Raw genomic sequence first — 57,671 nt, forward strand, 5'->3', positions numbered from 1 at the left:
ATGCAAACTTTTTTCATCCTCTCGCTTCGATTTGCACCTGACTTCTTTTCAGAAACTTCAGCACGCTTCGTTTTGAGCGGAGCCTTCGATTATGACACGATTTTTTGAATCACGTCAAGTCCGAAGGACTTTTTTCAACTTCTTCCGACTCACCCCTCGCAGCACCTTGCGGAGCCACTCAGCGAGTCGTTTTCTGCTGAGCCTTCGATTATGACTGGTTTTTTCAACCTTCGTCAACTTCTTCGGACTTTCTTTCTTGGCCTTGTTAGCCGCCCCTGAGGACCGGTCTGACAGAAGACGCCTTCGCGTTTTCAGCCGAGCCCACGAGTATATGCCAAGAATCGAGTCCTGGATCGGATAATTCGTGCCACATGGCACTCATCACACTCCTCGACGCCCAACTCGCGTTCGGTCACGTCCCGCTGCTCGATCATGCGGACTTCTCTCTCATTGAATCGGAGCGCATCGGCCTGATCGGCCGCAACGGGGCGGGCAAGTCATCGCTCCTCAAGATACTGGGGGGCCTGGAGAAGCCCGATGACGGCACGCTGCAAGTCCAGCAGAACCTGCGCGTCACCTATGTCGCACAGGAACCCCTTCTTGATATGGATGCCGACGTGTTCACCGCAGCGAGCGCAGGACTCGCGGAGGTGATCGCGATTCGCGACCAATACCTGTCCGGCGCTCCCGGGCTCGACCTGGACGCGCTCCAGTCCCAGATCGAAGCGTTCGACGCGTGGAACTGGGAGCAGCGTGTCGACGAGACCCTGCATCGCCTGCACCTGGATGGCACCGCCCGTATCGGCTCTCTATCGGGCGGCACCCGCAAGCGCGTCGCACTCGCGCAGGCGCTCGTCGCCGCCCCCGACGTGTTGCTGCTCGACGAACCCACCAACCACCTCGATCTCGATTCCATCGAATGGCTGGAGCAGCTGCTCATCGACTTCAAGGGCAGCGTGGTGACCATCACCCACGATCGCAGCTTCCTGAACCGGGTGGCGACGCGGATCGTCGAGCTGGACCGGGGAAAGCTCGCCTCCTACCCAGGGAACTTCGAGCAGTACCTCATACAGAAGGAAGAGCAGCTGGCCCAGGAGGCCGTCATCAACGCCAAGGCCGACAAGCTGCTGGCACAAGAAGAGATATGGATCCGCAAGGGCGTGGAGGCCCGCCGCACGCGCAGCCAGAGCCGGATCAGCCGCCTCGAGGCGCTCCGTGCCAACCGGTCCGCACGGCGCGATGTCCTGGGCAGCGTGAACATGGATGTCGCTTCGGGCCAGGCCAGCGGCAAGATCGTGGCGGAGCTGACGGAAGCCACCAAGTCATTCGGCGAAAAGACGGTCATCCGCAAGTTCAGCGGCACGATCCTTCGCGGGGACAAGGTCGGGCTGATCGGGCCGAACGGCGCCGGCAAGACCACCTTGCTCAAGTTGATCCTCGGCGAGCTGGAGCCCGACAGCGGCAAGGTCCGCCGCGGCGCCAACCTGCAGGTCGCCTACTTCGACCAGATGCGCAACGCCCTGAACCTCGACGCCACGCTGGAAGACTTCATCAGCCCCGGCAGCGAATGGATCGAGATCGGCAGCCAGCGCAAGCACGTCAAGAGCTACCTGGCGGACTTCCTGTTCTCGCCCGCACGGGCGCATTCGCCGGTGCGCTCTCTCAGCGGCGGCGAGCGCAACCGGCTGCTGCTCGCGCGCCTCTTCGCACGCCCCGCCAACGTGCTGGTGCTCGACGAACCGACGAACGACCTCGACATCGACACGCTCGAACTCCTCGAAGACCTGCTGCAGAACTACGACGGCACGGTCTTCCTCGTGAGCCATGACCGGACCTTCCTCGACAACGTGGTCACGAGCACGATCGCGTTCGAAGGCGATGGCCGCTGGCGCGAATACGAAGGCAGCGTGCAGGACTGGCTGACCCAATCGAAGCGCGCGCGCGAAATCGCCGAGCAGCGCGCGGCCGCGGCGGCTCCGGTCGCGGCACCGGCCCCAGCCCCCGCGCCGGCACCTGCGGCGGACACCGCTCCCCGCACGCCCCGCAAGAAGCTGAGCTACAAGGAACAGCGCGAGCTCGAAACCCTGCCCGCGCAGATCGCGGCGCTGGAAGACGAGCAGAAGCGCATCACCGAAATCCTCGAACTCGATGGCGGCGCCATCTACGCCACCGACGCATCGCGCGCCGCGGAACTCGGCGAGCGCCATGCGCGCATCGACGACGAACTGCTCGCCGCACTGGAACGCTGGGAAGAACTCGGCACGGCGCGCCAGGGCTAGCGGCGTTCTTGTCCGACGCCCGGCACGCCCGGGCTGCGCTATATATGCGGCACCCAGGCTTCCCCCTCGCCGAATGTCGTCATTCCTCCGGCACCTCGCCATCCAGCTGCAACGCTCCCTCGCGATCGGAGGCGTGGTGCTGTGCCTCACCGCGTGCGCCGAGCTTCCCAAGAACGTGGACCGCCCGGTCTCCACTGCGTTGGCCTCGCCCGCGGCCGCGGACACGCCGTTGGCGGCAGTGGTGCAGAAACGCCGGGAGGCCGCGAAGGGGCGCTTCGATTCCGGCTTCATGCTGCTCGACGGCGCCCCGGCCGCCTACGGCAGCAGGCTCGCACTCGTGGAGGGCGCGCAGAAGACGCTGGACCTCCAGTACTACGCAATCCATGCCGACGCCAGCACGGCGCGCCTGCTCATCGGCGTGCGCGACGCGGCCCGGCGGGGCGTGCGCGTACGCATCCTGCTCGACGACTTCCACAGCACCGGCCGCGATGCGCTCGTGATGCGCCTTGCTTTCGAGCCCAACATCGAGATGCGGATGTTCAATCCGCTCGCCGGTGCCCGGGCGTCGACCGTGGGTCGCCTCTTCAACTCGCTCGATGACGCATCGCGAATCCAGCAACGGATGCACAACAAGCTCTTCATCGCCGACAACGTGCTTGCGGTGACGGGCGGGCGCAACCTCGGCGACGCCTACTTCGGCAACGCCAGCAAGGCGAACTTCATCGATCTCGACGTGCTGGTGGCGGGGCCGATCGTGCAGGACCTGTCGCGGAGCTTCGACGCCTACTGGAACAACGAACGCGCCTATCCGGTCCAGTCGCTCGTGACACGCGAGGAACTCGACGAGATGCGTGCCCAGGTGAAAAAGGCCGATGCGGCCCAGCGAGACCCACCGGCCGCAGGCGGCTCGCCGGCATCGGCCGACAGCGAGCAGCGCCCGCAAGGCGACGCCCCGACACCCGAACAGCGCGCGCACGCCTGGGACCAGAAGGCGATGGATCTCGGCACGGCCATCTTCGTATGGGCGCCCGCCGTCGTGCTGGTCGACCGGCCGGGAAAGATCGCGGCGGATGACGCCGGACCGAAGAGCGCCGGCGCCGGCAAGGCCCCCGGCCTCGTGGTGACACGACAGAGCGGCCGGCCGGCCGGCGCGCGGCCCGGAAATTCGCTCGACGCCGCGGCCGCCACGGCGGCAAGCGGCGACACCGTGGTCGAAGGCCTGCTTCAACTGATCGGCACAGCCCGCAACGATCTCCTGATCATCTCCCCCTACTTCGTCCCGGGCCCCGACATGAAGCAGGCATTTGCCTCGGCGCGGGCGCGCGGCGTGAGGATACGGGTGCTGACGAACTCGCTGGCCTCGAACGACGCGCCCGTGGCTCACGTCGGCTATGCGCGGCATCGCGAGGAACTGCTCGCGATGGGCATCGAACTCTATGAACTCCGCAGCGAGCAAGCGGGCCTGGGCAGCGCATTCGGCAGTTCCGGCAGCAACATGTCGGGCGAATCGCGGTCGATGCTGCATTCCAAGGTGCTCGTGATGGACGGCCGCATGCTGGTGGTCGGCTCGATGAACCTGGATCTGCGCTCGCAACTGCAGAACACCGAGATCGCGCTGCTGATCCGCAGCGACGAACTCTCGCGCGTGGCGGCCGGCAAGATCGAGACGGCATTGCGCGAGGGCGCATGGCGCGTCGAGCAGGATGACGGGCACCTGGTCTGGCGCGCGCCGCAAGGCAGCGGGCTCCAGGACACGACCACCGAGCCCGACGCCAGCGCCAGTCTCCGGCTGATGCTCAAGATGTTCGGGCCGCTCGCACCCGACCGGCTTCTGTGACCACCGGCCCGGACAAGTTCAGGCCTGCTGGTCCCTGACCCGCGCGAATACCTTCCAGAAAGTCGCGTCCTGCGCGGTCGCGAAATTGATGCGCATCAAGGTGCTGGGCGGCCTGCGGGCATGGAAGAGCGAGCCCGGCGCCAGAAGATAGCCCTCGTCGAGCATCCGCTGCGTGAGCGCGTCGGTATCCACGCCGGTGTCGACCCAGCCAAAAAGCCCCGCCGGCTCCGACGCCAGCTTGCAGCCCGCGGCGAGCGCCAGCTTGACGGTGCGGCCTCGCGCCCCGTCCAGCCGCAGGCGGACGCGCTCGGCATGCCGGCGCAACTGCCCCTGGTCGATACACCAGGCCAGGGCCTTCTCGAACAGCGAGGGCGTCGTCAAGGTGGCGAGCAGCTTGGTTTCGAGCAGGCGCCCGACCAGCTGCGGCGACGCCGCGAGGAAGCCGATGCGCCAGTTCGGCGCGAGGATCTTCGCGAAGCCGCTGACATAGATGGTGCGCTGCAGGCCATCGAGCGCGCTGAGCCGGGTCGCGTGCTCTGGCGCGAGGTGGCTGTAGGTGTCGTCCTCGACGATGTGGAAGTTGTGCCGGTTGGCCAGCTGGAGCACGCGGTGCGCGCTGCCCGGCGTGAGGCTGTAGCCCGTCGGGTTGTGCAGCACGCTGACGCTCACGAACAGCTTGGGCTTGTGGCCTTCGCCGGCATTGCAATAGCGTTCCATGACCTCGAGGTCGGGCCCGTCGGCCTTGCGAGGCACGGGGAGGATGCGCATGCCCAGCGCTTCGAGGCGCGCGAACTCGAGCGCCCAGCCCGGCTCCTCGACCATCACCGGATCGCCCGCGCGCAACAGGGTCCGGCTCACGATATCCAGCGCGTGCGTGGCGCCGACCGTCGTCAGGATCTGTTCCGGCCCGGCCGGCACGTTGATGCTTCCCAGCTTGGTGGAGAGGCTGCGGCGCAACCCGCTGTCCCCTTCGGGCTCGCCGTACTGCAGCGAAAACTCCTGCAGGGCCTTGGTGCTGGTCACGCGGCGGACGGCGGCGGGCATGAAGGTCGACTCCAGCCATTCGGGCGGGAAAACGCCCATGCCGGGTTGCGGCTTGTCGCTCGGGCGGTGGAACATGCCGCGGATGAGGGTGCTGGCATCGGCCGCCACGATCTGGGGAGGCGGCGGCTGGACGACCAGGTTCATGCTCGACGAGGCCGGCCCGCCGTTGGCGGCGACCGAGTCGCGCACGAAGAAGCCACGCTGGCGCCGCGCTTCGACGAGCCCCTGCGCCAGCAGCTGGTCGTAGGCCGCGACCACGGTGTGCGGGCTCACGCCCTGCTGGCGCGCACACTCCCGCACCGAGGGCAGGCGCGCTCCGGGCGCCAGCAGGCGGTTGCGAATCCGCTCGGCGAAGCGGTCGGCAAGTTGCTCCGTCAGCGACTGGGTGGAGGTGCGTGTCAGCATGCGTGTGTTGTGTCTGTGTCGATCCTCAGGCCAGTACAGTCGCACCTCATGTCCGGCAATCTGTACTGGAACTGTAATGGTCATCAGTTTAAAGTGTGTCCCATGAACTGGCAAGAATTCACTGCGCTGCTGGTGTTGGCCACGGCGATGAGTTTTTCGCCAGGGCCGAACACCACCCTTTCCACCGCCCTCGGCGCCAACGGCGGCCTGCCGCGTGCGATGCGTTTCGTCATCGCGGTGCCCGTGGGATGGACCCTGCTGCTCGCGCTCTGCGCGGCCGGCATCGGCGCACTGGTCGTGGCCGTGCCATCGCTGCGCTGGATCATCAAGGCGCTCGGCATCGTCTATCTGCTGTGGCTGGCATGGAAGCTCAGCGGCAGCGCATCGCTGGGCCAGGCCGACGGCGGACAGCTCCGGGTCGGCTTCAAGCAAGGCGTGATGCTGCAGTTCCTCAACATCAAGGCCTGGCTGCTGGCACTGACGCTGGTCGCGGGCTGGATTGCCGGGCAGCCGGATGCGTTGCGGCGTTTCGCGATCGTGGCGCCGGTCATGCTGGTCTACGCGTTCACCAGCAACTTCGTCTACGCACTCGCCGGGGCGCTGCTGCGCAACTGGCTGGCCCAGGGGCGCCGCCTCCTGTGGTTCAACCGTGCGATGGCAGCCGTCCTTGTGTTGACGGCCTGGTGGATGCTCAGCGTATGAAGGTCAAGGACGAAACGCTCGGCATGTGGCTCGGCGTGCTCGGCGTGGCCTTCTTCGCGATCACGCTGCCGATGACACGGCTCGCCACGGGCACGCAGGCCGCGCCCCAACTCTCGCCGTGGTTCCTGACGCTCGGCCGCGCGGCGCTGGCGGGCGTGCTGTCCGCCATCTTCCTGCTCGCCACCCGCTCGCCCCTGCCCAAGCGCGGGCAATGGAAGCCGTTGGGCATGGCGGTGCTCGGCAACGCGATCGGCTTCCCCTTGCTCCTCGCCTTTGCGCTGCGCGTGGTCAGCGCCAGCCACGCTGCGGTGATCACCGCGCTGCTGCCCCTGGCGACGGCAGCGTGCGCCGCCTGGGTTCTTCACCAGCGCGCACGGCTGGGGTTCTGGCTTTGCGCCATCGCGGGCAGCCTGCTGGTGGTCGTGTTCTCGCTGCTGCGCGCCGAATCCCACGGCGCCGGATTCGGCTTCGAGTGGGCCGACGTGCTGCTGGTCTGCGCGGTGTTTGCCGCTTCGCTCGGCTACATCTACGGCGCGCAGGTCACGCCGGCGCTGGGCGCCGAGCGCGTGATCTGCTGGGTCTGCGTGCTTGCGCTGCCCATCTCGCTGCCGGGCACGCTGTGGCTGTGGCCGCAGCAACCGGTCGACACATCCGCCTGGGTGGGCTTCGTCTACGTGGGCGTATTCTCGATGTGGGTCGGCTTCTTCGCCTGGTATCGCGGCCTCGCCATGGGGGGTGCGCTGCGGGTCAGCCAGACCCAGTTGCTGCAACCCTTTCTCTCGATCCTCGCCGCCGTGCCGCTGCTCGGCGAGCCTCTCGACATCGTGACCCTCGGCTTCGCCGCCGCCGTGGTCGCCACGGTGGTCGCGGGGAAGAAGCTCTCCCAGCCGCGCAACCCGGCCGCTCTCGCGACGGTCACGCGATAGATATCGCACATCAAGGAAACAACATGAACTGGAAACTCGCCGCCCGCGCCGAAAAGATGAATCCCTCGGTGCTCCGTGAAATCCTCAAGGTGACCGAGCGTCCCGGCGTCATCAGCCTCGCGGGTGGCCTGCCCTCGCCCAAGACCTTCCCGATCAGCGACTTCGCCGACGCCTGCGCCGAGGTGCTGCACAAGGATGGCCAGGCGGCACTCCAATATGCCGCGAGCGAAGGCTACGGCCCGCTGCGCGAAGCGGTCGCGGAGATGCTGCCGTGGGCTGTCGACCCCGCCCAGGTGCTCATCACCACTGGCTCGCAGCAGGGCCTGGACCTGATCGCCAAGGTGCTGCTCGACCCGGGCAGCCGCGTGCTGGTCGAAACGCCGACCTACCTCGGCGCACTGCAGGCCTTCTCGCCGATGGAGCCCGAGCCGGTCAGCGTGGCCAGCGACAACGAGGGCGTGATCGTCGAAGACCTGGTCGCCAAGGCCCGGGACGCGCGTTTCGTCTACCTGCTGCCCAACTTCCAGAACCCGACCGGGCGCACCATGACCGAAGAGCGCCGTGCGGCCGTGTCCGCCGCTGCGGCGAAGGCCGGGCTGCCGATCGTCGAGGACAACCCCTACGGCGAACTCTGGTTCGACGAAGCGCCGCCGCTGCCGCTGACGGCGCGCAACCCCGAAGGCTGCATCTACCTCGGCTCCTTCTCGAAGGTGCTGGCACCCGGCCTGCGGCTGGGCTTCATGGTCGCGCCCAAGTCGATCTACCCCAAGCTGCTGCAAGCCAAGCAGGCGGCCGACCTGCACACGCCGAGCTTCAACCAGCGCATGGTCTCCGAAGTGATGAAGGACGGCTTCCTGTCACGCCACGTTCCCACCATCCGCCAGCTCTACAAGCACCAGCGCGACGCCATGCTGGCGGCGCTCACGCGCGAAATGAAGGGATTGCAGGTCGAGTTCACGCAGCCGGCCGGCGGCATGTTCCTCTGGGTGCGCATGCCCGAAGGCATCGACACCGTCGCGCTGCTGCCCAAGGCGGTGGAACGCGGCGTGGCCTTCGTGCCCGGCGCGCCTTTCTATGCCGCGGGCGGCGATCCGCGCACGATGCGGCTGTCCTTCGTGACGGCAAGCGTCGACGAAATCGACACCGCGATCGCCGCACTGGCCGAGGTCGTGCGCGAGCAACTGGCGCACAACGCAGCGGCCGAGGTGCAGCGCCAGCTGGCCGCCAGCCCCGCCTGAACCAGCAACCGTCACGGAGCGGCGATGCGCATCGACGTCCTCACGCCATGATCGACGGCGGCACGCTCTCGTTGTTCCTGCTCGCGGTGCTGGCGTTGTTCCTTTCGCCGGGGCCGAACATGGCTTTCGTCCTCTCGCATGGCATCGCCATGGGGCCGCGCGCCGGTTTCGCCGCCGGGCTGGGCATTGCGGGTGCGGATCTGGTGCACACGCTCTGCGCGGCGACCGGCATCACCGCGCTCGTGGCCGCGTGGCCGCCGTCCTTCGACGTGCTGCGCTATGCGGGAGCGCTCTACCTGCTGTGGCTGGCATGGCAGGCGATGCGCTCCGGCGACGCCGGCCTCCAGGGCCGGGCCGAGGCCGTGAGCTTCGGGCGCGTCGTGCGCATGGCCTGGCTCAACAACCTGGTCAACCCGAAGGCGCTGCTGTTCTTCATGGTGTTCCTGCCGCAGTTCGTCTCGCCCGCACGCGGCAGTGTGCCGATGCAACTGCTGCAACTCGGCATTGCGCTCTCGCTCGCGGGCCTGCTATTCAATACCATGCTCGGCGCGTGCAGCGGCCAGATCGGCCGCTGGCTGCAGCGCCGTCGCGCGGCTGGATTCCAGCGCGGCGTTCTGGCTACGGTGATGCTCGCGCTGGCGCTGCGTCTTCTCTTCATCGACCGTCCATCCAAGGGACTCTGACATGCTCAACATCTGGGGGCGCATCAGCTCCATCAACGTTCGCAAGGTGGTGTGGTGCGCGCAGGAACTCGGGCTCGACTTCCAGCGCACGGAGGCCGGCGGCAAGTTCGGCGTGGTGCAGACGCCCGAGTACCAGCGGCTGAATCCGAACGCGCTCGTCCCGGCCATCGACGACGGCGAGGGCGAGGAACGCGTCACGCTCTGGGAATCGAACGTGATCGTGCGCTATCTCTGCGCGAAGCATTCGATGGGCAGGCTCTACCCCGACCTGCTGTCCGAGCGCTTCGATGCCGAGCGCTGGATGGACTGGCAGCAGACCACGCTGAACCGGGCCAGCGGGGGCGCGTTCCGGCAGTGGGTGCGCACGCCGGCGGCGCAACGCGATCCCGAAGTGATCGCGCAGTCCGTCAACACCACCGAGCCCCTGTTCGCCATGCTCGACGCCCATCTCGCCACGCGCACCTTCATGCTCGGCGAACACTTCACGATGGCCGACATCCCGGTCGGCTGCGAAGCACACCGCTGGTTCGGCCTGCCACAGACCGAATACACCCGGCCCACCTGGCCGAACGTCGAACGCTGGTTCGGCGACCTGCGCATCCGCGCCGGCGCACGCGGCGTGCTCGACCTTGCACTCGAATGAACCCGATGACCACCCGCCCCTTCAAGCAAGTCGACGTCTTCACGTCGACACCCTATTTCGGCAACCCGCTCGCCGTGGTGCTCGACGGCACCGGCCTCGACGACGCCGCGATGCAGCGATTCGCCAAGTGGACGAATCTTTCCGAAACGACCTTCCTGCTGCCGCCCACGGAGCCGTCCGCCGACTACCGCGTGCGCATCTTCACGCCCGGCGGCGAGCTGCCCTTTGCCGGCCACCCCACGCTGGGAAGCTGCCATGCCTGGCTGCAGGCCGGCGGCAAGCCGAAGTCCGGCTCGCACATCGTGCAGCAGTGCGCGCAAGGCCTGGTGCCGATCCAGCGCGAAGGCGAGCGGCTGGTCTTTGCCGCCCCGCCGCTGCGGCGCAGCGCACCGAGCCCCACGCTGCTGGCCAAGGTCGCGGCGGCACTCGGCCTCAAGGCCCAGCAGATCGTCGCGGCGCAATTGCTCGACAACGGACCGGTGTGGCTCGGACTCCTGCTGGACGACGCGGACACCGTGCTCGCCCTCAAGCCCGACCACCGCATGCTGCGCGAGCTGGGCCAGAAGGTCGGCGTCGCGGGGATCTGGTCGACGGAGGATTCGCCTCCGCTGATCGTTCGCTCCAATCGCGAGGCCCGTGCATTCGCCCGCACCGGGGAAGCGCCCGCCGGGATCGAAGTCCGCGTCTTCGCGGCACCGGTCGGCATCGAGGAAGACCCGGTCACCGGAAGCTTCAACGCCAGCCTCGCGCAGTGGCTCATCGCCGACGGCCAGATGCCGGAACGCTACATCGCCGCCCAGGGCCAGACGCTGGGCCGGTCGGGGCGGGTGCACGTCACGCGCGATGCCGACGGACAGGTCTGGGTCGGCGGGTCGTCGGTGACCTGCATCGACGGAACGGTCGCGATCTAGGGCACTCGCGATGCAAGCGCGCGTCGATCACCTGGTCATCGCGGCCCGCACACTCGACGAAGGCGTGCGCTGGTGCCAGGCCACCTTCGGCGTGGAACCCGGTCCCGGCGGCGCGCATCCGCTGATGGGCACGCACAACCGCCTGATGAAAGTGGCGACGGCGGACTTTCCGCGCGCGTATCTGGAAATCATCGCCATCGACCCGAAAGCCAGGCCCGCACGGCCGGTGGATGCCCGTCGCTGGTTCGACCTCGACGACGCCCTGCTGCAAGGGGCACTGGCGCGCGGCGGTCCGCGGCTCATCCATTTCGTCGCCGAAGTGCCCGACGCCAATGCCGCCGTGCAGGCGCTGGCCAATGTGCGCATCGATCGCGGCCACGTGCTGGAGGCGTCGCGCGACACGCCGGCAGGTCGCCTGTCGTGGCAGATCACGGTCCGCGACGACGGCCAGCGGCTTTTCTATGGCGCCCTGCCGACGCTGATCGAGTGGGGGCCGGTGCACCCGACCGACAGCATGGCCGACTCGGGCGTCACGCTGCGCTCGCTCGATCTCGCCCATCCGCGCAAGGCCGACCTGCAAGTCGCGCTCCAGGCCATCGGCCTGTCTGGCGTCTCGCTGGCGACCGGCGCACCCCGCCTTCGCGCCGTGTTCGACACGCCGCGCGGCCCCGTCACACTCGAATCCGAAGGAATCTGAACATGCTGAGCGCCACCGAACTCGCCTGGTTCTCGCTCGCCGCGCTGGTGCTCGTGCTGACACCCGGCCCCAACATGATCTATTGCGTGTCGCGCACGCTGTGCCAGGGGCGCGCGGCCGGACTCATCTCGCTGGCCGGCGTGCTGCTGGGCTTCGTGATGCACCTGATGGCAGCGGCACTCGGGCTCACCGCGCTACTCGCCGCGGTGCCCTTCGCCTTCGATGCGATCCGGCTCGCTGGCGCGGCCTATCTGCTCTGGCTCGCCTGGCAGGCAGTGAAGCCGAACGGCACTGCGCCTTTCGAAGCGCGACTGCTGCCGGACGACCCGCCGGCCAAGCTCTTCAGCATGGGTTTCCTCACCAACGTGCTGAACCCGAAGGTGGCGATGTTCTACCTGTCCTTCTTCCCGCAGTTCCTGCATCCGGAGCGCGGCTCCGTGCTGCTGCAGAGCCTGGCCCTGGGCGCCGTGCAGATCGGCGTGAGCGGCGCGGTCAACGCGATGCTCGTGCTGACTGCGGCCAGCATCACGGCCTTTCTCTCGCAGAGCGAACGCTGGCTGCGCGCGCAACGCTATGTGATGGGCAGCGTGCTGGCGGGGCTGGCCGTGCGCATCGCGATGACCGATCGCAAGTAGCGCGGCGAGCGCCCGGCGCCTCGCCAGGAAGGCTCACCACCGAACGCGCATGCCGACCGCACCCTGCACCGAGGCCTTCACCTCCGTGTCGCCGCTGGTGCTGAACAGCCTGCCGATTTCGCCGTAGACGCTCACGGTCCGCGAGAGCGCCAGGGTGAAGCCGCCCGCCAGTTCCATCGAGGTGTAGCTGGCCGCACTCGCGATGTCGGTGAACGCAGCGGGCCCGATGAAGCGCGCGATGGTGTTGCCGCCGGTGCCATGGATCACGGCGACGCGACCATAGGGCTGCAGGCGCCCGGCCGAGGTCGCGAAGTCGCCCTTCACGCGGACGCCGAGGCCGCCCGTCCAGCTGTCCAGGCTGTCCTGCTGCACGAGTGCGCCCTGGATCACCATGTCGTCGAGGCTTGCGTGGCTGTAGATCAGTTGCGCCTGTGGCTCCAGGGTCCAGCCGTTGCCGAGCGCGAACGCCTGTCCGACCTCCAACGCGGCCAGCAGGCTGTTGCCCTTGCCGGAGGCTTCGAAGCCGCCGAGCGGCTGGATCGTGTAGCGCTGCGATCCGTACTGGAGCACGGTGTCCGCATAGAAGCCGGTGGTGTTGGCGTAGGTGGCATAGGCGCCGAAGTAGCGGGAGCGCGTGTCGGTGCTTCCGACGGCGCGCCACAGGCCGCTGGCCAGGCCGCTGACGTCGGAATTGCCGTCGAGCGTGCCGACATAGACGCCGGCGCGCCAGTCGCCGAGCGCTGACACGTAGAGGTCGGTGCCCGCCTGCACGCCGCTGACATGGCCCTGGGTGGACGGGTTCACGGTCCCGTCCTGACGGATGTCGACGTCGCTGTACACACCCCGCGCCCAGGCATGGCGATCGGTGGTGAGCGCGCCTGCGACCGGCGTCAGGCTCGCGACTGCCGGCGCGCTGGCGTCATCGTCGCCGAGGCGGGCATGCATGTTGCCGAGCATCGCCATGTCGTTCTGGCGCAGTTGGGCGGGCACTGCCGCGAGCATGGGCACCTCGGCCCGATAGGCCGTCACGGGACGGGGTGCCGGTGCTGGCGCCAGCGGCGCCGACACGGCTGGCGCAGCGACCGACGGCGATGCGGTTGCCGGTGCGGGTGCCGGTGGCGCTGGGGGGGCCGGTGGCGCCGGGGGCGCGGGCGGCGCCGGGGGCGCGGGCGGGGCCGGAGGCGCGGGCGGAGCCGGCGGCGGTGGTGGCGGCGGCGGCGGTGGCGGAGGTGGCGGCGGAGGTGGCGGCGGAATCACCTGCGAGCGCAGATACCAGTTCTCGCCCGCACCTGTCGCGTCGGCCGCGAACAGCCGGTATTCGAAAGCGCCTGCGTCCACATGGCCCCCGCTCAGCGCGAAGGCGTTGCGCGTCGTCTGCGCGGTCGTGGTGGCGCCGTTGATGGCGGAGATCACCTCGATCCCGTTGCCGCTCGTCAGGCCACCGAGGCCGCCGATGTTGGTGATCTGGACATTGGTGTTCCCGGTCGCCGAACCGCCGTCGAGGATCAAGCGGTCGGACGGTCCTGCGGCGTCGAGCCTGGAGGCCAGGCGCAGCGTCCCGTTGTTCCCGACATAGGCGCCGGTCACGCGCAGTTCCGTGCCGGGTGCCGCGCCCACGAGGGAGACCGTGCCGCTGTTCGACAGGGAGGCGACGGTCTGGTTGTGGCCGGCGAGATCCAGCGTGGCGCCTGCCGCCACGACATGCCCCGAGCTCGCACTCAGGACGTCCGCCGCCCCGGCGCGCAACGTGCCCGCGTTGACGGTCGTGAGGCCGGTGTACGTGTTGGCGCCGCCGAGCGTCAGGATGCCGGTGCCGATCTTGGTCAGCGAACCGCCAGTGGCGATCACCGCGTAGTTGTACGGAATGTCGGGTGCCGTCGGGTCGAGGGGACGGTTGGCGGGATAGTTGGCAGGCCCCTCATCGGAGATCACGCCGTTGATCACGTCGTTTCGGTTCAGGGCGCCGACGGTCAGGTTCTTCGAACCCAGCGTCACATTGCCTTCCCCGGACAGCGAACCGACCGACACGGAGGTGTCCACGTCGTGGAGGTAGACCCGGCCGCCCGCGCCGTTCTCGATCCTCGCCCCGCTCAGGTCGGGCACGTTCGCCATGTAGACCTGGCCGGCGTTGTTGGTCACCACCGTGTTGCCGCCGCGGCTGTCGACGTTGAAGTAGACGCGGCCCTGGTTGTTCAGGATCGTCGAGTCGGCGGCTGTCGCCTGCCGCCCGAAGATCAGGTATGAGCCCGCACCATTGAGTTCCAGCGTCGAGTTGCCGGCACTGGACCCATTGCCGAGCACGTCGGTATTGAACTGGATGCCGCTGTTCGTCCCGGCATAGTCCGTGCTGGTCTTCACGGTGATCCTGAGGGCTCCCGCGCTCGCGCCGAGGAACTCCAGCTGCGCGTTCGTGTAGATCTCGACCGGGCCCGTGCCCAGCGAACCCGTGGTCCCCGTGGAGACGCTCATGCGGCCGTTTGTCTGGCCCTCGATGCGGGTGCCCCCCTGGTAGTTGTTGCCCGCGTTGTCGATGCGCAGCCGCTGGTCTTCGGCGTTGCTCGTGCCGGTATTGACGAGCCTGAGCGCTCCTGCACCGGAGATCACGCCGTTCAACGCGTTGGACGCGGAATCCTTGACGTCGATCGTGCCGCCACCCACGCCGAGCGTGATGGCGCGGTCGGTGATGAAGGGCGGGGGTGCAGGGGGCGGCGGGCTCGGAGGCGAGGGGCTGGGGAGCGGGGTGCCGATCCGCAGCGTGCCGCCGTCGAGCGTGATCGACCCGAGCGGTGCCACGGCCGAGTCGGTATTTCCCAGATTGGCGTCGGTGCGGACCTGCAAGGTGCCGGCGTTGATCGTGGTCGCGCCCTGGTAGCTGTTGGGTGCGCTCAGCACGAGCGTGCCGGCTCCGGTCTTGGTGATGCCGCCCGCCCCGCTGATCTCGCCCGACTGGGTCGCAACGGCCGTGGCGCCGCCGAGGCTGTTGAGCGCTGCCGAAGGCGTGGTGACGACGAGGGGCGCCGTATCGTCGGCGCCGTCGGCGTAGTCGCGCGTCTGTGCCGCGCTGTGGCCGGCGAGCGCGCCCAGCCCGAGCACCAGCGTCGTCGCCACGAGGCCGCCCGAGCGCTTGCCCCGCGTGGCCGTGATCTCCGAGACGGCCACCCACGCATTCAGTGCGTGGTTCCAGACGCTGCGATATGACTTGTTCATGCTCCTGCGGTCCTTTTCCGGGGCTGGATGCCGGCTGTGCGCTGTGCGCAACACTTGCCGTCAACTAAAGTGTTCATTTTTACATATTGAGAACTTTCTAGTGCATACACTTACACTTCTGTTGCCTAGGCCTTACGGAGTAGGTGTTGCTACGAAATCGATAGCGCGCGTCGCCGCCGCGACGGCTGCAGGCCCGGGCCGTTGGCAGAATCCCCGCGCATGGGAACCCTCTACCTCGTGCGCCACGGTCAAGCCAGCTTCGGCGCGGCCGACTACGACAACCTCAGTGAACTGGGCCGCAAGCAGTCCGTGCGGCTCGGCGAGTACTGGCGCGAGCGCGGGATGAAGTTCGACGCGGTCATCACCGGCACCTTGAAGCGCCACCGGCAGACCTGGGAAGGGATCGCGGAAGGGCTCGGCCTGCAGCGCGACGACGTCCTGCCGTGGCCCGGCCTCAACGAATACGACAGCGAGGCGGTGATCGCGACGATCCACCCCGAAAAGCTGCAGAAGCCCGACACGCCGGAGATGTACCGCCATCACTTCCGGCTGCTGCGCGACGGCCTCGGCGCCTGGATGCAGGGCCGCACGGAGCCCCGGGGCATGCCCAGCTACGTCGATTTCCTGGCCGGCGTTACAACCGCGCTGGACCACGTGCGCGACAAGCACCACGGCGCGAAGGTGCTGGTGGTGTCGAGCGGCGGACCGATCAGCACCGCGGTCGGACACGTGCTGGGCACCAGCCCCGAAACCACGATCGAACTGAACCTGCGCATCCGGAACACCTCGGTCACGGAATTCGCGTTCACGCCCAAGCGCCACATGCTGGTGACCTACAACACGCTGCCGCACCTCGACGGGCCGGCCTACGAGGGCTGGGTCACCTATTCCTGAGCGGGCGGGGCACTGCCCGCTGCGAGCCAGTGCAGGTAGTCGGACGAGCCGGACGTGATGGGCACCTGCACGATCTCCGGCGTCTGGTAGCTGTGCCGCTCGCGGATGAAGGCTTCGAGCGCCGCATAGCGTGCGGCGAGCGTCTTGATGTGAAGCACCCACTCGGGCTCACGGTGCAGTTCGCCCTGCCAGACGTACAGGCTGCGCACGCGCTGAATCTGCACGCAGGCAGCAAGCTGCGCCTCCACGATGGCCGCCGCCAGCTCCTCGGCCTCATCCTCCGTGCCGATGCTGGTCATCACGATGCAAGCAGTTTGTTCCATGTGCGTCTCCATTGCCTTCCAGAAATACCGCGGAACCGGCTCGGCCGGTCCGCAGGTATTGCCCCCTGCAAGGGGGTAGGCGGCCACACGAAGTGGGCAAGCCTGGGGGTGTGCCCGCCTACGCTTGCCAGACGCCGTAGCCGGCCTCGCGCAGCGCGATGCCCAGTTCGACTTCCATGTCCCGCGCAGCCTCGTACGGCATCGGGTTGTACATCGCATAGAGCGCCGGCAACAGGCGAACACCGTAGTCGCGCACAAAGCTGTTGGCCTGGATGCCGGCCTTGTGCTTGTCGAAGCGCACGTCGGGGTCCAGTCCGGTCATGCCCACGTAGACGAAGGGCATCCCCAGCCGGTAGTCAGGATTGGCCCGCCGGAAGCGCGCGACGTTCCAGACGCGGTCGTCCAGCTCCACCACGTAGACGTAGTGATGGTGACGACTGCGCGTCTTGCGGACCGGCATGCGGCACGCTGCCCACCGGCCTCACTTGCGCTTGATCATCCCGTAGATGAAGAGCAGCACGACCGCGCCGACCACCGACGCGATGAATCCCGCGCCCTGGCCCGCGGTGTACCAGCCCATGGCCTGCCCCACGTAGGTCGCGATGAGCGAACCGGCAATGCCGATCAGCGTGGTCACGATGAAGCCGGCCGAGTCATCGCCGGGTTTGATGGCGCGCGCCACGAGGCCCGCGACGAAACCGATCAGAATGGTCCAGACGATGCTCATGGGATCCCTTTGTATTGGTTGTGATGCGCGATTTTCATGATAGCGGAGCCCCGCCAGCGCGGCGATCGCTCTTGCTTCCGTCCTACACACATCCGAAGGCGCCCACGCTATACCTGCGGCATGCTCGAAAAGCTCCCTGACGCCATCGGCCACGCACTGCACGACGTGCGTGCGGGCCTGGACGAAATCGCATTCAACACGCTCGGCCTGCGCCAAGGCATGGCCTCCATCACGGTGGCCAGCCTGGCATTCGCCGATCACGCGCCGATTCCGCAGCGCTACACCGCCGACGGCGAAGGCCTGTCGCCACCCGTGCAATGGATCGGCGTGCCGGCCGGCGCGGCTTCGCTGGTGCTGATGGTGGAGGATGCCGATTCGCCGACGCCGCACCCGATGGTGCACGCGATCGCCGTCGATCTGCCCGCGGCCGACGGCAGCCTGCAGGAAGCGGCGTTTCCGAGCGCCGACCACGAGGGCATCGGCATCCACGCGGGCCGCAATTCCTTTCTGCAGGCGGCGTGGATGCCGCCCGATCCGCCGCCGGGCCACGGCGTGCACCGCTACGCATTCCAGGTCTTCGCGCTCGGCGCGGCGCACGAGTTCTCGGCGACGCCGGGCCGCGACGAGGTGTTCGATGCGCTGAAGACGCATGCCATCGCGAGCGGCTTGCTGATCGGCACCTGCGAACGGCCGGACGGCTCGATCAGGATCGAGGAAACCGCACCTTCGGGGCCGCTGATCGCGGGCTGAGCCGCGCGGCCGTCAGCGCAAGGGCTGCGTGTGTGCCGTGCTCAGCGGCAGCCGGGAGACTTCGGCGAGCAGGGCCGCCAGTTGCGTGGCCGCGGCATCGACCAGCGCACGCCCCTTGTCCGCCGTTGCGGCAGCGGCGTTGCCTGCGGCGCCGTCGGGGTTGTAGTCCTCCATCGCCCAGCCGAGCTTGGCGCTGCGGCCGTTGCCGAGGATGGCGTAGTCGGCCGCACGCTGGCGCGAGGTGGAGCCGAAGTCGCGTGCGGCATCCATCGCCACGCGGTCCGGCGCCAGCGCCAGCATCATCGAGGTTTCCATGTCGCCCGCATGCACGCCGAAGCGATGCTCGTCGGCGCTGAACTGCGCGCCCGCATCGCCGAGCGGCAGGTTGAACCAGCTCACGCTGTAGACGATCAGGCCGTGCGCCGCGCGCAGTTCGCGCGCGACGATGTCCATTGCGCCGGTGTGCCCGCCGTGCGCGTTGAAGAGCACCAGCTTGCGCACGCCCGAGCGCGCCACGCCGGCGCCGATCTCGCTCCAGAGGCGGATCAAGGTCTCGGACGAGAGCGTCAGGGTGCCGGGAAAGCGCGCGTGTTCCGGGCTCAGGCCGATCTGCTGCGTGGGCAGGAACAGCACCGGCAAATCAGCCGCCAGCAACGGCAGCGCGGCCGTCACGATGCCGTCGGCCAGGGTCGAGTCCACGTTGAGCGGCAGATGCGGCCCATGCTGCTCGGTGGCGCCCAGCGGCAGCACCGCGACCGTCGTCGCCGGATCGAGCGCGCCGAAATCGCGCGTCGTGAGTTGGGACCAGAAGCGGCTGGCAGGGGCTGTCATGCGGCGATCTTAGTGGTCCCGCGCCGATCACGGCGCAGGCAGGGCTGCGAACTTGAGCGCCAGGAAGTCGACCAGCGCACGCACGCGCGCCGGCACGAAGCGGCCACTCGGCAGGAGCGCATGCAGCGGATAGGGCTCGGTGTCCCATCCGGGCAGCAACCGGACCAGCGCGCCGGACGCCTCGTCCTGGCGCACGTCGAGCGCGGACTTGAGCGTGATGCCCCGCCCCGCCACCGCCCATTCGCGCGCCAGCGAAGCGTCGTCGACGACACGATCGCCGTCCACCCGCACCTCTGTCCAATGACCGTCGCGCGCAAAGCGCCACAGCCGCTGGCGCCGGCCGGCGCGGTGGAAGGTCAGGCAGTTGTGCTGCAGCAGGTCTTGCGGCACCTGCGGTGCCGGGTGGCGGCGCAGGTAGTCCGGCGATGCGCAGAGCACCGGCCGCGAATCGGCGAGCCGCCGCGCCACCAGGCGCGAATCCGCGAGCGCGCCGAACCGCAGCGCGACGTCGACCTCGTCGCGCATGACGTCGAGCGGCCGGTCGCCTACGGAGAGGGCGAGTTGCAAGCCGGGATGCGTGTCGAGGAACTCGTCGAACCAAGGCAGGAGCGTGCTGCGCGTGAGATCGGACGGCGCGGCGACACGCAGGGTGCCGACCAGCGCACCCCGATCGGCCGCAACCAGCGATTCGCCTTCGGCCAGCAGTTCGAAGGCGCGCGTGGCGTAGTCGAGCAACGTCTGCCCCTGCGGTGTCAGCCGCATGGCGCGGGTCGATCGCTCGAAGAGACGCGCGCCGAGTTGCGCCTCGAGCCGCTTGAGCGTGGCGCTGGCCGCGGCCGGCGTGATGCCGAGCGCGCGCGCGGCGGCCGTGAGCGTGCCGCTGCGCGCGGTGTGAACCAGCACGTTCAGGTCGGTCAGATTTTCAATCTTCATTTGAAAGTGAAGCTATTCGATGGCATCTTATCAAACAGGGATTGCGCGCCTACAGTCATCCCATCGTTTCCACTGAAGGGTCTCCCATGAAAGCCGTCGGCTACCACCAAGCACTCCCCATCGACAACCCCGCCTCGCTGGAGGATCTCGATCTGCCAGTTCCCCAGCCGCAGGCCCGCGATCTCCTCGTGCGGGTGAAGGCGATCTCGGTGAACCCGGTCGACACCAAGGTGCGCAAGAACGCCGCCCCGGAGGCAGGACAGGCGAAGGTGCTGGGCTGGGATGCCGTCGGCACCGTCGAGGCGGTCGGTCCGGCGGTGAAGAACTTCAAGCCGGGCGACCGCGTGTACTACGCCGGCTCGATCACACGGCCCGGCGCCAACAGCGAACTGCACGTGGTCGACGAGCGAATTGCCGCCGTCGCGCCCCGGAGCCTCGACGACGCGCAGGCTGCGGCATTGCCGCTCACCACGATCACGGCGTACGAGTTGCTGTTCGATCGCCTGCGCGTGCCGAAGGGCGGCGGCGCAGGCCAGACCCTGCTGATCACCGGCGGCGCCGGCGGGGTCGGCTCCATCCTGATCCAGTTGGCGCGCCAGCTCACACAGCTGCGCGTGATCGCAACGGCATCACGGCCCGAGACGCGCGAATGGTGCCTCGCGCTGGGCGCTCACACTGTGATCGACCATTCGAAGCCGCTGGCCGCCGGGCTCAAGGCCGCGGGCATCGGCGAAGTCGACATGGTCGCGAGCCTCACGCAGACCCAGCAGCACTACGCGCAGATCATCGAAAGCGTGAAGCCCCAAGGCCAGATCGCGGTGATCGACGACATGCCCGTGCTGGACGTGATGCCGCTCAAGACCAAGTGCATCTCGCTGCACTGGGAAATGATGTTCACGCGTTCGCGCTTCGAAACGCCGGACATGGCGCGCCAGGGCGAACTGCTGGCCGAAGTGGCGGAACTGGTCGACGCCGGCCGCATCCGCACGACCGCCAACGCCAGCTTCGGCACGATCAACGCGGCGAACCTGCGCAAGGCCCACGCGCTCATCGAAAGCGGCAAGGCGCAAGGCAAGGTCGTCCTCGAAGGGTTCTGAAGCGGGGCTACCTTCTCTTGACGCGCCAGACGGAATTGCCGACATCGTCCGCCACCAGCAGGGCGCCGCTCTTGTCGAGCGCCACGCCGACCGGGCGGCCCTGCGCCTTCTCGTCGGCGTTGAGGAAGCCCGTGAGGAAGTCGACCGGCGGCCCGCTGGGCCGGCCGCCGATGAAGGGCACGAACACCACCTTGTAGCCCGACAGCGGCTTGCGGTTCCACGAGCCGTGCTGGCCGACGAAGACGCCGCTGGCGAATTCGGCCGGCATGCCCCGGGCGTTGGAGAAGGCCATGCCCAGCGGCGCCACGTGGGAGCCCAGCGCGTAGTCGGGCACCACCGCCTTGGACACCATGTCCGGCCGCTGGGGATTCACGCGCGCATCGACATGGCCACCGTAGTAGCTCCACGGCCAGCCATAGAACGCGCCATCCTTCACCGAGGTCAGGTAGTCCGGCACGAGGTCGCTGCCGATCTCGTCGCGTTCGTTGACGACCGTCCAGAGCACGTTGGTGTCGGGCTCCCAGCCCATGCCGTTGGGGTTCCGGAGGCCGCTGGCGTAGAGCCTTTTTTCGCCGGAAGCGACATCGACTTCCCACACTGCCGCGCGGCCCTCTTCCGCCGGCAGCCCGTTCTCGCCGACATTGCTGTTGGAGCCGACCGTCACGTACAGCTTGGTGCCCTCGCGGTTGGCGATGACGTTCTTGGTCCAGTGGTGGTTGATGCCGGACGGCAGGTCGGTCACTTTGGTGGGCGTGGCCGTGATCGAAGTCTGGCCGGCTGCATAGGGCACCTTGACCAGCGCATCCGCATTGGCGATGAACAGCTCATTGCCGACGAGCACGACGCCGAAGGGCGAGTTCAGGTTCTGCATGAACACCTGGCGCACTTCGGCAACGCCGTCGCCGTCGGCATCGCGCAGCAGGGTGATGCGGTTGGGGCTCGGCACGCCGGCACCGGCGCGCTTCATGACGGAGCCCATCACCATCGAGCGGGCCCGCGCCACAAGGCCGTCGCCGCCGTCGTGGGCGCCTGCCGGCTTGGGCGGCTTGTTGCTTTCGACGACCAGCACGTCGCCGTTGGGCAGGACATACACCCACCGCGGATGGTCGAGGCCGCGCGCCAATGCCGTCACGGCGAAGCCCTCGGGCGCGGTCGGCCCTGCGGTATCGGTCCAGCCGACGGCGGGCGCGATGTTCACCGTGGGGATCATGGTCTTGTGGGGCGTCGGCAATTGCGGCGTGGGGCCGATGCCCGCCTCGGGCGGCAGCCGCGCAGTCTCCCCACAAGCGGACAGCAGCACGGCGGCGGTCAACGAAGCGAGCAACGACGCGCGGCTCGGGATGCGGATGGCGGGTCTCATGGTCCAAGGTCCTTCAGTGGCGGAGCGCGGAGGGATCGCGTCTCACAGGATGATCGGGTGGCAACGGATGCCAGCTGTCGGCTGTGGGCGCTTTCTGGCGTGGGCGCACCCCGGTGTGGCGCCGCCGCTACCATCGGGCGATGACCGACGACCTGTTCCGTTCCGACGCCTATCTGCGCGAGTGCGAGGCCCGCATCGTGCACATCCACGAAGACGGCATCGTGCTCGACCGCACCGTGTTCTACCCGCTGGGCGGCGGCCAGGCCGGGGATTGCGGCCGGCTGGTGCTCGCCGACGGGCGCGAGATCGCCATCGCCGACACCCGCAAGGCCAAGGATGCAGAGGGCAAGCCGACCGATGAGATCCTTCACGTCCCGGCGCCGGGGCAGGCCGACCTGCTCGGTGCGCTGAAGCCCGGCGACACCGTGGCGGCGCACATCGACTGGGAACGCCGCCACAAGCTGATGCGCTTTCACACGGCGACCCATCTGCTGTGCCATCTGGTGCCGCAGCCGGTCAATGGCTGCTCGATCACGCCGGAGTACGCACGGCTCGACTTCCACATGACCGACCCGCTGGACAAGGAAGCCCTCACCGCGGGCCTGATCCGCCTGGTGGAGGCGGGCCATCCGCTCACCGTGGGTGCCATCACCGATGCGGAACTCGACGCCAACCCCGCGCTGGTCAAGAGCATGAGCGTGCAGCCGCCGCGCGGCACGGGCACCGTGCGCACGATCCGCATCGGCAGCGACGCCGATTCGATCGATTTCCAGCCCTGCGGCGGCACACACGTGGCGAACACCCGCGAGATCGGCGCGGTCGTGGTGACCAAGATCGAGAAGAAGAGCGCCAACAGCCGCCGCGTGGTGCTCGGATGGACCCCCACGTCATGAGGGGACGCCGGAACTTCACCCGAACGGCCCGCTCCGACTGAACGGCATGGCACTTTTCTCCCCCCTTCGTCTCGCTGGCCTTCTGCTCGCCACGCTCGCGGCCTGCATGCCGGCCGCGGCGCAGTTGTCCTCCCGCATCGGGTCCGTGGTCACGACGCCGCACGTGCGGGCCGAACTGATGGCCCATGCGCCGGACGGCGTCTCCCCCGGCGCGCCGGTGTGGGTCGGCCTGCAGATCACGCACCAGCCCGAGTGGCACACCTATTGGAAGAACGCCGGGGACTCCGGCCTGCCAACCGAACTCGCGTGGTCGTTGCCGCCGGGCGTGTCGAGCGGCGACATCGCGTGGCCGGTGCCGCGGAAGATCCCGATCGGCAATCTGGCCAACTACGGCTTCGAGGGCACGGTGCTGCTGCCGGTGCCGCTCACCGTCGCGCCCGACTTCAAGCCCCCCACGTCGCTGACAGGCGCCGCCGAGCTCGATGTGCGGCTGAAAGCCTCCTGGCTGGTCTGCCGCAAGGAGTGCATCCCCGAGGAAGGCGAATTCCAGCTGAAGCTGCCGCTGCAGGGCTCGACCGCGCTGCACAAGGCCGAGTTCGACGCGGCCCTGGCCGCACAACCTGCCGCACTGCCGAAACCCGGCGAGATCGCCATCGCCGGCGACAAGCTGCAGATCCGGCTCGACGGCCTGCCCGCATCGGCGCGGGGCAAGACGCTGGAGTTCTTCCCCGAGACGCCCGAGGTGGTCCACACCGCCGCCGTGCTCGGCAAGGACTGGACGCAATCGTGGCAAGGCGACGCCTGGACCGCGACCGTGCCGCTGGCCGAGCAGCGCAGCGCCAGCCCCCCGGTGATGCCGGTGGTCGTCGCGCTGGCGGAGGCGGATCGGCAGGCCGGCCAGCCCATCGCCTGGCGCGCCGAGGCACCGGTGAGCGGCACATGGCCCACCGTGGCGGCAAGGGCGCAGGTGTCGCCGGCGCTGCAGGCCGCCCTCGAAGCCAATACCGCCGCGCCGCCGCCGAGCCAGCCCCGGGGCACCTTCATCGCCGCGTTGGTGGGCGCCCTGCTGGGCGGGCTGTTGCTGAACCTGATGCCCTGCGTGTTTCCGATCCTGGCGATCAAGGTGCTCAGCTTCACGCGGCATGCGGAGGACCGGCGCGGCCACCGCATGGCGTCGATGGCCTATGCGGGCGGCGTGATCCTTTCCTGCCTGGCGCTGGGCGGCGCGATGCTCGCGCTGCGCGCGGCGGGCGCGCAACTCGGCTGGGGCTTCCAGCTGCAGTCGCCGGCGGTGGTCGCCGTGCTGGCCGCCCTGTTCACGCTGATCGGCCTGAACCTGGCGGGCGTCTTCGAGTTCGGCAACGTGGCGCCGGCCGCGCTCTGCGGCGCGCAGGCACGGCATCCGGTGGCGAATGACTTCCTGTCGGGCGTGCTCGCCGTCGTCATCGCCTCGCCCTGCACCGCGCCGTTCATGGGCGCGTCGCTGGGATTCGCGATCGGGCTGCCTGCGGCGCAGGCACTGCTGATGTTCGCAGTGCTCGGCCTCGGGCTGGCGCTCCCTTATCTCGCAGCGGGGTTCGTTCCGGCCGTCGCCCGCCTGCTGCCCAGGCCCGGTGCCTGGATGAACACCCTGCGCCGCCTGCTGGCCTTCCCGATGTTCGCGACGGTCGCGTGGCTGGTCTGGGTGCTCGGCCAGCAAAGCGGCATCGACGGCGCCGGCGCTCTGCTGGGCCTGCTGGTGTGCCTGTCGGCCATCGTCTGGGCGCTGACCCTGCGCGGCCGCACCCGCTTCGTGGTGACCGGCCTGGCGCTCGCGACCACGGCGGCGCTGGCCGGCGCCATCGGCGGCAACGTGCTGCGGCCCGTGGAGCCCGTGGCGGCAGCGTCCGGCGAGCGCTGGCAACCCTGGTCGGCCGCACGCGCGAAGGAAATCGCGGCAGCCGGCCGGCCGGTGTTCGTGGACTTCACGGCCGCCTGGTGTGTAACTTGCCAATACAACAAGAGAAGCACGCTGGCGGACGAAGCAGTGCTGGCCGATTTCGATGCGAAGAACGTCGCGATGCTCCGCGCCGACTGGACGCGCAGGGACCCTGCGATCACCGCGGCCCTTGCGGAACTGGGCCGCAGCGGGGTTCCGGTCTACGTGCTGCAGGCGCCCGGCAAGGCGCCTGTCGTGCTGACGGAAATCCTCGGCAAGGACGAAGTGCGCGCGGCCCTCGCCGCCCTGTGACAATCATTGACCATGACACGGTACGGGTTGTCACAAGTAGATGAAGAAACCGTTCTAAGCTGCGGTGGTTATTGAGATTTATCCACTGGAGGTCAAGTCGACCATGTCTTCATCGTCATCTTCCGAGTCGCGTTCCTACCGTGCGGCGCGCAATGCCCGCGCCGCGCTCGACCGGGCGTCGCGCCGGGCGGTCATGACGGCCGCGGTGGCACTCGGTGCTACCTTCCTGATCAATTCCCAAGCCCTCGCCGCACCGGCCGTCGGCCAACCCGCGCCGGATTTCATCGGCGTCGACACCGCCGGCAAGCAGCATCGCCTCTCCGATTTCGCCGGCAAGTTCGTGGTGCTCGAATGGACCAATCCGGGCTGCCCCTTCGTGCGCAAGCACTACGGCAGCGGCAGCATGCCCGCGACCCAGAAGGCCGCGACGGCCAAGGGCGTGGTCTGGCTCGCCATCAATTCCACCGAGCGCGCCGCCAGCGACTACCTGAAACCCACGGCGCTCGACGCTTGGATGAAGGACCAGTCCGGCGCCCCGACAGCCGTGCTCATGGACGAGGACGGCGTCATCGGCCGGACCTACGGCGCGCGGACGACCCCGCACATCTTCATCGTCGACCCCAAGGGCACGCTGGTCTACGCAGGCGGCATCGACAGCATCCCCTCCTCGCGCCCCGAGGACATCAAGACCGCCACCAACTACGTCAACCAGGCGCTGGGCGAAGCCTTCGACGGCAAGGCGATCAGCGCCGCGGCCACCCGGCCCTACGGCTGCTCGATCAAGTACAAGACCTGAGCCTGTCGGCCGCCGGCCTACCCTCGTAGGACAGCGGTGGCTGGCGCTCCCCGACCATCACGGCACGATGGGCAGATGGACAAGAACGCCAACTCCAACGTTCACAACGTTCCCAATGCCGCCATCGCTCCGCTGCTGAAGCGGACAAGGACGATTGCCGTCGTCGGCCTGTCACCCAAGCCCCACCGCACCAGCCACGGGGTGGCCCAGTACATGAAGTCGGTCGGCTACCGCATCATTCCGGTCAATCCGAACGCCAGCGAAGTCTTCGGAGAGAAGGCCTACCCCTCGCTCACCGCAGCGGCCCAGGTCGAGAAGATCGAACTGGTCGACGTGTTCCGCAATGCCGAGGACGTGCCGCCCGTGATCGACGAGGCCATCGCCATCGGCGCCCCGGCCGTCTGGCTGCAGCTCGGCATCCGGCACGATGCCGCCGCCGCCAAGGCGCGCGCGGCCGGGCTGGAGGTGGTGCAGGACCGCTGCATCATGGTCGAGCACAACAAGCTCTTGTAGGAACGGAGAAAGAGCGCCCTGCGACAATCGCGGGATGCCTTTCGCCCCCCTGAAGAACGACACCTTCCTGCGCGCCTGCTGGCGCCAGGCCACCGATCACACACCCGTCTGGCTGATGCGCCAGGCCGGGCGCTACCTGCCCGAATACGTGGCGACGCGCGCCAAGGCCGGCAGCTTCATGGGGCTGGCCACCAACACCGACTACGCGACCGAAGTGACGCTGCAGCCGCTGGAGCGCTACCCGCTGGATGCGGCCATCCTGTTCTCGGACATCCTGACCGTGCCGGATGCGATGGGCCTGGGCCTGTCGTTCGAAGCCGGCGAAGGTCCGCGCTTTGCGCGACCGGTGCGCGACGAGGCATCGATCGGCGCGCTCGCCGTGCCCGACATGGACAAGCTCCGCTACGTCTTCGATGCGGTCGCGTCGATCCGCCGCGCACTCGATGGCCGCGTACCGCTCATCGGTTTTTCGGGCAGTCCGTGGACGCTGGCCTGCTACATGGTCGAAGGCGCCGGGTCGAGCGACTACCGCCAGGTCAAGACGCTGCTCTACAGCCGCCCGGACCTGATGCACCGCTTGCTGGCCGTGAACGCCGACTCGGTGGCGGCCTACCTGAACGCACAGATCGACGCCGGCGCGCAAGCCGTGATGGTGTTCGACAGCTGGGGCGGCGTGCTGGCCGATGGCGCCTTCCAGGAATTCAGCCTCGCCTACACGGCGCGCGTGCTCTCGCAACTGAAGCGCGAAGGCGCCGACGGACGCCCGGTGCCGCGCATCGTGTTCACCAAGGGCGGTGGCCTCTGGCTGCAGGACATGCGCGCACTCGACTGCGAGGTGCTCGGCCTCGACTGGACCGTCAACCTCGGCAAGGCGCGTTCACTCGTGGGCGAGGGGCCGGACGGCAAGGCGCTGCAAGGCAACATCGATCCCAACGTGCTGTTCGCACAGCCCGCGCAGATCGAAGCCGAAGTGGCGAAGGTGCTGCAGAGCTTCGGCCGGCCGCACGCCGATCACGCCACGAGCGGCCCGACGCACATCTTCAACCTGGGGCACGGCATCAGCCAGTTCACGCCGCCCGATCACGTGGCCGCACTCGTTGCGGCAGTGCATGCCCAGTCCCGCGCCCTGCGTGCATGAGCGTATTGTTATCACTTGTAAGCAACGAGAACGAGTCCCAGGCGTTTGTCAAGGACGAAAAAGCGTGAGGAGGGACTGACTTATGCACAAAACCCCTGTTGCGGTGCGCAAAACTATATTTTGTCCATGCACCCCTGCTCCTAAAGCGATAGCGCCGCTAAGTCCTTGATTTACATAGGTTTCGAACTTTGCTTTTTTTGCGTGCATTCCAGCCGGAGCCTTGATTTTCAAGGGCTCGCAGCGAGTCAAGCCCCGATATCAACAAAGTTATCCACAGAAAATCTGGATGGACTGCAAAGCGCAGACAAATCAACAACTTAGGTCGTTTTGCTCAAAGTCGCTTTAACAAACGCCCGAAGCGGGAGTCAGCCTTGAAATGGCGTGTGGACGTCGCGGTCCAGACCCCGGCGCACAGCGCATTAGGGGATGTCCTTAGCTACGCAAGTGTTGTGCCGATGATTCCAGGGGCCCTCGTGCGGGTGCCGCTGGGGCGTCGCGAGGTCCTGGGCGTGGTCTGGGCGGTGCATCCGGACGATGATGAGGCCGAGGCGCCCATCGAACTCAAGCCCGTCGGCGCAGTACTGGACGGGCTCCCGCCGCTCGGCGACGCCTGGCGCGATCTAGTCGCCTTCGCGGCGCGCTATTACCAGCGCTCGCTGGGGGAAATCGCGCTCGCCGCCCTGCCGCCGCAGCTTCGGGACCTGACCACAGTCCAGCTGGCCCGGCGGTTGAAGCGGCAAGGGGCTTCCGCCACGCCAGAGGCAACGGGCGAGATACCTCAAGCGGTGGCGCTGACCGACGAACAAGCCCAGGCGTTGGCCCGTTTCGATGCCGAAGCCGGCCCCTTCCTGCTGTTCGGCAGCACGGGCAGCGGCAAGACCGAGGTCTACCTGCGCGCCGTCGCGGCCTTGCTGGAGCGCGACCCCACGGCGCAGGCGCTGGTGATGGTGCCGGAGATCAACCTGACGCCGCAGCTCGAAGCGCGCTTCAAGGAGCGCTTCGACGGCCGCTTCGGCACCGCTGCGGTGGTGTCGCTGCACAGCGGCATGACGAATCCGCAACGGCTCGCCAGCTGGCTTGCGGCGCACAGCGGCACGGCGCGCATCGTGCTCGGCACGCGCATGGCCGTGTTCGCGTCCATGCCGGGCCTGAAGCTGATCGTGGTCGACGAGGAGCACGACCCGAGCTACAAGCAGCAGGAAGGCGCACGCTATTCGGCGCGCGACCTGGCGGTGTGGCGCGGGCAGCGCGAAGGCGCCAAGGTGATGCTCGGTTCGGCCACGCCGTCGCTCGAAAGCTGGCACCAAAGCCGACCGAAGCAGGGCGAGGATGCCGGGGGCCGCTATGTCCGGCTCGCCATGCCTTCGCGCATCGGCGCGGGCACGCTGCCGGCGGTGCGACTGGTCGACATGAACCTGCAGCCGCCGCGGACGGTGCTGTCGGGCGCGCTGCTCGATGCCATCGGCCAGCGGATCGCACGCGGCGAGCAGAGCATGGTGTTCCTGAACCGGCGGGGCTACGCGCCGGTGCTGGCCTGCGGCGATTGCGGCTGGAAGAGCGAATGCCCTCACTGCAGCGCGTACCGGGTGTTCCACAAGATCGACCGCACGCTGCGCTGCCATCACTGCGGGTTCACCGAGCGCGTGCCGCGCGCCTGCCCGGCCTGCGGCAACCTCGACATCGCGCCGGTGGGCCGCGGCACGGAACGGCTCGAAGAACATCTGGGCGAACTGTTCGCTGCGGTCAAGCGGCCGGACGGCAGCGAGGTGCGCATCGCGCGCATCGACGCGGACAGCACGCGCAAGCAGGGCGCACTCGAATCGCAACTCGCCGCCGTGCATTCGGGCGAGGTCGACGTGCTGGTCGGAACGCAGATGATCGCCAAGGGGCACGATTTCCGGCGCATCACGCTGGTGGCGGCCATCAATCCGGACGGGGCACTGTTCTCCAGCGACTTTCGTGCGCCCGAGCGCCTGTTCAGCCTGCTCATGCAATCAGCCGGGCGCGCGGGCCGCGACGCGGCGTACCTGTCCTCGCAGGGTACGACGGCGGAGATGTGGATCCAGACCCATCACCCGCAACACCCGCTCTTCGCGGCGCTGCGCCGGCACGACTACCCGGCTTTCGCTCAACAGGAACTCGAGGACCGCGCCGCCGCGGGCATGCCGCCCTTCGCTTTCCAGGCGCTCTTGCGGGCCGATGCGCGGGCCCAGGACGCAGCGCAGGCCTTCCTGAACGCGGCGAGCGTCTCAGCAGATGTCCTGGAAGGCGCCGACCGGGTCACGCGCTACCCGGCCGTTCCGCTGGCGATCCAGCGCGTGGCGAATGTGGAACGGGCGCAGATGCTGATCGAGAGCGCATCGCGCGCAGCGCTCCAGCGCGTGCTCGCGGGCTGGCAGCCTTTGCTGCACGAACTGCGGCGCGCGCCAGAGGGCAAGGGAGTGATTCGCTGGCTGGTCGACGTGGACCCGCACAGCATCTGAGGCCGGCGGCCTGCCGCTCAACGCAGGCTGACGGGCTCCTTCCCCATCTCGACGTATTGGAGGGACGAGCGCCGTCGTCGGTTTGCCGGACCAGGCCAGATCAAAAGGACAAGGCTCAGCAAGCCCGCCGCCAGCGCACTTCCCACGCCGAGGGCGCCCACATGCCATAGCCAGAAGGCGCTGGCGAGCCAAACCACCCACAGGACCCCGCGCAACCATGTCGTCATGCCAACTCTCCCGATTCAGGGATTCACTTTATCAGCGCTTTTGAGAACCTAAGCACTAACTAAAAGCAATAGTTAGCACTATCGCCTTGTTTCTGGGAGCCGGCTGTAGGAAATACTCTGAAACAAGGGTTGACGTCAGGCCGAGACGCCGTCCAATCTACAAGAAGGCGGGATTCACACCGAAATCTCGCGATAGGGGGAAACAAAGTGAAAACGTCGCGCGGGGTCGTCTGGGGTCTTTCGTTCGTCTGCGTGGCCTTGGGTACGAATGCGGCCGAGCTGGAACTCGAGGGCAGCCGCCTCGTGGTCAGCGGCATGTTGGACGGCACCGCCATCAAGGCGTTCGAAGAGCATTTGGCGAGCGGCAAGGTCCGGACCGTGGTGTTCGAGAACTCGCTTGGCGGAACGCCCGATGTCGCACGCGACTTCGCACAGGCGATCCGGGCCACGGGCGTCAACACTGAGGCGAAAGGACAGTGCCACGCCGCCTGCGCCTACGCCTTCCTGGCCGGGAAGGAACATCGCTTCGGGCGCGGATTCCAGGTCAACGGCCTGTTGATCCCCGTGTCGCAGCGACCGCGGCCGGCCGATCTGGTCAGCCGCTGGAGCGGAGAGGATGGCTTGAAGACACTGGCCGAATTCGCCGGACCGGCGGACGACGCGCCGGCAGCCGCCGAACCCCCTGCGCCCGCGGCAGCCGCGGCGACGCCAGCCGCCGCCCTGCCGGCCTCGACCCCCAAGGAACGCTGGCAGCCCAGCCAGGGGGTGCTGTTCACCTCGACCCCCACGCTCTTCGGCCGTGTCTACAACACCTTCTATTGCGATGGCACGCAAGGCCGCGACATGTCGCGCTGCGAGCTGCTGTCCGACGCCGACCCCTACAAGCTCGGCGTACTGACGCCGTAGGCCCTCGCTACTGCAGCCAGCCGACCGCCAGCGGAAAGGTGAAGAAGGCGGCGACGGTCGTCCAGAGAATGATGCGGGCGACGCGGCCGTTGTCCGCGCCGAAGCGCTCCGCGAGCATCGACACATTGCTCGCGCTGGGCAGCGCAGCCACCAGCACGATGGTGACCAGCGCCTGGCGCTCCAGCGGCAGGCCGAGCGCCATCGCGCCCCTCGCGACGCCGTAGACCAGCAGGGGGTGCGCCACCAGCTTGATCGCGACCACCGGCAGCACATCGCGCATCGGCGCCTGCCGAACCGGCGACGTCGCGTCACCCATCGCCTGCGCGACCAGCGCGCTGGCGCGATGCTCGCGTGCCAGCACCGCCGAACGCGCCAGCACGGCGCCGATGGTGAACAGGGCCACCGGCGACGCGGCCTCGGCCAGCATCGTGACCGTGCGATCCACCGGCCCCGGCAGCGAGAGCCGGCTGGCGGACGCCGCGGCGCCCAGCAGGATCGACCAGGGCATCGGGTTCTGCAATATGCCGCGCAGCGCCTGCCCCATCGCCTTGGCGGCGCCATGCCCGTCCGCCCCGCCGAGACGCGACAGGGCGATGCACAGCGACGACGTCACGATCATGTCGAACGCGATGCTGATGATCGTCGGCGATGCCGCCTGTGCGCCGAGGATGGCCACCAGCAAGGGCACGCCCATGAAGCCCGTGTTCGGGAAGGCGGCCACCAGCGCGCCGAAGGCCGCATCGTTCCAGCCGATCCGCTCGTTGCGGGTCAACGCCACGGTGGCCCCGACCACGACCAGCGCGCTGACGCCCCAGATCAGCGCGACGGCCCCATCCAGCAACTGGTCGATCGGCGCGCCCGCGCCGAAGCGGAACAGCATGCAAGGCAGCGCGAAGTACAGGACGAAGACATTGAGCCCCGGAATGGCAGCAAGCGGCAATGCACCGCCACGTGCGGCCGCGTAGCCCGCTGCGATCAGCGCGAAGAAGGGGACGGTGACAAGAAATATCTGGAGCACGCGGCGATTGTGCTTGGACGCGCGACACGGGCGAACCGGCGCCTTTGGCGCTGCCCTAGCACATCGGCGGGCCTCGGCGCGCACGATGCGACCCGTATCATTGCGCGCTTTGCGCCCTCGTTTCCCCCATACATGTCTTCCGGTCTCAATCTAGCGCAGCAAGAAGCCGTCAACTACATGCACGGTCCCTGTCTCGTTCTCGCGGGCGCGGGCTCCGGCAAGACCCGGGTGATCACCCAGAAAGTCGCACGCCTGATCCAGGCCGGGCTGGAGCCCCAGCGCATCGCGGCCATCACCTTCACGAACAAGGCCGCGTCCGAAATGCGCGAACGCGCCAAGGGCCTGATCGGGCGCGACGCCAAGAAAGTAGTGGTCTGCACCTTCCACGCACTCGGCGTGCGCATGATGCGCGAGGACGGGGCCGTGCTGGGCCTGAAGCCGGCCTTCAGCATCCTCGACGCCGACGACGTGACCAAGATCCTGAAGGACGCAGGCGGCACCACCGACGCCGCCACGGCGCGCATCTGGCAATGGACCATCAGCAAGTGGAAGAACATGGGCCTGAACGCCGCTCAGGCCGAGGCCCAGGCCGCCGACGACAACGAGCGCATCACCGCCCGCATCATGGGCCGCTACGAAGAGCGCCTGGCGGCCTACCAGAGCGTGGACTTCGACGACCTGATCGGCATGCCGCTCAAGCTGCTGCGTGACTACGACGAGGTCCGCAGCAAATGGCAGGCCGCGCTGGGCCATGTGCTGGTCGACGAATACCAGGACACCAACGCCACGCAGTACGAGGTGCTGAAGGCGCTGGTCGGCGAACGCGGGCGCTTCACCGCCGTGGGCGACGATGACCAGTCGATCTACGGCTGGCGCGGCGCCACGCTCGACAACCTGCGCAAGCTGCCGATCGACTTTCCGAACCTCAAGGTCATCAAGCTCGAGCAGAACTACCGCAGCACGAGCGCCATCCTGCGCGCGGCCAACAACGTGATCGGGCCCAACCCCAAGCTGTTTCCGAAGACGCTGTTCAGCGAACTGGGCGAAGGCGAGCCGGTGCGCATCGTCGACGCCGACAACGAGGCGCACGAGGCCGAGCGCACCGTCGCGCGCATCCAGAGCCTGCGCGCGGGCGATGCGACCTCGCAAGGCCCGCAGTTCAAGGAGTTCCGCGACTTCGCGATCCTCTACCGGGCCAACCACCAGGCGCGCGTGTTCGAGCAGGCGCTGCGCAAGGCTCAGATCCCGTACAAGGTCTCGGGCGGCCAGAGCTTCTTCGACCGCGCCGAAATCAAGGACCTGTGCGGCTGGTTCCGCCTGTGGGTCAACAACGACGACGATCCGGCGTTCCTGCGCGCGGTGACGACGCCCAAGCGCGGCATCGGCCACACCACGCTGGCCAGCCTCGGCACTTTCGCGAGCCAGTACAAGCTGAGCCTCTTCGAGGCCCTGTTCAGCCCTTCGCTGCCGAGCGTGATGCCCAAGCGCGCGCAGGAAGGCCTGCACGAGTTCGGCCGCTACATCAACGACCTCGAATACCGGGCCCGCCGCACCATGGGTGCCGAGGACGCTCGCGCGTTCCTGGCCGAGTGGCTCAAGGAAATCGACTACGAGAAGCACCTCTACGACGGCGAGGACAGCGAGCAGGCCGCCGCGAGCCGGTGGACCAACGTCATGGAGTTCTGCGACTGGATGTCGCAGCGCTGCGGCGGGCAGATCGACGATGCGTCGGGCGCCACCGTCGAGAACGAACGCAAGAGCCTGCTCGAAGTCGCGCAGACCATCTCGCTGCTGTCCACCATCAGCGAGCGGGAGCAGGACCAGAACGTGGTCACGCTGTCGACGCTGCACGCCTCCAAGGGCCTGGAGTGGCCGCACGTGATGCTCGTCGGCGTGACCGAGGGCTTGCTGCCCTTCAAGCTCGACGACGACGAAGGCCGGCAGGAAAAGGTCAGCGAGAGCACGCTGGAGCGCCTGCAGGAAGAACGCCGGCTCATGTATGTGGGCATCACACGCGCCCAGCGCAGCCTGGCCGTGAGCTGGACCAAGCGCCGGAAGAAGGGCCGCGAGATGGTGGCGGCCCAGCCGAGCCGCTTCATCGCCGAGATGGCGCTCGACAAGAAGACCATGAAGGAAGACCCGCGCGAGAAGCTCAAGGCGCTGCGTGCGGAGTTCGCCAAGAAGGCCCAGGACAACGCGGCCGCGGCTGCAGCGGCCGCATCGGCGCCATGAAGTCCGCGTTGATGGCCTGCCTGGCCGCCGCCTGCGTTGCGTGCGCCTGCGCCGCGACCCCAGGCGGTCCGGAGGCGCCGGCCACGGCAGCCTGCCCCACCCGCGGCACCGACCTGCCGCTCCAGGCGCTCTTTGGCACCTGGGAGGCGCGAATCGACGGACAGAATGGCGCCGCAATTGTCAAGCTCAGTCAACATCCGGATTACGCCGGCGTGCGCGGCACAATCGCCCGAGGCGGCGATGGCGTCCCCGCCACGGTTGCCCAACTGGCGGGCGACATCGACGACGAGGGCATGCTGAGCCTGGACGAATCGCTGGACGGCCGCGCCATCACCGGCGTCTGGCTGGGCGAACTGCAGGCGCCGTCGTGCGGCAAGGAATGGAAAGGCATCTGGCGCGATGCGGCGAGCGACACCACGCATCCCTTCGTGCTGAACAAGATTGGCAACTCGGTAACTGATCGATGAACAGACAAACTCTTTTCTTCACCGCTCTTTTCACCGGAATCGGCGCCACCACCGGCGCCCAGGCCCAGGCAGTGGACAAGCCGCCCAGCCCCCTGGCCGAATCGGAACTGACCTGGCAACAGTGCCAGGGCCTCGCGGGCAGCGCCAACAACCAGGCGCGGCTCGCCTGCTTCGACCGTTGGGCCCAACAGCAGACCTTGCCCGCCGCGGCGGTGCCGGCCGCGCCGCCAGTGCTCGCCGAAACCCTGCCGCCCGTGAACGCCGAGATACCGGCCACGCGCGTGGTCACCGTCGCCACCGAGGACGGCTGCCGCGACCGCCAATACTCGACGCTGTCGCGCTTCTGGGAACTCGAAGCCGGCAGCAATTGCGGCACCTTCGGCTTCCGCGGCTACCGCCCGCTCAGCGTTGGCCTCGGCGTGGCGGCCCGCGATCCCGAAACCGCGACATCGCCGGCGCCCGGCCGCACCGGCGTCGACCGGCCCTACCAGGCGCAGGACATGCGCATCGGCCTGTCGCTGCGCACCAAGCTCGCACAGGGGCTGCTCACTGGGGACGATCCGGTCAAGAAGGACGGCCTCTGGTTCGCCTATTCGCAGCAATCGACCTGGCAGGTGTTCAACGAGGAGCTTTCGCGGCCCTTCCGCACCACCGACCACGAGCCGGAACTGATCTACAGCTACCCGACCGACTACAAGCTGCCGGGTGGCTGGCGCGTGCGCTACACCGGCTTGGGCCTGGTGCACCAGTCGAACGGCCAGGACCTGCCCTACTCGCGCAGCTGGAACCGCGTCTACCTGATGGGCGGCGTGGAGCTCGACGACAAGTTCATCCTCACCGGGCGCGTGTGGAAACGCATTTCCGAAAACTCGGCCGACGACGACAACCCCGACATCACCACCTACCTGGGCCACGCCGACATCCGCTTCGGCTGGCAGGTCGACCGGCTCAACCAGCTCGCCGTCTCGGCACATGGCGGCAAGGGCGCCGTCAAGCTCGAATGGCTGAAGGTGATCGGCGATCCGATCAAGAGCAACCTTCGATTCCAGGCATCGCTGTTCTACGGCTACGGCGACACGCTGGTCGACTACAACCGCAAGCGCACGGTGTTCAACATCGGGCTTGCGCTGGTGGACTTTTAGCAAACCCCCAGGCTTCGCGCACTTCGTGTCGCTTCGCCTACCCCCTTGCAGGGGGCGCTGCCGGCGGACCGGCGGAGCCGGTTCCGCGGCAGCTCACGACGCGGCGCGGGCTACTTTTTCTTTTCGGCTAGCAGCTTGCGCAGGTCTTCCTCGGCGCGGTCGAGGTCGATTCGAAGTTGCATCACTGCGTTTTTCTGGCGCATGACGCGGGCTTCGTGGGTGTCCTTCTTGGCGGCTTCCTCGCATCGGGCCTGCAAGGCGTGGAGGTTTTCCTCGATCTGGCGGCGGCGGAGCATCTGGCCCCTGGAGCGTGCGGCGCGCATGTCCTTTTCCAGCGCGGCTTGCTGCGCGTAGCAATCGGCGTCAGTCTTCGCGGGCGCGGGCTGGGCGAACGCCGGGATGGCGCAGAGCAAGGCAATCGCAACGGGGCCAATACACAAGTAGGAAGTACGCATGGGGCGGCACCAAGTCGAGGGAGGTGCCATCTTGCACCATGTTCCAGCCTTCCAGCCAGAGGCTCGAATTGCGGACGTGGCAGGTCCACAATGCTCGACCGGCCCAACAGGACGGAAGGATCACGCCATGCAGAGCGATTCGAATCCGGCGATCACGATTCGCCGACTGATCGATGGCTACCAGGTGTCCCAGGCGATCCATGTCGCTGCGACGCTCGGCATCGCGGACCTGCTGGCGAAAGGCAGCCGCACCGCCGACGCGTTGGCGGCGGACACCGGCACGCATGCGCCGACGCTGTATCGCCTTCTGCGTGCGCTGGCGAGCGTCGAGATCCTGCGCGAGGGCAACGGCCGAACGTTTGAACTCGCACCGCTCGGCCAGCAGCTTCGCGCGGACACGGCCGGCTCGATGGCGGGCTGGGCCGCGTTCATCGGCAGTCCAGGCTACTGGCAGGCGTGGGGCGGGCTCCTGCACAGCGTGCGCACGGGTGAGAACGCCTTTCAACACGTTCATGGCGCCGACGTTTGGAGCTACCGCGCGAGCCGGCCGGAAGAGAGCGCACTTTTCGATCGCGCGATGACGGCCCTCTCGCGTCAAGCGAGTGCCGCACTGCTCGCTGCCTGCGACTTCGGGCGCTTTCGCACGGTCGTCGATGTGGGCGGTGGCACAGGGGCGCTGCTGGCGGCAGTATTGACTGCGCACCCCGGACTCCAGGGCATCCTGTTCGATCAGCCGCACGTCGTGGCTGCGGCGGGCGCCTTCATGCAACGCGCCGGTGTCTCCGACCGAGCCCGCATCGTGGGAGGGAGCTTCTTCGACGAAGTGCCCGAGGGTGCGGATGCCTATGTGCTGCGCTCGGTGGTCCACGACTGGGACGACGTCGATGGTGTTCGCATCCTGGCGACGGTTCGCAAGGCGATGGCGGCTGATGGATGCGTGCTGCTCGTCGAGCGCGTCATCGCGCCGCCCAATGAGGGGCGCGACGCGAAGTTCTCCGACCTGAACATGCTGGTCGCGCCGGGCGGCCGGGAGCGGACGCGCGAGGAGTTCGAGGCGCTGCTCGGGCCGGCGGGGTTGCGGGTGGCGGCCGTGATCGACGCCGGGGCCTTCGGGGTCATCGAAGCCGTGACCCGATGACTGCGCGCTTGCGACCGGCGTAGCTTGCGGGCCCCTTGCCACCTGGGTATGGCAGGATGCGGCCAGGAGAAGGAGGGCTCATGTGCAAGTGATCTACTACTCTCACAGCTACCGTCCGGCGGACGAAGACGTCAATGAGTTCTTTCAGGAACTGATGGTGGACGAGCAACTGATGCCGAGCCTGGACCCACCTTCCGCCCGACTCAACAGCGCAAAGCCCGAACGCCACCTGCGCAGCACGGACGCGATGGTCGCCGTGGTCACGTGGCGCGATCCCGCTCCCTCGCAATACATCCAGTGGGAAATCGGCCTGGGCTTGCGTGCCCGCAAGCCGCAGTTGGTGTTCGTGGAGGACGTCTTGCCGGATGACCTCGTACCAGCCGGTGTGCTGCAACGCCGCTTCTCGCGGCGTCGGCTTCTGCGAGAGGCGCGCGACCATCGACACGGCATTCGGTTGCTGAAGAGCTACGTTGGCGACGAGCCCCCTCCCACTTACCAGCCGGCGAGGACACGCCGGACCTGCGTGATCGTCGGGGCCACCCAACTCGACCAGGAGAGCCGCGGCGCACTCCTCAAGTTGCTTGAGGAAAGACGCTACAGCCCGCTCCTGCTCCCGCGGGGTCGCCACTTGCCGGATGACCTGATCACCGAGCAGACCGTTCAGTGCGCGGCCGTTTGCATTGCAGTGGTCGAAGGACTCACACCGGCGGAGTACTACTTGCTCGGCGTTGCGCGCTCTGCCCTGACGCCGTGCATTCTGTTGACGCGCAATCCAACGCATCCCTACCATCCGATCGTTCCGCGTGAGTATCAGCCGCGCTATGTGCCTGCAGAAGGCGCGGCAGACCTTGTGCAGACGATTACGACCGAGCTTGATGTCTTCGAGGAAGACTATCTCGAGCTGACGGAAGAGAAGCAGATCAAGCGCTACAAGGGATTTCAGGAAGCGTTGCTGCGCTCGCAGCGCGACAGGTACTCGGAAGAAGCACGGCGACAGGTTTTCAACTTCATGGGGAAAACGGAGTTCGACATGTCCAAGGACAAGATCCAGTTGAGCAATATCGTCGGCCCGGTCAACATCAAATCTCGTCTCGACAATGTGGTCCAGACCGTGAAGCAGGCGCCTGGGTGGAGCGCGGACCGGCAGCAGGAGCTCGAGCGCTTGATCACGGATCTCGAGAGCGGGCTTCAGGCGGTCGCGAAGCAACGCCCGGACGATGCAGAGCGCGTGACCAAGACGGCTGAGTTGGTTGTGTCGGAAGCAACCAAGACGAAACCGGATCGCTCCTTCTTGTCGATCAGCGTCGAGGGGCTGAAGCAAGCCGCTCAAGCTGTCGCGGACATTGCACCTCCCGTGCTGGCTACGGCTGGAAAGATCGCGGCTTTCGTTGCAGCCCTTGCCTAGAAGGATGGCGGCATCGAAGTAGCCGGAGGGATTGGGACGCCCTGCCGCGGCCTTGGAGGCCTGCCGTGGGAATGGACGCATTCAGTACCCGCCCACATCACGAACTAAGTCACGGTCTGAGCCTGCGGCGAGGGCTCGATTGAAGCGGTTTAATTACAATTAGTACTTTTTGTAACATTCAACCGCACCAATGAGGCTCCCCATGGCGTCCTGCCCGAAGCCCCTGTTCAACACGATCGCCGCTACTGCCGCAGCCTTGGCTCTCACGGCCTGCGGCGGGGGAGGTTCGGGCTCCTACGCAGGGCCGGCACCCGCCCCGGCCGCGCAGGCGCAGTCACCGGTGCCTCCCCCGGTCGCGCAATCGCAAGCGCCAGCGCCTGCACCGCGTCCGTCGACCAGCAACAACACCGCACCGGTGAGCAATGCAGGCAACGCGCAAAGCACGATCACCGGCAAGCCGTTCAAGCTCGACGGCAGCGCCAGCTCGGATGCCGACAGCGATGCGCTCGCCTACCAGTGGACCCTGGCAACGAAGCCGGCCGCGAGCGCAGCCACCCTGGCGTCTCCCACTTTGGCGAAGCCGGAGTTCACCGCAGACATACCAGGCGACTATGTGTTCAGCCTTATCGTGAATGACGGCAAGGAGAACAGCGCGCCGGCCAGCGTGACGGTGACTGTGGCGCTCGCGACGTGGCGAGATGCAGATTGCTCTGCCGACGGCACGAAGCTGCCGGTCTGCACGATGGATTTCTCGGACAACAACGCGTCGGTCGCGTTCGATCCCGCCGCCAACGCCCTTGTGCTCGAGACGCGGGCCAGCGCATCACCAGCCACGCAGAAGAGCTATCACACGGGGATCACTGGCAACCGGGCGATCCTCGGCACAGGGATCCTGCATGGGGTGAAGCTGTCGGAGTTTGCAGGGTTCAGCTTCAAGTCGAAGGATGACGGCAGGGGTGCGACGACTGGCGCCGGCCTTCCCTACGTCACCTATTCCATCAGCAAGAAATGCGATGGCACCGGCTGGGCCAACCTGATCACCAACCTCAGTGACATGAGCCCGACGGGGCCCGATGCCGACGGCTACTACACCTACACGGCCAGTATTGCGGCGAGCAGCACGGCTTGGAAGTCGACGGACTACTACAACCCGATCCTCGGCCCCGTCAACTCAACGGTCGTGCTGGGCCCAAACAAGGATCCGATCGGCGGCTCGCTGCAGGCTCTCATCCAGGCCTACCCGGATGCGTGCATCTACAACTGGCCGAACCCGGACGCTCAAGTTCCCGGCGCCACGAATACGCCAGCCGTGATGCTCATGCTGGGCAGCAGCGGGAATCTCGCGGCCAAGAAGGCCTGGTTCAAGGACATCAGGATTGGGGACAAGGTCGTCTTCTGATCCATTGATCTCGCTGGCGCAACGCAATGCAAAAAGCCCCTGATTCAACAAAGAATCAGGGGCTTTGAATTTGGTGGCCTGGGGCGGAATCGAACCACCGACACGCGGATTTTCAATCCGCTGCTCTACCAACTGAGCTACCGGGCCTTGGTGTGCAGCCTGCGATTATACAGCGCTTCTGCGCCCTCTCGAAAGATCAACGCCGAGTTGCTTCAGTTTTCGATAAAGGTGGGTGCGCTCGAGGCCGGTCTTCTCGGCCACGCGCGTCATCGAGCCGTTCTCCATCGCAAGGTGGAACTCGAAGTAGGCCTTCTCGAAACCGTCTCGTGCATCGCGCAGCGGACGGTCCAGGTCGAAGCTCTGCGTGGACTGCGGCCCTAGATCCGCGGGCGGCAGCTGATGGACGGCGGGCACCAGCGCGCTGTCGCCCACCGTCGTGACCACCGCGGCGAAACTGCTCGCGGGCGGCACCACGCTGGCCGCTGCGCGCCGTGCGCTTTCGCGCGCAAGGCCTTGCTCGACGGCCTTCAACAGCTTCTGCAAGGTGATGGGCTTTTCGAGGAACGCGAAGGCGCCGATGCGTGTGGCATCGACCGCCGTATCGATCGTGGCGTGGCCGCTCATCATGACGACGGGCATGCTCAGCAGGCCGGCCGCGGACCACTCCTTGAGGAGCGTCACGCCGTCGGTGTCGGGCATCCAGATGTCAAGGAGAACCAGGTCAGGACGGGCACGCTGTCGAGCGGCGCGCGCTTCGGCTGCGTTCTCGGCGAGTTCCACGTTGTGGCCTTCGTCATTGAGAATTTCGAAGAGCAGGTCTCGAATGCCCAGCTCGTCGTCGACCACGAGGATGTTTGCCATTTGTGCTTAGTTGTGCGCCGTGTGTCTTATAGGTGAGAGGTCCGTTTGCCGGTCCGTCGCCCGGCACTTCGGGGTGCTTCAGGTGATGGGTGACTTCGAATCTTCGGTGTAAGCGACCGCTCCCTGCGGCTCAGCTGCAAGCGCGAATGATAACGAGACTTGTGCCCCTGCCACAGCCCCATCGACTAGGCGGTTGGAAAGTTCGATGCGCGCGCCGTGCTCGTCGGCGATTTTCTTGACGACCGCCAGGCCCAGTCCGGTGCCTTTGGACTTCGTCGTGACGTAGGGCTCGAAGGCGCGCTTGAGAATGTTCTCTGCAAAGCCGGTGCCACTGTCCTGCACGGTGAGGCGCACGCGCTGGCCGGAATCGGAGAGTCGCGTGCGGATGACGACTTCGCCCGGCTGCCCGGTGCGATGGGCTGTCACCTCCGCCGCATCCTGCGCGTTTTGCAACAGGTTGTGAATGACCTGGCGGATCTGCTGGGCGTCCGCGCGGATGGGCCGGCACCGCTCGTCCAGCTCCGAACGCAGCGCGACGCTCGCGTGGTGGTCCGGCGGATACAGGTGCAGGACATCGGCCACGAGGGCGTTCAGGTCGACCGGCTTCAGCTCGGCCGCGGGCAGGCGCGCATAGTCGCGAAACTCGTTGACCAGCCGCTTCATGGCATCGACCTGGTCGACGATGGTCTTGACGGATTTGGTGAGGATCGCCTGCTCGGGCGATGCGACCTTGCCCGAGAGCTTCATCTCGAGGCGCTCCGCAGACAACTGGATCGGCGTCAGCGGATTCTTGATCTCGTGCGCAAGGCGGCGCGCCACTTCACCCCAGGCCTGCGCGCGCTGGGCGGAGACGATCTCCGAGATGTCATCGAACACCAGGAGTCTTGCGGAATCGGGCAGCTCGGCCCCGCGCGCCACGATGTTGATGGCGTCTTCGCCCATGGCGTCGCCTTCGGCGTGCAGCTCGAAGGCATGCTGCCAGTGGTCGAGCCCGTGCTGCATGCGCTCGACCTCGAAGTCGTCGAACTGTTGCTGCACGTTCTGAGCGAATTCGCCCAGTCCGGGCACGTCGGCCAGTGGCTGGCCCTCGAAGGCGGCCAGCGGCGCACGCAGCACGCGCGTCGCGCCCGGGTTGGTCGAGTGGATGACGCCGCGGGTGTCGAGCACGATCACGCCCGAGGTCAGGTTGTCGAGGATGGTCTGCAGGTTGGACCGGGCCGCATCCAGTTCACCCATGGTCTTTTCGACCGCGCCGCGCGCGTCCGCCAGTTGCTGGGTCATGACGGCGAAGGAGCGCGTGAGGCCGCCCAGCTCGTCCTTGCCCTGCAGGACGGCCGTGGGCCGCAGGTCGCCACCGGCCACCTGCCGCACCCCATCGGCCAGCACCAGCAGCGGCCGCGCGAGCTGGTTGCCGAACAGCACGGCGAGCAGCACGGCACCGAACACTGCCAGGAACAAGGTCAGCGTGAGCGTGCCGATATACATCCGCCGCAGACCCTCGCGGGCGAGCGCCCGTTCCTGGTACTCGCGGTTGGCCTCCTGCACGGCCAGCGCATTCGCCACCACGGCGGGAGGCAGCGGCTGGGTGACCTGGAGGAAGCGCGGCTCGGTGTTGAACTCGAAGCCTTGCCGCTGGACCAGCGCGAGCGCGCGGACGTTCGCCGGCGGCGGCGCGGCGGCGCCCGGGGCGGGCGTTTCGTCGAGTCCTTCTATATGAGCGATGGCGCGGTCGGCCCGCACCTGCCGGAGTTGCTGCGGCGAAGGGCGCTCCGGGTTGAGCTGGAAGCGCGACAGCCCCGCGCCGGCCACGAGTTGTCCATTGCCGGTCCAGAGCACGACGTCGGTTGCGCCGAGCTGGTCCCGGATGCGCTCGAGCACCAGGCCGGCGCCGGCGTCGGAAACATTGGCCAGTTGGCCGCTGGCCGACTTGGTCTTGTTCATCAGGTCTTCCGACAGCGAGTCCAGCGTGGCGCGGCCAAGGTTGAGGCCGGCGTCGAGCGCCCCCTCGACCTTGACGTCGAACCAGCTTTCGATCGACCGGGCGACGAACTGATAGGACACGACGTACACCAGCATGCCGGGCACGACGCCGACCAGCGCGAAGATGGCGGCCAGCTTGATCAGCAGGCGGCTGCCGAACTTGCCTTGCCGCAAACGCCGCAGCAGCCTGAACGCCACCCATCCGATGACGAGCACCAGCACCACCGCCACGACGACGTTGATGCCGAAGAGGCGCGCGTAGTTGCGCTCGTAGAAGGCGCGGTTGTTGGTGGCCTGCGCCAGCAGGAACATGAGCACGAGGCCGATGGCCGTCACCAGCGCCGCGCCGGCGCCGAGGGCCCAGCGGCGGGCACGGGAGCGCCGCACCGCCTGCGGCGGCCGGTTGCCACCGCGCGAATCGGTGCTCACTTCGCCTTCTCCAGCGGCAGCCGGATGCTCTTCTCGATGGAGATATTCCAGTCCGATTGGCCGAAGGCGGTGATCTGGAAGGGCCGCGGAAGCTGCGAGGTGTCGAGCCTGAAGCGGAAGGTCACGGGGTGGATGCCCTCGTCGCCGATGTCGGCGGCGTCGCCAAGGCGCATCCGGCCCACCCGGCGCACGCCGTCGAGGGCGTCGGCCAGGGTGTCGAAGTTCTGGTTCAGCGAGACGCCGAAGCCTGCGTTGGTGATGGGCACGGGAGACACGTTGAGCCGCCACCGGCGGCTGAGGGGCTGGTAGGCGAGCCGCATGTGCCGGGTCGCCTGTGCAACTTTGAGATCGGTCCAGTACCAGCGTTCCCGGTACAGCTCGGCGTCGGCCACGAAATAGATGGCGATCCCCTTTTCGAGCACCTCCTCGACCGAGGGCGGCAGTTCGAACTGGACCTGTGCGGTGAAGTAAACACCGTCGTCCGCTTGCTCCAGACGCATCTGCGTCACCGCCGCCCCGTGGGGGTCGGCGGCCGCCAATCCGGGCAGGCATGCCAGGAGCCCGACGAGCATCATCAGCACGGCCAGCCAGGCCGGGCCGGGTTGGTCAGCGCTAGAGCTTCTCGAGCAGGGCGTAGAAGAAACCGTCGTGATCACCCAACGGATTGTCCGGGACGCCACGCGCATTCACCCCGCTTTGGGGTAGCAAATGGCCCGGCGAGGGCAGCAAACGGGCATCGGTGTTGTGTGCAAGGAACGCCTCAATCTGGTGCGAGCCTTCCTCGCGAAACACCGAACAGGTGCAATACAGCAGCCGGCCGCCCTGCCGGACCAGCGGCCAGAGCCCTGCCAGCAGCATCGCCTGTTGCAGCGCCAGCTGTTCGATGTCGCTTTCCCGGCGCAGCCACCGGACGTCGGGGTGCCGGCGGACGATGCCCGAAGCGGTGCACGGGGCGTCGAGCAGGATGGCGTCGAAGGGCACGCCATCCCACCATTGCGCCGGGCGCGAGGCGTCGGCGACGACGACCTTGGCGCTCATCGAGAGCCGCGCCAGGGTTTCGTCGATGCGCCGGCTGCGGGCGGCATCGACTTCCAGCGCCGTGACCTCGATGGTCCCAGGGGCCGCGAATTCGAGCAGGTGCGCCGTCTTGCCGCCCGGCGCCGCACACGCGTCGAGCACCCGCATGGGCGACGGGCCTTGCGGCCGGAGGCCGTCGAGCAACAAGGGGGCGGCGAGTTGCGCAGCCGCGTCTTGCACCGAGAACTCGCCCTCGGGGAAGCCCGGGAGCTGCTGGACCGGGCGCGCGCGCGCCAGCTGCAGCCCGCTGGGGCCGACGGGCACTGCCTGCAGCCTGGCTGCCTCCAGGGCACGCTGGAAGGACGCCACGTCGGTCTTGCGCACGTTCACGCGGAGCGTCATCGGCGCCTGCATGTTGTCGGCCGACAGCACACGCTGCCATTCGCGCGGGTGATCGCGCTTGAGGCGCTCGATCCACCAGCGCGGGTGATTCCACTGCGCGACCGGCTCGCGCTCGGTGGCGGCGACGAGTTCATCGCGCTCGCGCAGGAAGCGTCGCAGGCAGGCGTTGATGAAGCTCGCCTGGGCACGGGTTCCCGGATTGCGCTTGGCGGCCTCGACCGCCTGGTCGACCAGCGTGAAGGGTTCGTAGGGCGAGCGCGCGGCGTCCCACGCCAGCGCGAGGGCGGTGCAGAGCAACGCGTCGGCAGCGGGCGGCGGCGTGCGCTTGGCGAGCTGGCGGCGCAGCGCCTCGGCGCGACCGAGCCAGCGCAGCACCTGGAAGCCGAGCGCTTGCACGCCGGGGCGCAGGCCGGGTTCTACCGCCTCGAAGGCGACGGAACCCGACACGCCGCTGCGGATCGAGGCGAGCGCCGCGGCGGTGAGCTGCAACTGCCGCCACAGTGGCGGCGAACCGGGTGAGCCGGGCGAAGCTGGAATGGAGTCTGGAGAATCTGGCAACTTGGGTCGATGGTAATAGCGGGAAACGCGGGGAACGCGCACGCGCCGGGTTCAGTGCAGCGGGGCCGCCGGTCGGAGCTGCATGATCCACGCCACCAGCACGGCCGGGAACTGGGTGATCGCAGCGTTGTATTGGGCGACAGCCAGATTGAACTGGCTGCGGGCGATTTCCGCCGCCGCGGACGGCTCGGGCCACGGAATGGGGGGGACGCCTTCGAACGGCTCGTCGTTGCCGTCGAGAGGGGCGGGACGCGAAAGGGTCCCATCGGCCTCGAAGCTGATCACCGCGTCGGGATGCATGCGTTGCCAGGCCGCGAGCAGGACGTGCAGGGCCGTGCCGAGCGCGGCGATGCCGGTCGGCTCGAGCGGTCGCAGGCGCGTCGTCGCCAGAAGGGTGGCAAGTTGGCCGGCCGCGGCGTTCAGCGAGGCACCCGACGCAGGCTCAGGCGAAGCGGGCGCCTCGGCCTCGCCGATGCGGGCCTGAACGAAATCGAGCTGCCGCACCAATGCCGCATCGAGGGCCGCATACGCATGCAACGCGGCCGAGCGCAGGCGCATGAGCCGGTTGTACGCGCCCACAAACCAGAAAAGTGCCAGGGCGCCGGCGATCCAGTAGGGCCAGGATTCGGGCATCGTGCTCACTCCTGTTCCAGGAAGAAAAAAGCCCCCCATCCGCAAGCGGAAGGGGGGCGCTGGATACCGGTCATTTACCGGTGATGCTAACCAGTTATTCGGTCGCTGCGCCTTCGCTGGCGTCGACCGTGGTCGGATCGTCGGTTGCGGCGCCGGAACCGGACAGCTCGGCCGCTTCCGCTTCGGCGATCGCGCGCCGCTCGGCTTCGTCCATGGCGTCCTTGACCTTGCGGGCCTGGTGGTAGGCCATGCCGGTACCTGCGGGGATCAGGCGGCCGACGATGACGTTTTCCTTCAGGCCGCGAAGCTCGTCGCGCTTGCCCATGATCGCGGCTTCGGTCAGCACGCGCGTCGTTTCCTGGAACGATGCGGCGCTGATGAAGCTGTCGGTCGAGAGCGATGCCTTCGTGATACCCAGCAGCAGGTTGGTGAACGTCGCGGGGATCTTGCCTTCGGCGCGCAGGGCGTCGTTGGTGTTGAGCATCTCGCTGCGTTCGACCTGTTCACCGGCGATGTAGTTGGTATCGCCGACGTTCTCGACCACGACACGGCGCAGCATCTGGCGAACGATCACCTCGATGTGCTTGTCGTTGATCTTCACGCCTTGCAAGCGGTACACGTCCTGCACTTCGTCCACGATGTAGCGCGCGAGTTCTTCCGAACCCAGCAGGCGCAGGATGTCCTGCGGGTCCGCCGGACCGTCGACCACGCTTTCGCCCTTGTTCACCACCTGGCCTTCGTGCACGAGGATGTTCTTTTCCTTCGGCACGAGGTCTTCCCAGACCTTGCCTTCGGGATCGGTGATCTGCAGGCGGATCTTGCCCTTGGTCTCCTTGCCGAACGACACCGTACCGGTCATTTCGGCCAGCATGCCCTTGTCCTTCGGCGAACGCGCCTCGAACAGTTCGGCCACGCGCGGCAGACCGCCGGTGATGTCGCGGGTCTTCTGGCCTTCGACCGGAATACGCGCCAGCACTTCGCCGGGGCCCACGTCCTGGCCGTCACGCACCTGGACCAGCGCGCCGATCGGGAAGCCGATGGTCACCGAGTGGTCGGTGCCGGGGATCTTCACCTCGGCGCCGGAGGCGTCGATCAGCTTCACTTGCGGACGCACGACCTTGGCAGCGCCGCGGCGCTTCGGGTCGATCACGACCAGGGTCGACAGGCCGGTGACTTCGTCCACCTGCTTGGCGACCGTGAGGCCTTCCTCGACGTTCTCGAACTTCGTCTGACCGGCGAATTCCGTGATGATCGGGCGCGTCAGCGGATCCCAGTTGGCCAGCACGTGGCCCGCCTTGATCTGCTGGTCGGCCTTGACCGTCAGCGTGGCGCCGTACGGCACCTTGTGGCGTTCGCGCTCGCGGCCGTGTTCGTCATGGATGACGATCTCGCCCGAACGTGCGATCACGACCAGCTCGTTCTTGCTGTTGGTCACGTAGCGCATCGTGGCGTTGAAGCCGATCACGCCGTTGGACTTCGCTTCGACGCTCGAGGCCACTGCCGCACGCGATGCCGCACCACCGATGTGGAAGGTACGCATCGTGAGCTGCGTGCCGGGTTCGCCGATCGACTGGGCCGCGATCACGCCGACCGCTTCGCCGTTGTTCACCAGGCCGCCGCGGCCGAGGTCGCGGCCATAGCACTTGGCGCAGATGCCGAAGCGGGTCGCGCAAGTCAGCGCCGTGCGGACCTTGACCTCGTCGACGCCTTCGGCTTCGAGGGCCTCGATCACGTCTTCGTCGAGCATGTCGCCCGCCTTCGCCAGCACTGCACGCGTTTCCGGATGCAGGACGTCCTCGGCCGCGGTACGGCCCAGGATACGCTCGCGCAGCGATTCGATCACTTCACCGCCTTCGACGATCGCGCGCATCGCTGCGCCGTCGTGGGTGCCGCAATCCTGCTCGATCACGACCAGATCCTGCGTCACGTCGACCAGACGACGCGTCAGGTAACCGGAGTTCGCGGTCTTCAGCGCCGTGTCGGCCAGACCCTTACGGGCACCGTGGGTGGAGATGAAGTACTCCAACACGTTCAGGCCTTCGCGGAAGTTCGCGGTGATGGGCGTCTCGATGATCGAGCCGTCGGGCTTGGCCATCAGGCCCCGCATGCCGGCGACCTGACGGATCTGCGCGGCGGAACCGCGAGCACCCGAGTCGGCCATCATGTAGATCGAGTTGAACGACTCCTGCTCGACTTCCTTGCCGTGGCGATCGGTGGCCTTCTCCTTGGAGAGCTTGGCCATCATGACCTTCGACACTTCGTCGCCGGCCTTGCCCCAGATGTCGACCACCTTGTTGTAGCGCTCGCCGGAGGTGACCAGACCCGAGACGTACTGCTGCTCGATCTCTTTCACTTCCTTGGCGGAACGGTCGATGATGCCGTGCTTCTCGGCCGGCACCAGCATGTCGTCGATGGCGATCGAGATACCGGCCTTGGTCGCCAGGCGGAAGCCGTTCTGCAACAGCTTGTCGGCGAACACGACGGTCTCTTTCAGGCCGCACTTGCGGAACGAGACGTTGATGAGCTTGGAGATCTCCTTCTTCTTCAGCGCCTTGTTGATGTTCGCGAAAGGCAGGCCCTTCGGCAGGATCTCGGACAGCAGCGCACGGCCCACGGTCGTGTCCACCAGCGAGGTCGACGGCGTGAACACGCCGGTTTCCTTGTCCTTGGTGTACTCGGTGATGCGCACGGCGATCTTGGCGGTGAGTTCGACCACGTTGGCGTCGAGCGCGCGCTGGACTTCACCGATGTCGGAGAAGACCAGGCCCTCGCCCTTGGCGTTGATGCGGTCGCGGGTCGTGTAGTACAGACCCAGCACCACGTCCTGCGAAGGAACGATCGACGGTTCGCCGGAAGCCGGGAACAGCACGTTGTTGGAGGCCAGCATCAGCGTGCGGGCTTCCATCTGCGCTTCCACCGACAGCGGCACGTGGACGGCCATCTGGTCGCCGTCGAAGTCGGCGTTGAAGGCCGCGCAAACCAGCGGGTGCAGCTGGATCGCCTTGCCTTCGATCAGGATGGGTTCGAAGGCCTGGATACCCAGGCGGTGCAGCGTCGGTGCGCGGTTCAGCATCACCGGGTGTTCCTTGATGACTTCTTCAAGGATGTCCCACACCACCGGCGTACCGGATTCGACTTCCTTCTTCGCCGCCTTGATGGTGGTCGCGATGCCCATGGCTTCGAGGCGCGAGAAGATGAAGGGCTTGAACAGCTCGAGCGCCATCAGCTTCGGCAGGCCGCACTGGTGCAGCTTGAGCGTCGGGCCCACCACGATGACCGAACGGCCCGAGTAGTCGACGCGCTTGCCCAGCAGGTTCTGGCGGAAACGACCGCTCTTGCCCTTGATCATGTCGGCCAGCGACTTGAGCGCACGCTTGTTGGCGCCCGTCATGGCCTTGCCGCGACGGCCGTTGTCCAGCAGCGAGTCGACCGCTTCCTGGAGCATCCGCTTCTCGTTGCGCGCGATGATTTCCGGCGCCTTCAGTTCGAGCAGGCGGCGCAGGCGGCTGTTGCGGTTGATGACGCGGCGATACAGGTCGTTCAGGTCGGAGGTCGCGAAGCGGCCGCCGTCCAGCGGCACCAGCGGACGCAGGTCCGGCGGCAGCACGGGCAGCACTTCGAGCACCATCCAGTTGGGCTTGATGCCCGACTTGCGGAAGGCTTCCAGCACCTTCAGGCGCTTGGAGTTCTTCTTGACCTTGACTTCGGAGCCGGTCAGGTCGCCGCGCAGCTTCTCGATCTCGCTGTCGAGCTCGATGCCTTCCAGCAGGTCCTTGATGCCTTCGGCGCCCATCTTGGCGATGAACTCGTCGCCGTATTCCTTGCGCTTCGCGTCGTAGTCGTCCTCGGACATGATGCCGAACTTCTTCAGCGGGGTCATGCCGGGGTCGGTGATCACGTAGGCTTCGAAGTACAGCACGCGCTCGATGTCGCGCAGCGTCATGTCGAGCACGAGGCCCAGGCGCGACGGCAGCGACTTCAGGAACCAGATGTGGGCGCAGGGCGCGGCCAGGTCGATGTGACCCATGCGCTCGCGGCGCACCTTGGTCTGCGTGACTTCAACGCCGCACTTCTCGCAGATCACGCCGCGGTGCTTCAGGCGCTTGTACTTGCCGCACAGGCACTCGTAGTCCTTGATGGGGCCGAAGATCTTGGCGCAGAACAGGCCATCACGCTCGGGCTTGAAGGTCCGGTAGTTGATGGTTTCGGGCTTCTTCACCTCGCCGAAAGACCACGAACGGATCTTCTCGGGCGAAGCCATGCCGATGCGGATGGCATCGAAATGCTCATCGGGCGTGAATTGCTTGAACAGGTCGAGTAGCGATTTCATAAGACTCTTTCCCTTTTCAAATTAAGAACGCTCGAGCTCGATGTCGAGCCCCAGCGAACGAATTTCCTTGACCAGCACGTTGAACGATTCCGGCATGCCGGCTTCGATCGAGTGTTCGCCCTTGACGATGCTTTCGTACACCTTGGTACGGCCTTGCACGTCGTCGGACTTCACGGTCAGCATTTCCTGCAGGACGTAGGCAGCGCCGTAGGCTTCGAGCGCCCACACTTCCATTTCCCCGAAACGCTGGCCGCCGAATTGCGCCTTGCCGCCCAGCGGCTGCTGCGTGACGAGCGAGTACGGGCCGGTCGAACGGGCGTGCATCTTGTCGTCCACCAAGTGGTGCAGCTTCAAGAAGTGCATGTAGCCGACGGTGACCGGACGCTCGAACTGATCGCCGGTGCGGCCGTCGTACAGGTAGGCCTGCGTGCGGGTCTCGGTCAAGCCCTTGAGCTTGGCGATCTCGTCCGGGTAGGCGAGCTTCAGCATGCCGCGGATTTCCTCTTCCGAGGCACCGTCGAACACCGGCGTCGCGAAAGGCACGCCCTGCGACAGGTTCTGCGCCATCTCGAGCACGTCGGTGTCGCTCAGCTTGCTGAGGTCTTCCTTGCGGCCCGAGCCGTTGTACAGCTCATCCAGGAACTTGCGCAGCTCGGCCACCTTGGCCTCCGCCTGCAGCATGTCGCCGATGCGCTGGCCGACACCCTTGCCGGCCCAGCCCAGATGCACTTCGAGCACCTGGCCGACGTTCATCCGCGAAGGCACGCCCAGCGGGTTCAGGCAGATGTCGCACGGCGTGCCATCGGCCATGTGCGGCATGTCTTCGACCGGAACGATCTTGGACACCACACCCTTGTTGCCGTGACGGCCGGCCATCTTGTCGCCGGGTTGCAGGCGGCGCTTGACGGCCAGGTAGACCTTGACCATCTTGAGCACGCCCGCGGGCAGCTCGTCGCCTTGCGTGAGCTTCTTGCGCTTTTCCTCGAAGGCGAGGTCGAAGCTGTGGCGCGTCTGCTCGAGCGAGTTCTTGATCGACTCGAGCTGCGTCGCGACTTCGTCTTCCGCCGGACGGATGTCGAACCAGTGGAACTTCTCGATTGACGTGAGGTACGCCTTGTCGAGCTTGGTGCCCTTGGCCAGCTTGTTCGGGCCACCGTTGGCGACCTTGCCGGTCAGCAGCTTCTCGATCCGGTCGAACGCGTCGGCTTCGACGATGCGGAGCTGGTCGTTCAGGTCGAGGCGGAAGCGCTTCAGCTCGTCGTCGATGATCTGCTGGGCGCGCTTGTCGCGCGTGATGCCTTCGCGGGTGAACACCTGCACGTCGATCACGGTGCCTTGCGAGCCCTGATCCACACGCAGCGAGGTGTCCTTCACGTCCGAAGCCTTCTCGCCGAAGATCGCGCGCAGCAGCTTCTCTTCTGGCGTAAGCGTGGTTTCGCCCTTGGGCGTGACCTTGCCGACCAGCGTGTCGCCCGGCTGCACTTCGGCGCCGACGTAGATGATCCCGGATTCGTCCAGGCGGTTGAGCTGCTGCTCGGCCAGGTTCGGGATGTCGCGCGTGATTTCCTCGGCGCCCAGCTTGGTGTCGCGAGCCATCACCACCAGTTCCTCGATGTGGATCGAGGTGTAGCGGTCTTCGGCAACGACGCGTTCGCTGATCAGGATCGAGTCTTCGAAGTTGTAGCCGTTCCAGGGCATGAACGCGATCAGCATGTTCTGGCCGAGCGCGAGCTCGCCCAGGTCGGTCGATGCACCGTCGGCGACCACGTCGCCCTTGGCGATCTTGTCGCCGCGCTTGACGATCGGACGCTGATGGATGTTCGTGTTCTGGTTCGAACGCTGATACTTGATCAGGTTGTAGATGTCCACGCCGACTTCACCGGCTGCCGCTTCGGCGTCGTTCACGCGCACCACGATGCGGGTCGCGTCGACGTAGTCGACGATACCGCCGCGGGTCGCGGTCACGACGGTGCCCGAGTCGACCGCGGAGACGCGCTCGATACCGGTACCGACGAACGGCTTTTCGGGGCGCAGCACAGGCACGGCCTGACGCTGCATGTTGGCGCCCATCAACGCGCGGTTCGCATCGTCGTGCTCCAGGAACGGCACGAGCGAGGCGGCCACCGACACGATCTGTGCGGGCGACACGTCCATGTACTGCACGCGTTCGGCACCGACCAGAATCGATTCGCCGGTTTCGCGGGCCGAGACCAGGTCGCCGGTCAGCTTGCCGTCCTTGTCGAGCGCGGCGTTAGCCTGCGCGATGACGTACTTGCCTTCTTCGATGGCCGACAGGTAGTCGATGTCCATCGTGACCTTGCCGTCCACCACGCGACGGTACGGCGTCTCGATGAAGCCGTATTCGTTCAGGCGGGCGTACAGGGCCAGCGAGTTGATCAGACCGATGTTCGGGCCTTCAGGCGTTTCGATCGGGCACACGCGGCCGTAGTGGGTGACGTGCACGTCGCGCACTTCGAAGCCAGCGCGCTCGCGGGTCAGACCGCCCGGGCCGAGGGCCGAGACGCGACGCTTGTGCGTGATCTCGGACAGCGGGTTGGTCTGGTCCATGAACTGCGACAGCTGCGACGCACCGAAGAATTCCTTCAGCGCGGCCGAGATCGGCTTGCTGTTGATCAGGTCGTGCGGCATCAGCGGCTCTTGTTCCGCTTGACCCAGACGTTCCTTCACGGCCTTCTCGATACGGGCGAGGCCGGTGCGGTACTGGTTCTCGGCCAGTTCGCCGACGCAACGCACTCGGCGGTTGCCCAGGTGGTCGATGTCGTCGACTTCGCCGCGGCCATTGCGCAGGTCCACGAGGATCTTGACCACTGCCAGGATGTCCTCGTTGGTCAGCACCATCGGGCCGGTCGATTCGTCGCGGCCGACCTTGGCGTTGAACTTCATGCGGCCGACACGCGACAGGTCGTAGGTGTCGGGGTTGTAGAACAGGCGCTGGAACAGGGCCTGCACCGCGTCTTCCGTCGGCGGCTCGCCGGGGCGCATCATGCGGTAGATGGCCACGCGCGCGGCGAATTCGTCCACCGTTTCGTCGATGCGCAGCGTCTGCGAGATGTAGGCGCCCTGGTCGAGTTCGTTGGTGTAGATCGCTTGCACGTCCTGCACGCCGGCGGTGCGCAGCTTCTTCAGCAGCGCTTCCGTCAGCTCGTCGTTGGCCTTGGCCAGGATTTCGCCCGAGTCGGGGTCGACGATGTTGCGGGCGATGACGCGGCCGACCAGGAAGTCTTCCGGCACGCTGATGTGCGTGGTGCCCGATTGCTCGAGTTCACGCGTGTGGCGGGCGGTGACGCGCTTGTCCTTGGCGACCACGACCTTGCCGGACTTGTCGGTGATGTCGAAACGTGCGACTTCGCCGCGCAGGCGCTCGGAGACGAACTCCATCTGCGCGCCGCTGTCCATCAGGCGGAAGTTGTCGTTCACGAAGAAGTTCGCGAGGATCGATTCCGGATTCAGGCCGATGGCCTTCAGCAGGATCGTGACCGGCATCTTGCGGCGACGGTCGACGCGGAAGTACAGCATGTCCTTCGGGTCGAACTCGAAGTCGAGCCACGAGCCGCGGTAAGGAATCACGCGGGCCGAGAACAGCAGCTTGCCGGAGCTGTGCGTCTTGCCCTTGTCGTGTTCGAAGAACACGCCCGGCGAACGATGCAGCTGCGACACGATGACGCGCTCGGTGCCGTTGATGATGAACGAGCCCTTGTCCGTCATGAGGGGAACTTCGCCCATGTAGACCTCTTGTTCCTTCACTTCCTTGACCACCTTCGACTGCGAGGTCGACGACTCGCGGTCATAGATGATCAGCTGGACCTTGGCGCGAACGGCCGAGGCGAAGGTCAGGCCACGGGTCTGGCACTCGCGGACGTCGAAAGCCGGCTTCGCGAGGTTGTATTCGAGAAACTTCATCTCGACAAAACCGTTGTGCGAGACGATCGGGAACGCCGCGTCGAACGCAGCCTGCAGGCCTTCCACCGTGCGTTTCTGGGGCGGGATGCCGGCTTGCAGGAACGCGGTGTACGCGTCTTTCTGCATCTGCAGGAGGTAGGGGATTTCAACGACGCTATCGCGATTGCCGAAATTCTTTCGGATGCGCTTGCGTTCGGTATAACTGTACGTGGACGTTTGGGCCATGAGAGCTCCGGAGCTTGAGATCTTCAGCGACGTGGTGAGGTGCCTGAGCACCACTCTCCTTGGCGGCTGGCCACTACCAGCCCTGGCGGACGGCGATGCGTTGCACATCGCCCGAACCAAGGGGGTCTTCTGCAGTCGGGGTCAGAAGACACTCAAAAACCGTCTCGGATCGGCAGTTTTTGGGTGCGCTCTGAAAGCGGCAAAGGCTGGAGGGCCTTTCGGCACACTCCAGCCCTCCAGGGAGACTGAATTACTTCAGTTCCACCTTGGCGCCAGCGTCTTCCAGCTTCTTCTTGGCTGCTTCGGCGTCTGCCTTCGGCAGGCCTTCCTTGACGGCCTTGGGAGCGGCTTCCACCAGGTCCTTGGCTTCCTTGAGGCCCAGGCCGGTGATTTCGCGCACGGCCTTGATCGCCGACACCTTGTTCGCGCCTGCGTCGAGCAGAACGACGTTGAACTCGGTCTTTTCTTCGACGACAGCGGCAGCAGCGCCACCACCGGCGGCCGGAGCCGACATGGCTGCGGCGCTCACGCCGAACTTCTCTTCGATGGCTTTCACCAGGTCGTTGAGTTCCAGGACCGTCATGCTGTCGAGCGCGGTCAGAAATGCGTCTTTATCGAATGCCATTTTGATTTCCTAACAATTGGGTTGAATATTTCAAACGCAAGGCTCAAGCAGCTTGCGCTTCGGCCGGAGCTTCGGCCGGTGCTTCGCCACCACCACGCTTCTCGGCAAGCGCGGCCAGAACACGGGCCGTGCGCGAGATCGGGGATTGCATCAAGCCCAGCAGCTGTGCCAACAACACTTCCTTCGAAGGAATGCTGGCCAGTTGCTTCACGCCGTCGACGTCCAGGGCCTTGCCACCGAATGCGCCGCCGCGAATCACCAACTTGTCGTTGGTCTTCGCGAAATCGGCCACCACCTTCGCGGCAGCCACAGCGTCTTCGGAGAAGCCATAGATCAGCGGACCGGTCATCTGGTCGCCAACAATCTCAAACGGGCTACCTGCGACAGCACGGCGGGCCAGCGTGTTCTTCAACACGCTGAGGCTCACGCCCTTGCTGCGCGCATCGTTGCGCAGTTTGGTCATATCGGCCACCGTGATGCCACGGTATTCCGCCATCACGAGCGTTTGAGCTTTTGCGGCGAGGCTGGTCACATCATTGATGACCGCTTCTTTCTCACTGCGATTCAGACTCAAGGTCTACTCCTTTTAATGCGCTCTCCGGCCTGAGCCTCGGAACGCGCTTCATGCAGCGACCAACTGTTTCGGAAACGAATTCCTTTGCAGCGGGATCGCCATCTGCGCTGGTTGTCCCACGAAAGGGTGGAACGATTAAGTGCAGCCTTCACTGCACGCCAGCGGTCTTGGATGGCCCGGGGCATCGAATGAACGACGCTCCGGCCCACCACTTCGCCCCGTCGCCTTTCGGCAGCGAGGCAAATTCATCAGGGCCCCGCCACAGCGAGACCCCTCATACATCAGCCTTGCGTGGCGATGGTTTGCGTGTCCACGCGGACACCCACACCCATCGTCGACGACACAGCCACCTTGCGCAGGTACAGGCCCTTGCTGGAAGCCGGCTTGGCCTTGACCAATGCGTCGACCAGCGCGGCGAGGTTGCCCTGCAGCTTTTCGGTGTCGAACGAACGACGACCGATCGTGCCGTGCACGATGCCTGCCTTGTCGACGCGGAACTGCACCTGGCCAGCCTTCGCGTTCTTGACGGCGGTCGCGACGTCGGGCGTCACGGTGCCAACCTTGGGGTTGGGCATCAAACCGCGCGGGCCGAGGATCTGGCCGAGCGTACCGACGACGCGCATCGCGTCCGGTGCGGCGATCACGACGTCGAAGGGCATGTCGCCAGCCTTCACCATCGCTGCCAGATCGTCCATGCCGACGATGTCGGCGCCGGCGGCCTTGGCTTCCTCAGCCTTGGCGCCCTGGGCGAACACAGCCACGCGCTTGGTCTTGCCGGTGCCGTTGGGCAGCACGACAGCGCCGCGAACGACCTGGTCGGACTTCTTCGCGTCGATGCCGAGTTGCACCGCGACGTCGATGGACTCATCGAACTTGGCGGTGGCGGCTTCCTTCACGAGACCGATGGCATCAGCGAGCGCGTACAGCTTGTTGCTGTCGACCTTGCCCACGAGGGCCTTTTGCTTCTTGGTGATCTTGGCCATTTACACGCCCTCCACATTCACGCCCATGGAACGGGCAGAGCCGGCGATGGTGCGAACCGCGGCGTCCAGGTCGGCAGCCGTCAGGTCCTTCATCTTGGTCTTGGCGATCTCTTCGAGCTGTGCGCGCGTGATCTTGCCGACCTTGTCGGTGTGCGGACGGGCGGAACCCTTCTCGAGCTTGATGGCCTTCTTGATCAAGGTGATCGCCGGGGGCGTCTTGATGATGAAGGTGAAGCTCTTGTCGGCGAACGCGGTGATGACCACCGGCAGCGGCAGGCCCGGCTCGACGCCTTGGGTCTGCGCGTTGAACGCCTTGCAGAATTCCATGATGTTCAAACCGCGCTGGCCCAGTGCGGGACCGATGGGCGGTGACGGGTTGGCCTTACCAGCTGGCACTTGCAGCTTGATGAAGCCGACGATTTTTTTCGCCATGCTTTGCTCCTTGCGGGTGATATCGCCTTGGCACTCGGCCGCGGCTCCCCGGGGTTAAACGACTCTTCGATCAGAGCCGCGCGCCGAGTCGGACAACGCGCGGCCGGAAAGGTTCCGGTCTTTCGACCGGGGGCTCA

General features: G+C 66.9%; 48 protein-coding genes and 1 tRNA gene (1 of these 49 running past the window's edge). 26 read left to right on the top strand and 23 right to left on the bottom strand.

Translation table 11 applies throughout. The features are described from left to right. The first annotated feature begins 371 nt into the window (after positions 1 to 371). Both QTH90_RS27520 and QTH90_RS27525 read left to right on the top strand, forming a co-directional pair. Entirely contained in the window at positions 372 to 2,279 is a 1,908-nt protein-coding gene (locus QTH90_RS27520; protein WP_286667764.1) for an ATP-binding cassette domain-containing protein, read from the top strand. Between the two features lie 73 nt (positions 2,280 to 2,352). After that, the gene (locus QTH90_RS27525) at positions 2,353 to 4,116 is read left to right on the top strand and encodes a phospholipase D family protein (protein ID WP_286667765.1); all 1,764 of its coding nucleotides are present in this window, start codon (positions 2,353 to 2,355) and stop codon (positions 4,114 to 4,116) included. A gap of 18 nt (positions 4,117 to 4,134) precedes the next feature. Here QTH90_RS27525 and QTH90_RS27530 read toward each other — a convergent pair whose 3' ends face one another. After that, the gene (locus QTH90_RS27530) at positions 4,135 to 5,565 is read right to left on the bottom strand and encodes an aminotransferase-like domain-containing protein (RefSeq protein WP_286667766.1); all 1,431 of its coding nucleotides are present in this window, start codon (positions 5,563 to 5,565) and stop codon (positions 4,135 to 4,137) included. Positions 5,566 to 5,667: 102 nt separating this feature from the next. Between QTH90_RS27530 and QTH90_RS27535 the strand changes: the two genes are divergently transcribed. The 8 genes from QTH90_RS27535 to QTH90_RS27570 are packed head-to-tail and all read left to right on the top strand — an operon-like array spanning position 5,668 to position 12,000. Beyond that, the gene (locus tag QTH90_RS27535) at positions 5,668 to 6,267 is read left to right on the top strand and encodes a LysE family translocator (RefSeq protein WP_286667767.1); all 600 of its coding nucleotides are present in this window, start codon (positions 5,668 to 5,670) and stop codon (positions 6,265 to 6,267) included. Next, positions 6,264 to 7,193 (top strand): DMT family transporter, encoded by a 930-nt coding sequence (locus QTH90_RS27540; RefSeq protein ID WP_286667768.1) that lies wholly within the window; start codon positions 6,264 to 6,266, stop codon positions 7,191 to 7,193. The genes QTH90_RS27535 and QTH90_RS27540 overlap by 4 nt, the downstream gene beginning before the upstream one ends. 23 nt (positions 7,194 to 7,216) lie before the next feature. Continuing rightward, complete coding sequence (locus tag QTH90_RS27545) at positions 7,217 to 8,431, top strand: aminotransferase-like domain-containing protein (RefSeq protein ID WP_286667769.1); 1,215 nt, start codon at positions 7,217 to 7,219, stop codon at positions 8,429 to 8,431. 47 nt (positions 8,432 to 8,478) lie between these two features. Then, positions 8,479 to 9,114, top strand: a complete 636-nt coding sequence (locus QTH90_RS27550) for a LysE family translocator (protein WP_286667770.1) — start codon at positions 8,479 to 8,481, stop codon at positions 9,112 to 9,114. Position 9,115: 1 nt separating this feature from the next. Further along, positions 9,116 to 9,757 (top strand): glutathione S-transferase family protein, encoded by a 642-nt coding sequence (locus QTH90_RS27555; RefSeq protein ID WP_286667771.1) that lies wholly within the window; start codon positions 9,116 to 9,118, stop codon positions 9,755 to 9,757. A gap of 5 nt (positions 9,758 to 9,762) precedes the next feature. Then, the gene (locus QTH90_RS27560) at positions 9,763 to 10,668 is read left to right on the top strand and encodes a PhzF family phenazine biosynthesis protein (RefSeq protein ID WP_286667772.1); all 906 of its coding nucleotides are present in this window, start codon (positions 9,763 to 9,765) and stop codon (positions 10,666 to 10,668) included. 10 nt (positions 10,669 to 10,678) lie between these two features. Further along, on the top strand, positions 10,679 to 11,365 hold the full coding sequence (locus QTH90_RS27565) for a VOC family protein (RefSeq protein ID WP_286667773.1): 687 nt from the start codon (positions 10,679 to 10,681) through the stop codon (positions 11,363 to 11,365). Between the two features lie 2 nt (positions 11,366 to 11,367). Further along, on the top strand, positions 11,368 to 12,000 hold the full coding sequence (locus tag QTH90_RS27570) for a LysE family translocator (RefSeq protein WP_286667774.1): 633 nt from the start codon (positions 11,368 to 11,370) through the stop codon (positions 11,998 to 12,000). Between the two features lie 33 nt (positions 12,001 to 12,033). On the opposite strand, the gene QTH90_RS27575 is transcribed toward QTH90_RS27570, so the two are convergent. Then, positions 12,034 to 15,207: an autotransporter outer membrane beta-barrel domain-containing protein gene (locus QTH90_RS27575; RefSeq protein ID WP_286667775.1), complete on the bottom strand. Its 3,174-nt coding sequence runs from the start codon at positions 15,205 to 15,207 to the stop codon at positions 12,034 to 12,036. A 219-nt stretch (positions 15,208 to 15,426) separates the two neighbouring features. On the opposite strand from QTH90_RS27575, the gene QTH90_RS27580 reads away from it, so the two are divergent. After that, a complete protein-coding gene (locus QTH90_RS27580; RefSeq protein ID WP_286667776.1) occupies positions 15,427 to 16,101 on the top strand; it encodes a histidine phosphatase family protein in 675 nt (224 codons plus the stop codon). Here the strand turns inward: QTH90_RS27580 and cutA are convergent. The 3 genes from cutA to QTH90_RS27595 all read right to left on the bottom strand — a co-directional run bounded on the left by cutA (position 16,092) and on the right by QTH90_RS27595 (position 17,151). Beyond that, a complete protein-coding gene (cutA, locus tag QTH90_RS27585; protein ID WP_286667777.1) occupies positions 16,092 to 16,424 on the bottom strand; it encodes a divalent-cation tolerance protein CutA in 333 nt (110 codons plus the stop codon). The genes QTH90_RS27580 and cutA overlap by 10 nt on opposite strands. 118 nt (positions 16,425 to 16,542) lie before the next feature. Then, a complete protein-coding gene (locus QTH90_RS27590; protein WP_286667778.1) occupies positions 16,543 to 16,884 on the bottom strand; it encodes a hypothetical protein in 342 nt (113 codons plus the stop codon). A gap of 21 nt (positions 16,885 to 16,905) precedes the next feature. Further along, the gene (locus tag QTH90_RS27595) at positions 16,906 to 17,151 is read right to left on the bottom strand and encodes a GlsB/YeaQ/YmgE family stress response membrane protein (protein ID WP_286667779.1); all 246 of its coding nucleotides are present in this window, start codon (positions 17,149 to 17,151) and stop codon (positions 16,906 to 16,908) included. A gap of 120 nt (positions 17,152 to 17,271) precedes the next feature. On the opposite strand from QTH90_RS27595, the gene QTH90_RS27600 reads away from it, so the two are divergent. Next, on the top strand, positions 17,272 to 17,901 hold the full coding sequence (locus tag QTH90_RS27600) for a YbhB/YbcL family Raf kinase inhibitor-like protein (protein ID WP_286667780.1): 630 nt from the start codon (positions 17,272 to 17,274) through the stop codon (positions 17,899 to 17,901). A gap of 12 nt (positions 17,902 to 17,913) precedes the next feature. On the opposite strand, the gene QTH90_RS27605 is transcribed toward QTH90_RS27600, so the two are convergent. Next, positions 17,914 to 18,732, bottom strand: coding sequence for a creatininase family protein (locus QTH90_RS27605; RefSeq protein ID WP_286667781.1), 819 nt, complete (start codon positions 18,730 to 18,732; stop codon positions 17,914 to 17,916). A 27-nt stretch (positions 18,733 to 18,759) separates the two neighbouring features. Then, positions 18,760 to 19,665 (bottom strand): LysR family transcriptional regulator, encoded by a 906-nt coding sequence (locus QTH90_RS27610; protein ID WP_286667782.1) that lies wholly within the window; start codon positions 19,663 to 19,665, stop codon positions 18,760 to 18,762. Between the two features lie 86 nt (positions 19,666 to 19,751). On the opposite strand from QTH90_RS27610, the gene QTH90_RS27615 reads away from it, so the two are divergent. Continuing rightward, a complete protein-coding gene (locus QTH90_RS27615) occupies positions 19,752 to 20,762 on the top strand; it encodes a zinc-binding alcohol dehydrogenase family protein (protein WP_286667783.1) in 1,011 nt (336 codons plus the stop codon). 7 nt (positions 20,763 to 20,769) lie between these two features. On the opposite strand, the gene QTH90_RS27620 is transcribed toward QTH90_RS27615, so the two are convergent. Continuing rightward, positions 20,770 to 22,122, bottom strand: coding sequence for a PQQ-dependent sugar dehydrogenase (locus tag QTH90_RS27620; RefSeq protein WP_286667784.1), 1,353 nt, complete (start codon positions 22,120 to 22,122; stop codon positions 20,770 to 20,772). A gap of 140 nt (positions 22,123 to 22,262) precedes the next feature. Here QTH90_RS27620 and QTH90_RS27625 point away from each other — a divergent pair, with 140 nt between their 5' ends. The 7 genes from QTH90_RS27625 (at position 22,263) to QTH90_RS27655 (ending at position 31,308) form a co-directional block, all read left to right on the top strand. Further along, a complete protein-coding gene (locus tag QTH90_RS27625) occupies positions 22,263 to 23,015 on the top strand; it encodes an alanyl-tRNA editing protein (protein ID WP_286667785.1) in 753 nt (250 codons plus the stop codon). A 46-nt stretch (positions 23,016 to 23,061) separates the two neighbouring features. Then, a complete protein-coding gene (locus QTH90_RS27630; protein WP_444814774.1) occupies positions 23,062 to 25,245 on the top strand; it encodes a protein-disulfide reductase DsbD family protein in 2,184 nt (727 codons plus the stop codon). A gap of 103 nt (positions 25,246 to 25,348) precedes the next feature. Continuing rightward, positions 25,349 to 26,041 (top strand): thioredoxin family protein, encoded by a 693-nt coding sequence (locus QTH90_RS27635; protein ID WP_286667786.1) that lies wholly within the window; start codon positions 25,349 to 25,351, stop codon positions 26,039 to 26,041. Between the two features lie 75 nt (positions 26,042 to 26,116). Then, a complete protein-coding gene (locus QTH90_RS27640) occupies positions 26,117 to 26,554 on the top strand; it encodes a CoA-binding protein (RefSeq protein WP_286667787.1) in 438 nt (145 codons plus the stop codon). Positions 26,555 to 26,588: 34 nt separating this feature from the next. After that, the gene (gene hemE, locus QTH90_RS27645) at positions 26,589 to 27,692 is read left to right on the top strand and encodes a uroporphyrinogen decarboxylase (RefSeq protein ID WP_286667788.1); all 1,104 of its coding nucleotides are present in this window, start codon (positions 26,589 to 26,591) and stop codon (positions 27,690 to 27,692) included. A gap of 371 nt (positions 27,693 to 28,063) precedes the next feature. Beyond that, the gene (priA, locus tag QTH90_RS27650; protein ID WP_286667789.1) at positions 28,064 to 30,175 is read left to right on the top strand and encodes a replication restart helicase PriA; all 2,112 of its coding nucleotides are present in this window, start codon (positions 28,064 to 28,066) and stop codon (positions 30,173 to 30,175) included. A gap of 434 nt (positions 30,176 to 30,609) precedes the next feature. Then, positions 30,610 to 31,308, top strand: a complete 699-nt coding sequence (locus QTH90_RS27655) for a hypothetical protein (protein ID WP_286667790.1) — start codon at positions 30,610 to 30,612, stop codon at positions 31,306 to 31,308. Between the two features lie 7 nt (positions 31,309 to 31,315). On the opposite strand, the gene QTH90_RS27660 is transcribed toward QTH90_RS27655, so the two are convergent. Beyond that, the gene (locus tag QTH90_RS27660; protein WP_286667791.1) at positions 31,316 to 32,326 is read right to left on the bottom strand and encodes an AEC family transporter; all 1,011 of its coding nucleotides are present in this window, start codon (positions 32,324 to 32,326) and stop codon (positions 31,316 to 31,318) included. Between the two features lie 132 nt (positions 32,327 to 32,458). On the opposite strand from QTH90_RS27660, the gene QTH90_RS27665 reads away from it, so the two are divergent. From QTH90_RS27665 to QTH90_RS27675, 3 genes are read left to right on the top strand one after another with little or no spacing between them, the layout of a single operon-like run. Further along, positions 32,459 to 34,558, top strand: a complete 2,100-nt coding sequence (locus tag QTH90_RS27665) for an ATP-dependent helicase (protein ID WP_286667792.1) — start codon at positions 32,459 to 32,461, stop codon at positions 34,556 to 34,558. Next, positions 34,555 to 35,025: a hypothetical protein gene (locus QTH90_RS27670; protein ID WP_286667793.1), complete on the top strand. Its 471-nt coding sequence runs from the start codon at positions 34,555 to 34,557 to the stop codon at positions 35,023 to 35,025. Before QTH90_RS27665 ends, QTH90_RS27670 begins: the two co-directional genes overlap by 4 nt. Continuing rightward, complete coding sequence (locus QTH90_RS27675; RefSeq protein ID WP_286667794.1) at positions 35,022 to 36,167, top strand: phospholipase A; 1,146 nt, start codon at positions 35,022 to 35,024, stop codon at positions 36,165 to 36,167. The genes QTH90_RS27670 and QTH90_RS27675 overlap by 4 nt, the downstream gene beginning before the upstream one ends. A gap of 110 nt (positions 36,168 to 36,277) precedes the next feature. Here QTH90_RS27675 and QTH90_RS27680 read toward each other — a convergent pair whose 3' ends face one another. Continuing rightward, a complete protein-coding gene (locus QTH90_RS27680; protein ID WP_286667795.1) occupies positions 36,278 to 36,622 on the bottom strand; it encodes a DUF1090 family protein in 345 nt (114 codons plus the stop codon). A 127-nt stretch (positions 36,623 to 36,749) separates the two neighbouring features. Between QTH90_RS27680 and QTH90_RS27685 the strand changes: the two genes are divergently transcribed. From QTH90_RS27685 to QTH90_RS27695, 3 genes are all read left to right on the top strand, one after another. Then, positions 36,750 to 37,760, top strand: a complete 1,011-nt coding sequence (locus QTH90_RS27685) for a methyltransferase (RefSeq protein ID WP_286667796.1) — start codon at positions 36,750 to 36,752, stop codon at positions 37,758 to 37,760. 82 nt (positions 37,761 to 37,842) lie between these two features. Then, a complete protein-coding gene (locus QTH90_RS27690) occupies positions 37,843 to 39,165 on the top strand; it encodes a hypothetical protein (protein WP_286667797.1) in 1,323 nt (440 codons plus the stop codon). A 202-nt stretch (positions 39,166 to 39,367) separates the two neighbouring features. After that, on the top strand, positions 39,368 to 40,564 hold the full coding sequence (locus tag QTH90_RS27695; protein ID WP_286667798.1) for a PKD domain-containing protein: 1,197 nt from the start codon (positions 39,368 to 39,370) through the stop codon (positions 40,562 to 40,564). A gap of 71 nt (positions 40,565 to 40,635) precedes the next feature. Here QTH90_RS27695 and QTH90_RS27700 read toward each other — a convergent pair. The 13 genes from QTH90_RS27700 to nusG all read right to left on the bottom strand — a co-directional run. Further along, positions 40,636 to 40,711, bottom strand: a tRNA-Phe gene (locus QTH90_RS27700). 18 nt (positions 40,712 to 40,729) lie between these two features. After that, the gene (locus QTH90_RS27705; RefSeq protein ID WP_286667799.1) at positions 40,730 to 41,425 is read right to left on the bottom strand and encodes a response regulator; all 696 of its coding nucleotides are present in this window, start codon (positions 41,423 to 41,425) and stop codon (positions 40,730 to 40,732) included. Positions 41,426 to 41,503: 78 nt separating this feature from the next. Further along, the gene (locus tag QTH90_RS27710; RefSeq protein ID WP_286667800.1) at positions 41,504 to 43,834 is read right to left on the bottom strand and encodes a sensor histidine kinase; all 2,331 of its coding nucleotides are present in this window, start codon (positions 43,832 to 43,834) and stop codon (positions 41,504 to 41,506) included. Next, positions 43,831 to 44,409 carry a DUF4390 domain-containing protein gene (locus tag QTH90_RS27715; protein ID WP_286667872.1) on the bottom strand — a complete coding sequence of 193 codons (579 nt, stop codon included), beginning with the start codon at positions 44,407 to 44,409 and terminating at the stop codon, positions 43,831 to 43,833. Before QTH90_RS27715 ends, QTH90_RS27710 begins: the two co-directional genes overlap by 4 nt. 37 nt (positions 44,410 to 44,446) lie before the next feature. Then, positions 44,447 to 45,811, bottom strand: coding sequence for a 16S rRNA (cytosine(967)-C(5))-methyltransferase RsmB (gene rsmB, locus QTH90_RS27720; RefSeq protein WP_286667801.1), 1,365 nt, complete (start codon positions 45,809 to 45,811; stop codon positions 44,447 to 44,449). A gap of 51 nt (positions 45,812 to 45,862) precedes the next feature. Next, the gene (locus QTH90_RS27725) at positions 45,863 to 46,444 is read right to left on the bottom strand and encodes a lema family protein (RefSeq protein ID WP_353506642.1); all 582 of its coding nucleotides are present in this window, start codon (positions 46,442 to 46,444) and stop codon (positions 45,863 to 45,865) included. Positions 46,445 to 46,538: 94 nt separating this feature from the next. Next, positions 46,539 to 50,774 carry a DNA-directed RNA polymerase subunit beta' gene (rpoC, locus tag QTH90_RS27730; protein ID WP_286667804.1) on the bottom strand — a complete coding sequence of 1,412 codons (4,236 nt, stop codon included), beginning with the start codon at positions 50,772 to 50,774 and terminating at the stop codon, positions 46,539 to 46,541. A 21-nt stretch (positions 50,775 to 50,795) separates the two neighbouring features. Beyond that, complete coding sequence (gene rpoB, locus QTH90_RS27735) at positions 50,796 to 54,920, bottom strand: DNA-directed RNA polymerase subunit beta (protein WP_286667805.1); 4,125 nt, start codon at positions 54,918 to 54,920, stop codon at positions 50,796 to 50,798. 250 nt (positions 54,921 to 55,170) lie between these two features. Beyond that, positions 55,171 to 55,545, bottom strand: a complete 375-nt coding sequence (gene rplL / locus QTH90_RS27740; RefSeq protein ID WP_286571675.1) for a 50S ribosomal protein L7/L12 — start codon at positions 55,543 to 55,545, stop codon at positions 55,171 to 55,173. Positions 55,546 to 55,588: 43 nt separating this feature from the next. Then, positions 55,589 to 56,119, bottom strand: a complete 531-nt coding sequence (rplJ, locus tag QTH90_RS27745; RefSeq protein ID WP_286667806.1) for a 50S ribosomal protein L10 — start codon at positions 56,117 to 56,119, stop codon at positions 55,589 to 55,591. A gap of 281 nt (positions 56,120 to 56,400) precedes the next feature. Continuing rightward, on the bottom strand, positions 56,401 to 57,102 hold the full coding sequence (rplA, locus tag QTH90_RS27750; protein WP_286667807.1) for a 50S ribosomal protein L1: 702 nt from the start codon (positions 57,100 to 57,102) through the stop codon (positions 56,401 to 56,403). Continuing rightward, positions 57,103 to 57,534, bottom strand: coding sequence for a 50S ribosomal protein L11 (gene rplK, locus QTH90_RS27755; protein ID WP_028252759.1), 432 nt, complete (start codon positions 57,532 to 57,534; stop codon positions 57,103 to 57,105). Between the two features lie 134 nt (positions 57,535 to 57,668). Beyond that, positions 57,669 to 57,671 carry the 3' end of a transcription termination/antitermination protein NusG gene (gene nusG / locus QTH90_RS27760; protein ID WP_286571678.1) on the bottom strand. It continues 594 nt past the right edge of the window, so the window shows 3 of its 597 coding nt (coding positions 595-597); the start codon falls outside the window, past its right edge; the stop codon is at positions 57,669 to 57,671.

Origin of the sequence: Variovorax flavidus, assembly GCF_030317145.1 — a bacterium.
GTDB lineage: Bacteria > Pseudomonadota > Gammaproteobacteria > Burkholderiales > Burkholderiaceae_C > Variovorax > Variovorax flavidus.

Bases quoted from the DNA above. Each gene is read 5' to 3' on its own strand.
- QTH90_RS27520 (WP_286667764.1), top strand. From the start codon at position 372: ATGGCACTCATCACACTCCTCGACGCCCAACTCGCGTTCGGTCACGTC.
- QTH90_RS27525 (WP_286667765.1), top strand. From the start codon at position 2,353: ATGTCGTCATTCCTCCGGCACCTCGCCATCCAGCTGCAACGCTCCCTC.
- QTH90_RS27530 (WP_286667766.1), bottom strand. From the start codon at position 5,565: ATGCTGACACGCACCTCCACCCAGTCGCTGACGGAGCAACTTGCCGAC.
- QTH90_RS27535 (WP_286667767.1), top strand. From the start codon at position 5,668: ATGAACTGGCAAGAATTCACTGCGCTGCTGGTGTTGGCCACGGCGATG.
- QTH90_RS27540 (WP_286667768.1), top strand. From the start codon at position 6,264: ATGAAGGTCAAGGACGAAACGCTCGGCATGTGGCTCGGCGTGCTCGGC.
- QTH90_RS27545 (WP_286667769.1), top strand. From the start codon at position 7,217: ATGAACTGGAAACTCGCCGCCCGCGCCGAAAAGATGAATCCCTCGGTG.
- QTH90_RS27550 (WP_286667770.1), top strand. From the start codon at position 8,479: ATGATCGACGGCGGCACGCTCTCGTTGTTCCTGCTCGCGGTGCTGGCG.
- QTH90_RS27555 (WP_286667771.1), top strand. From the start codon at position 9,116: ATGCTCAACATCTGGGGGCGCATCAGCTCCATCAACGTTCGCAAGGTG.
- QTH90_RS27560 (WP_286667772.1), top strand. From the start codon at position 9,763: ATGACCACCCGCCCCTTCAAGCAAGTCGACGTCTTCACGTCGACACCC.
- QTH90_RS27565 (WP_286667773.1), top strand. From the start codon at position 10,679: ATGCAAGCGCGCGTCGATCACCTGGTCATCGCGGCCCGCACACTCGAC.
- QTH90_RS27570 (WP_286667774.1), top strand. From the start codon at position 11,368: ATGCTGAGCGCCACCGAACTCGCCTGGTTCTCGCTCGCCGCGCTGGTG.
- QTH90_RS27575 (WP_286667775.1), bottom strand. From the start codon at position 15,207: ATGAACAAGTCATATCGCAGCGTCTGGAACCACGCACTGAATGCGTGG.
- QTH90_RS27580 (WP_286667776.1), top strand. From the start codon at position 15,427: ATGGGAACCCTCTACCTCGTGCGCCACGGTCAAGCCAGCTTCGGCGCG.
- cutA (WP_286667777.1), bottom strand. From the start codon at position 16,424: ATGGAACAAACTGCTTGCATCGTGATGACCAGCATCGGCACGGAGGAT.
- QTH90_RS27590 (WP_286667778.1), bottom strand. From the start codon at position 16,884: ATGCCGGTCCGCAAGACGCGCAGTCGTCACCATCACTACGTCTACGTG.
- QTH90_RS27595 (WP_286667779.1), bottom strand. From the start codon at position 17,151: ATGAGCATCGTCTGGACCATTCTGATCGGTTTCGTCGCGGGCCTCGTG.
- QTH90_RS27600 (WP_286667780.1), top strand. From the start codon at position 17,272: ATGCTCGAAAAGCTCCCTGACGCCATCGGCCACGCACTGCACGACGTG.
- QTH90_RS27605 (WP_286667781.1), bottom strand. From the start codon at position 18,732: ATGACAGCCCCTGCCAGCCGCTTCTGGTCCCAACTCACGACGCGCGAT.
- QTH90_RS27610 (WP_286667782.1), bottom strand. From the start codon at position 19,665: ATGAAGATTGAAAATCTGACCGACCTGAACGTGCTGGTTCACACCGCG.
- QTH90_RS27615 (WP_286667783.1), top strand. From the start codon at position 19,752: ATGAAAGCCGTCGGCTACCACCAAGCACTCCCCATCGACAACCCCGCC.
- QTH90_RS27620 (WP_286667784.1), bottom strand. From the start codon at position 22,122: ATGAGACCCGCCATCCGCATCCCGAGCCGCGCGTCGTTGCTCGCTTCG.
- QTH90_RS27625 (WP_286667785.1), top strand. From the start codon at position 22,263: ATGACCGACGACCTGTTCCGTTCCGACGCCTATCTGCGCGAGTGCGAG.
- QTH90_RS27630 (WP_444814774.1), top strand. From the start codon at position 23,062: ATGGCACTTTTCTCCCCCCTTCGTCTCGCTGGCCTTCTGCTCGCCACG.
- QTH90_RS27635 (WP_286667786.1), top strand. From the start codon at position 25,349: ATGTCTTCATCGTCATCTTCCGAGTCGCGTTCCTACCGTGCGGCGCGC.
- QTH90_RS27640 (WP_286667787.1), top strand. From the start codon at position 26,117: ATGGACAAGAACGCCAACTCCAACGTTCACAACGTTCCCAATGCCGCC.
- hemE (WP_286667788.1), top strand. From the start codon at position 26,589: ATGCCTTTCGCCCCCCTGAAGAACGACACCTTCCTGCGCGCCTGCTGG.
- QTH90_RS27665 (WP_286667792.1), top strand. From the start codon at position 32,459: ATGTCTTCCGGTCTCAATCTAGCGCAGCAAGAAGCCGTCAACTACATG.
- QTH90_RS27670 (WP_286667793.1), top strand. From the start codon at position 34,555: ATGAAGTCCGCGTTGATGGCCTGCCTGGCCGCCGCCTGCGTTGCGTGC.
- QTH90_RS27675 (WP_286667794.1), top strand. From the start codon at position 35,022: ATGAACAGACAAACTCTTTTCTTCACCGCTCTTTTCACCGGAATCGGC.
- QTH90_RS27680 (WP_286667795.1), bottom strand. From the start codon at position 36,622: ATGCGTACTTCCTACTTGTGTATTGGCCCCGTTGCGATTGCCTTGCTC.
- QTH90_RS27685 (WP_286667796.1), top strand. From the start codon at position 36,750: ATGCAGAGCGATTCGAATCCGGCGATCACGATTCGCCGACTGATCGAT.
- QTH90_RS27695 (WP_286667798.1), top strand. From the start codon at position 39,368: ATGGCGTCCTGCCCGAAGCCCCTGTTCAACACGATCGCCGCTACTGCC.
- QTH90_RS27705 (WP_286667799.1), bottom strand. From the start codon at position 41,425: ATGGCAAACATCCTCGTGGTCGACGACGAGCTGGGCATTCGAGACCTG.
- QTH90_RS27715 (WP_286667872.1), bottom strand. From the start codon at position 44,409: ATGATGCTCGTCGGGCTCCTGGCATGCCTGCCCGGATTGGCGGCCGCC.
- QTH90_RS27725 (WP_353506642.1), bottom strand. From the start codon at position 46,444: ATGCCCGAATCCTGGCCCTACTGGATCGCCGGCGCCCTGGCACTTTTC.
- rpoC (WP_286667804.1), bottom strand. From the start codon at position 50,774: ATGAAATCGCTACTCGACCTGTTCAAGCAATTCACGCCCGATGAGCAT.
- rpoB (WP_286667805.1), bottom strand. From the start codon at position 54,920: ATGGCCCAAACGTCCACGTACAGTTATACCGAACGCAAGCGCATCCGA.
- rplL (WP_286571675.1), bottom strand. From the start codon at position 55,545: ATGGCATTCGATAAAGACGCATTTCTGACCGCGCTCGACAGCATGACG.
- rplA (WP_286667807.1), bottom strand. From the start codon at position 57,102: ATGGCCAAGATCACCAAGAAGCAAAAGGCCCTCGTGGGCAAGGTCGAC.
- rplK (WP_028252759.1), bottom strand. From the start codon at position 57,534: ATGGCGAAAAAAATCGTCGGCTTCATCAAGCTGCAAGTGCCAGCTGGT.